Annotated in this window: 51 protein-coding genes and 1 pseudogene (1 of these 52 cut by a window edge); 42 read left to right on the top strand and 10 right to left on the bottom strand. The window is 59.1% G+C overall.

What is annotated here, in order from left to right:
- Positions 1-104: 104 nt before the first annotated feature.
- Positions 105-464, bottom strand: coding sequence for a winged helix-turn-helix transcriptional regulator (locus GT019_RS12415; RefSeq protein WP_161743462.1), 360 nt, complete (start codon positions 462-464; stop codon positions 105-107).
- A gap of 372 nt (positions 465-836) precedes the next feature.
- Here GT019_RS12415 and GT019_RS12410 point away from each other — a divergent pair, with 372 nt between their 5' ends.
- The 3 genes from GT019_RS12410 (at position 837) to GT019_RS12400 (ending at position 2805) form a co-directional block, all read left to right on the top strand.
- Positions 837-1628, top strand: a complete 792-nt coding sequence (locus GT019_RS12410; protein ID WP_161743461.1) for a phytanoyl-CoA dioxygenase family protein — start codon at positions 837-839, stop codon at positions 1626-1628.
- Entirely contained in the window at positions 1621-1854 is a 234-nt protein-coding gene (locus tag GT019_RS12405; protein WP_161743460.1) for a hypothetical protein, read from the top strand. The genes GT019_RS12410 and GT019_RS12405 overlap by 8 nt, the downstream gene beginning before the upstream one ends.
- 108 nt (positions 1855-1962) lie before the next feature.
- On the top strand, positions 1963-2805 hold the full coding sequence (locus GT019_RS12400; protein WP_161743459.1) for a helix-turn-helix domain-containing protein: 843 nt from the start codon (positions 1963-1965) through the stop codon (positions 2803-2805).
- Positions 2806-3929: 1124 nt separating this feature from the next.
- On the opposite strand, the gene GT019_RS12395 is transcribed toward GT019_RS12400, so the two are convergent.
- The 3 genes from GT019_RS12395 to GT019_RS12385 all read right to left on the bottom strand — a co-directional run bounded on the left by GT019_RS12395 (position 3930) and on the right by GT019_RS12385 (position 6634).
- Positions 3930-4319: a hypothetical protein gene (locus tag GT019_RS12395; protein ID WP_161743458.1), complete on the bottom strand. Its 390-nt coding sequence runs from the start codon at positions 4317-4319 to the stop codon at positions 3930-3932.
- Between the two features lie 265 nt (positions 4320-4584).
- Positions 4585-5256 (bottom strand): DUF559 domain-containing protein, encoded by a 672-nt coding sequence (locus GT019_RS12390; protein WP_161743457.1) that lies wholly within the window; start codon positions 5254-5256, stop codon positions 4585-4587.
- 448 nt (positions 5257-5704) lie between these two features.
- The gene (locus GT019_RS12385) at positions 5705-6634 is read right to left on the bottom strand and encodes an ArsR/SmtB family transcription factor (protein WP_161743456.1); all 930 of its coding nucleotides are present in this window, start codon (positions 6632-6634) and stop codon (positions 5705-5707) included.
- A gap of 165 nt (positions 6635-6799) precedes the next feature.
- On the opposite strand from GT019_RS12385, the gene GT019_RS12380 reads away from it, so the two are divergent.
- The 5 genes and pseudogenes from GT019_RS12380 to GT019_RS12365 all read left to right on the top strand — a co-directional run bounded on the left by GT019_RS12380 (position 6800) and on the right by GT019_RS12365 (position 13977).
- Positions 6800-9547: a glycoside hydrolase family 2 protein gene (locus tag GT019_RS12380; protein ID WP_161743455.1), complete on the top strand. Its 2748-nt coding sequence runs from the start codon at positions 6800-6802 to the stop codon at positions 9545-9547.
- A 187-nt stretch (positions 9548-9734) separates the two neighbouring features.
- Positions 9735-9968: pseudogene (locus GT019_RS31945) on the top strand (YiaA/YiaB family inner membrane protein); the annotation flags it as partial.
- An 84-nt stretch (positions 9969-10052) separates the two neighbouring features.
- The gene (locus tag GT019_RS31940; RefSeq protein WP_235947816.1) at positions 10053-10244 is read left to right on the top strand and encodes a YiaA/YiaB family inner membrane protein; all 192 of its coding nucleotides are present in this window, start codon (positions 10053-10055) and stop codon (positions 10242-10244) included.
- Between the two features lie 312 nt (positions 10245-10556).
- Positions 10557-12182: a helix-turn-helix domain-containing protein gene (locus tag GT019_RS12370; protein WP_161743454.1), complete on the top strand. Its 1626-nt coding sequence runs from the start codon at positions 10557-10559 to the stop codon at positions 12180-12182.
- On the top strand, positions 12175-13977 hold the full coding sequence (locus GT019_RS12365) for a cache domain-containing sensor histidine kinase (protein WP_161743453.1): 1803 nt from the start codon (positions 12175-12177) through the stop codon (positions 13975-13977). Before GT019_RS12370 ends, GT019_RS12365 begins: the two co-directional genes overlap by 8 nt.
- Positions 13978-14071: 94 nt before the next feature.
- Here GT019_RS12365 and GT019_RS12360 read toward each other — a convergent pair whose 3' ends face one another.
- The gene (locus GT019_RS12360) at positions 14072-14275 is read right to left on the bottom strand and encodes a hypothetical protein (protein ID WP_161743452.1); all 204 of its coding nucleotides are present in this window, start codon (positions 14273-14275) and stop codon (positions 14072-14074) included.
- A gap of 345 nt (positions 14276-14620) precedes the next feature.
- On the opposite strand from GT019_RS12360, the gene GT019_RS12355 reads away from it, so the two are divergent.
- From GT019_RS12355 to GT019_RS12265, 19 genes are all read left to right on the top strand, one after another.
- Positions 14621-15091 (top strand): GyrI-like domain-containing protein, encoded by a 471-nt coding sequence (locus GT019_RS12355; RefSeq protein WP_161743451.1) that lies wholly within the window; start codon positions 14621-14623, stop codon positions 15089-15091.
- 230 nt (positions 15092-15321) lie between these two features.
- Complete coding sequence (locus tag GT019_RS12350) at positions 15322-16248, top strand: ABC transporter permease (RefSeq protein ID WP_161743450.1); 927 nt, start codon at positions 15322-15324, stop codon at positions 16246-16248.
- Between the two features lie 216 nt (positions 16249-16464).
- Complete coding sequence (locus GT019_RS12345; protein ID WP_161743449.1) at positions 16465-17349, top strand: carbohydrate ABC transporter permease; 885 nt, start codon at positions 16465-16467, stop codon at positions 17347-17349.
- Between the two features lie 57 nt (positions 17350-17406).
- On the top strand, positions 17407-19005 hold the full coding sequence (locus tag GT019_RS12340) for a DUF3502 domain-containing protein (RefSeq protein ID WP_235947772.1): 1599 nt from the start codon (positions 17407-17409) through the stop codon (positions 19003-19005).
- A gap of 214 nt (positions 19006-19219) precedes the next feature.
- Positions 19220-20476 carry an enolase C-terminal domain-like protein gene (locus GT019_RS12335; RefSeq protein ID WP_235947769.1) on the top strand — a complete coding sequence of 419 codons (1257 nt, stop codon included), beginning with the start codon at positions 19220-19222 and terminating at the stop codon, positions 20474-20476.
- Between the two features lie 30 nt (positions 20477-20506).
- Positions 20507-21358 (top strand): NAD-dependent epimerase/dehydratase family protein, encoded by an 852-nt coding sequence (locus GT019_RS12330; protein ID WP_161743448.1) that lies wholly within the window; start codon positions 20507-20509, stop codon positions 21356-21358.
- Positions 21359-21504: 146 nt separating this feature from the next.
- Positions 21505-22140: an HAD-IA family hydrolase gene (locus tag GT019_RS12325; RefSeq protein ID WP_161743447.1), complete on the top strand. Its 636-nt coding sequence runs from the start codon at positions 21505-21507 to the stop codon at positions 22138-22140.
- Positions 22141-22262: 122 nt separating this feature from the next.
- Complete coding sequence (locus tag GT019_RS12320; RefSeq protein WP_161743446.1) at positions 22263-23741, top strand: protein adenylyltransferase SelO; 1479 nt, start codon at positions 22263-22265, stop codon at positions 23739-23741.
- A gap of 417 nt (positions 23742-24158) precedes the next feature.
- The gene (locus tag GT019_RS12315; protein WP_161743445.1) at positions 24159-25295 is read left to right on the top strand and encodes an ROK family transcriptional regulator; all 1137 of its coding nucleotides are present in this window, start codon (positions 24159-24161) and stop codon (positions 25293-25295) included.
- A gap of 15 nt (positions 25296-25310) precedes the next feature.
- A complete protein-coding gene (locus GT019_RS12310) occupies positions 25311-26315 on the top strand; it encodes an asparaginase (protein WP_161743444.1) in 1005 nt (334 codons plus the stop codon).
- Positions 26316-26377: 62 nt separating this feature from the next.
- The gene (locus GT019_RS12305) at positions 26378-27730 is read left to right on the top strand and encodes an ABC transporter substrate-binding protein (RefSeq protein WP_161743443.1); all 1353 of its coding nucleotides are present in this window, start codon (positions 26378-26380) and stop codon (positions 27728-27730) included.
- A gap of 93 nt (positions 27731-27823) precedes the next feature.
- The gene (locus tag GT019_RS12300) at positions 27824-28747 is read left to right on the top strand and encodes a carbohydrate ABC transporter permease (RefSeq protein WP_201755357.1); all 924 of its coding nucleotides are present in this window, start codon (positions 27824-27826) and stop codon (positions 28745-28747) included.
- The gene (locus GT019_RS12295) at positions 28747-29586 is read left to right on the top strand and encodes a carbohydrate ABC transporter permease (protein ID WP_235947766.1); all 840 of its coding nucleotides are present in this window, start codon (positions 28747-28749) and stop codon (positions 29584-29586) included. The genes GT019_RS12300 and GT019_RS12295 overlap by 1 nt, the downstream gene beginning before the upstream one ends.
- 41 nt (positions 29587-29627) lie before the next feature.
- A complete protein-coding gene (locus GT019_RS12290) occupies positions 29628-30311 on the top strand; it encodes a copper homeostasis protein CutC (protein ID WP_161743442.1) in 684 nt (227 codons plus the stop codon).
- 75 nt (positions 30312-30386) lie between these two features.
- Positions 30387-31376, top strand: a complete 990-nt coding sequence (locus GT019_RS12285; RefSeq protein WP_161743441.1) for an ROK family protein — start codon at positions 30387-30389, stop codon at positions 31374-31376.
- Positions 31377-31613: 237 nt separating this feature from the next.
- Entirely contained in the window at positions 31614-31907 is a 294-nt protein-coding gene (locus GT019_RS12280; protein WP_161743440.1) for a DUF5316 domain-containing protein, read from the top strand.
- A 23-nt stretch (positions 31908-31930) separates the two neighbouring features.
- Positions 31931-32437 (top strand): hypothetical protein, encoded by a 507-nt coding sequence (locus GT019_RS12275; protein ID WP_161743439.1) that lies wholly within the window; start codon positions 31931-31933, stop codon positions 32435-32437.
- A gap of 362 nt (positions 32438-32799) precedes the next feature.
- On the top strand, positions 32800-36990 hold the full coding sequence (locus GT019_RS12270; RefSeq protein ID WP_161743438.1) for an Ig-like domain-containing protein: 4191 nt from the start codon (positions 32800-32802) through the stop codon (positions 36988-36990).
- A 319-nt stretch (positions 36991-37309) separates the two neighbouring features.
- Positions 37310-38170: a DUF6454 family protein gene (locus GT019_RS12265; RefSeq protein WP_161743437.1), complete on the top strand. Its 861-nt coding sequence runs from the start codon at positions 37310-37312 to the stop codon at positions 38168-38170.
- Between the two features lie 209 nt (positions 38171-38379).
- Here GT019_RS12265 and GT019_RS12260 read toward each other — a convergent pair whose 3' ends face one another.
- Complete coding sequence (locus tag GT019_RS12260; RefSeq protein WP_161743436.1) at positions 38380-39267, bottom strand: AraC family transcriptional regulator; 888 nt, start codon at positions 39265-39267, stop codon at positions 38380-38382.
- Positions 39268-39484: 217 nt separating this feature from the next.
- Between GT019_RS12260 and GT019_RS12255 the strand changes: the two genes are divergently transcribed.
- From GT019_RS12255 to GT019_RS12245, 3 genes are all read left to right on the top strand, one after another.
- On the top strand, positions 39485-40240 hold the full coding sequence (locus GT019_RS12255) for an SDR family NAD(P)-dependent oxidoreductase (protein ID WP_161743435.1): 756 nt from the start codon (positions 39485-39487) through the stop codon (positions 40238-40240).
- Positions 40241-40603: 363 nt separating this feature from the next.
- On the top strand, positions 40604-41251 hold the full coding sequence (locus GT019_RS12250; RefSeq protein WP_161743434.1) for a GntR family transcriptional regulator: 648 nt from the start codon (positions 40604-40606) through the stop codon (positions 41249-41251).
- Between the two features lie 34 nt (positions 41252-41285).
- Positions 41286-42455: a helix-turn-helix domain-containing protein gene (locus GT019_RS12245; protein ID WP_161743433.1), complete on the top strand. Its 1170-nt coding sequence runs from the start codon at positions 41286-41288 to the stop codon at positions 42453-42455.
- A 76-nt stretch (positions 42456-42531) separates the two neighbouring features.
- Here the strand turns inward: GT019_RS12245 and GT019_RS12240 are convergent, their stop codons facing one another.
- Entirely contained in the window at positions 42532-43440 is a 909-nt protein-coding gene (locus GT019_RS12240) for an RraA family protein (protein WP_161743432.1), read from the bottom strand.
- A gap of 314 nt (positions 43441-43754) precedes the next feature.
- On the opposite strand from GT019_RS12240, the gene GT019_RS12235 reads away from it, so the two are divergent.
- From GT019_RS12235 to GT019_RS12220, 4 genes are all read left to right on the top strand, one after another.
- Positions 43755-44717, top strand: coding sequence for a carbohydrate ABC transporter permease (locus GT019_RS12235; protein WP_161743431.1), 963 nt, complete (start codon positions 43755-43757; stop codon positions 44715-44717).
- Positions 44714-45544 carry a carbohydrate ABC transporter permease gene (locus tag GT019_RS12230; protein WP_161743430.1) on the top strand — a complete coding sequence of 277 codons (831 nt, stop codon included), beginning with the start codon at positions 44714-44716 and terminating at the stop codon, positions 45542-45544. Before GT019_RS12235 ends, GT019_RS12230 begins: the two co-directional genes overlap by 4 nt.
- Positions 45545-45581: 37 nt before the next feature.
- Positions 45582-46931, top strand: a complete 1350-nt coding sequence (locus GT019_RS12225) for an ABC transporter substrate-binding protein (protein ID WP_161743429.1) — start codon at positions 45582-45584, stop codon at positions 46929-46931.
- 121 nt (positions 46932-47052) lie between these two features.
- Positions 47053-48015, top strand: a complete 963-nt coding sequence (locus GT019_RS12220; protein ID WP_161743428.1) for a mannonate dehydratase — start codon at positions 47053-47055, stop codon at positions 48013-48015.
- Between the two features lie 265 nt (positions 48016-48280).
- Here the strand turns inward: GT019_RS12220 and GT019_RS12215 are convergent, their stop codons facing one another.
- The gene (locus GT019_RS12215) at positions 48281-49669 is read right to left on the bottom strand and encodes a mandelate racemase/muconate lactonizing enzyme family protein (RefSeq protein WP_161743427.1); all 1389 of its coding nucleotides are present in this window, start codon (positions 49667-49669) and stop codon (positions 48281-48283) included.
- Positions 49670-50035: 366 nt separating this feature from the next.
- Here GT019_RS12215 and GT019_RS12210 point away from each other — a divergent pair, with 366 nt between their 5' ends.
- From GT019_RS12210 to GT019_RS12195, 4 genes are all read left to right on the top strand, one after another.
- On the top strand, positions 50036-50512 hold the full coding sequence (locus tag GT019_RS12210; protein ID WP_161743426.1) for a hypothetical protein: 477 nt from the start codon (positions 50036-50038) through the stop codon (positions 50510-50512).
- 229 nt (positions 50513-50741) lie between these two features.
- Entirely contained in the window at positions 50742-51566 is an 825-nt protein-coding gene (locus GT019_RS12205) for a GNAT family N-acetyltransferase (RefSeq protein ID WP_161743425.1), read from the top strand.
- Between the two features lie 52 nt (positions 51567-51618).
- Positions 51619-52416, top strand: a complete 798-nt coding sequence (locus tag GT019_RS12200; protein ID WP_161743424.1) for a phosphotransferase — start codon at positions 51619-51621, stop codon at positions 52414-52416.
- A gap of 212 nt (positions 52417-52628) precedes the next feature.
- Positions 52629-53831, top strand: a complete 1203-nt coding sequence (locus tag GT019_RS12195; RefSeq protein WP_161743423.1) for a macrolide family glycosyltransferase — start codon at positions 52629-52631, stop codon at positions 53829-53831.
- 78 nt (positions 53832-53909) lie between these two features.
- On the opposite strand, the gene GT019_RS12190 is transcribed toward GT019_RS12195, so the two are convergent.
- Positions 53910-54068 carry a hypothetical protein gene (locus tag GT019_RS12190; protein ID WP_161743422.1) on the bottom strand — a complete coding sequence of 53 codons (159 nt, stop codon included), beginning with the start codon at positions 54066-54068 and terminating at the stop codon, positions 53910-53912.
- A 170-nt stretch (positions 54069-54238) separates the two neighbouring features.
- On the opposite strand from GT019_RS12190, the gene GT019_RS12185 reads away from it, so the two are divergent.
- The 3 genes from GT019_RS12185 to GT019_RS12175 all read left to right on the top strand — a co-directional run bounded on the left by GT019_RS12185 (position 54239) and on the right by GT019_RS12175 (position 56143).
- Positions 54239-54514, top strand: coding sequence for a LexA family protein (locus GT019_RS12185; protein WP_161743421.1), 276 nt, complete (start codon positions 54239-54241; stop codon positions 54512-54514).
- Between the two features lie 112 nt (positions 54515-54626).
- Positions 54627-55847, top strand: a complete 1221-nt coding sequence (locus GT019_RS12180) for an RNA polymerase sigma factor (RefSeq protein WP_161743420.1) — start codon at positions 54627-54629, stop codon at positions 55845-55847.
- 65 nt (positions 55848-55912) lie between these two features.
- Positions 55913-56143, top strand: coding sequence for a hypothetical protein (locus tag GT019_RS12175; protein ID WP_201755356.1), 231 nt, complete (start codon positions 55913-55915; stop codon positions 56141-56143).
- Positions 56144-56310: 167 nt separating this feature from the next.
- Here GT019_RS12175 and GT019_RS12170 read toward each other — a convergent pair whose 3' ends face one another.
- A complete protein-coding gene (locus tag GT019_RS12170; RefSeq protein ID WP_161743476.1) occupies positions 56311-56625 on the bottom strand; it encodes a winged helix-turn-helix transcriptional regulator in 315 nt (104 codons plus the stop codon).
- A gap of 174 nt (positions 56626-56799) precedes the next feature.
- Between GT019_RS12170 and GT019_RS12165 the strand changes: the two genes are divergently transcribed.
- Positions 56800-57102: the 5' portion of an aldo/keto reductase gene (locus tag GT019_RS12165; RefSeq protein ID WP_161743419.1), read on the top strand. 624 nt of this gene lie beyond the right edge of the window; only the first 303 of its 927 coding nucleotides appear in the window; its start codon is at positions 56800-56802; its stop codon lies beyond the right edge, outside the window.

Here is a 57102-nt window from a genome sequence, read left to right as displayed (position 1 = left end):
ATCCCCTCCAAGTGGCACTCAAAACTTCATGTTAACACGAGGTTTTTTTGAGTGTCTACTTGAAGGGGATAATACCAGATCGAGATCGGACAGCGGTTTTCGCATTAATTTATGTTTTCGCGAACGGCCTCTTCGCTGCCGTCCCCGTATTTCTCTTCCAAATGATCGACATGCTTCTGTCCCCAATTGTGCATCATCTCGATGATCGGAAACAACGTCTGGCCGTATTCCGTGATCGAATATTCCACCTTCGGCGGAATCTGCATGTAAATTTCGCGGTGCACGATATCGTGATATTCCAGTTCCCGCAGCTGCGCGGTGAGCATCTTCTTGGTGATCTCCGGGATCGCCCGCTGCAGTCCGCTGAAACGGAGCGTGCCGCTTTGGCCCAGATGATAGAGGATGATCGGTTTCCATTTGCCGATGAGAATATCTAGCGCCGTATTGGCTTTGCATTCGTCCACGCCGGTTCCTCCTCCTTGGTATCTTTTCGGATACTATAATACCTATTCATGTCTACTTCCGATGATGAATGCTATCGTCGTATTATAACCCTAATAACATTCGGAACACAAGGGACCGGGGCGGCATGCGTACCGTCCTACGCCGCGAATGGCAGCGTGCATGCCGACCGTTCAGCGTGTGCAGTTATGGACGGTTCGACGAGCCGCTTCGGCCGGGTCTGCAAGTAGTGGAAAAAATACAATGAAGCGGCGGAGATAAGCCATTGAGCGAAACGCGCGCATCGCGGAAAATGGAAGCATGCAGCAACCCGATGCGCCGCATGCATCCGAAGCGACGGAACGGCTTCGGCCGGCATGGCAGGCGACAAGTCCATGAGGAGAGATGACGGCATGCCGAAGCTGACCGAAGCGCAACTGAAGCAGTACGACGAGCTGGGGTACATCGTGCTCGAGCATTTGTTTAACGAAGCGGAGATCGACGTCATTCGCGAGCATATCGACAAGCTCGACGAGGAATCCGCGCGCAGGCTGAGCGAGGGCCGGGATTTTATCAGCGCGGCCAACCAGATTAATTTCACGAGCCATTTGAATTATCAGCATCCCGACATCCAGCGGTTCATCGCCGACGAGCGGTTCGTCGATCTTACGACGACCATTCTCGGTCCCGATACGCGGCTGTACTGGGACCAGTCCGTGTACAAGCGCCCGGAGGCGAATCGGGATTTCCCGTGGCACCAGGACAACGGATACGTGCCGACCGAGCCGGTTCATTACCTGACCTGCTGGCTGGCGCTCGAAGATTCGACGGTCGATAACGGTTGTATCTGGGTTCAGCCGGGCTCGCACAAGCAAGGCTTCGTCGAGCACGTATACTCGGAGATCGGCTATGTCTGCTACCAAGGGGAGGACCCCGGCATTCCGGTCGAATTGAAGAAGGGCAGCCTGGTCGCGTTCCATTCGCTGCTCTTCCATCGCAGCACGCCGAACCAAAGCCAAACGACCCGCAAAGGCTACGTCATCCAATATTCCGTCGTGGGCTCCTACAATCCAGACACCGGCAAGGAATTCCTGAACGGGCCGGTCATCGCGCGGGACGGACGGAGCGCCTACGCCGGCTTCGTGACGCAGGACGAAGTTCAGCAGGGCACGGGAACCCGTGCCTGAGCCGATTCGCTGCTGCGCGAACAATTTGCAGGCGTTCCGCTACGGCGCCGCGCTGCAGGCGCTCGCCGACGCCGGCGGGGACGTGAAGCTCGAACGCTGTCTCAGCTTCTGCATCGGCGGGAAGCTCGTCTACGCCGCGGACGAGGCGGAATTCGAACGGCTGCTGCGAGGCGAAGACATGAAGGATGGAAGAGCCGAGGCGCCGAATACTAGCACGACTGAATAAAAGGGCGGTCGATAGAAGAGCGACCGATGGATCGCATAGCTGCATCGCGCGCGGTGGGAGAAGCCTTCCGGCGTGCTTGGCGTAGGCGAGGGAGGGGGCGAAGGGGAGATGACGGGGACGTTTTTCGAGGACGGGTGGCGGGTGCGGCCTTCGGTCGTCGGCCATGCTTTCTATGACGAGCTCGATCTACAGGATATCGTCTACCCGCATTGGGTGGTCAGCTTCATCGCCGAGGGGCGGGTGGAGACGCAGGTCGGCCACCTCACCCAGACCGCGGGCAAAGGACAAGTCATGCTGCATGCCCCGCATCTGCCCTTCTCGGAACGCTCCGACCGCGACGGCAATCATCGGTGGTTCGTCGTGGAGGCCGCCAACGCGCACGGCATGGACCTGTTCCGGCTCTATCCCGTCGGCGAGGTGACGACGATCGCCAATCCCGGACCGTACGTCCAGGCATTCGATCAGCTGATGGATGCCTGGAACGGCAGGGAGGGGCTCTTCCGCGAGATGGAGATCGCGAGCCTGTGCCGGCTGCTGCTGTTCTACTTGCTGCGGAGCTGGGAGCTGGCCGGCAGTGCGCCGCGAGCGCTGCCGAGCTCCAAGAACGACGAGCGGTTCCAGCAGATCGTCACGTACCTGAGCGCGAAACTGGACGAGAAAATCTCCCGCGAACAGCTGGCCGAGCTCGTGCATATGAATGCCAATTACCTGGACCGGATCTTCGCGGAGAAATTCCGGCTGACTCCGATGCAGCTGCTGCGCGAGCTGCGCCTGCGCAAGGCGAAGCGGCTGCTGGAGCAATCCGAGTTGCCGCTCGCGCAGATCGCCGCGCAATGCGGCATGGGCGACGCGGCGTACGTAAGCCGGCAATTCGCCAAGAGCTACGGCGTGACGCCGGGGGCGTACCGGGAGCAGGCGAAGCGGGCCAATCAGGATTATTACGGCCGGTAGCGGTGAGCTTTAAGCGCAGGGTGAAGTTGGATCGCGCGTCTTCAGGGTTATGCGATTTTTCCCGCGGGGTTCCCGTGCGGGTTAGCCCGTGTCCTGCCGGTCATATTATGCAGCAATATCGCACAGCGAAATGCACAGCAAAATCGCACAGCAAAAATGCACAGCAACATCGCATAGCAAAAATGCACAGCAACATCGCACGACAACATCGCACGACAATATCGCACGACAATATCGCACAGCAACATCGCACAGCAACATCGCACAGCAATATCGCACAGCAATATCGCACGACAACATCGCACAGCAATATCGCACAGCAAAGGCCAGGGGAGCGTGGCGCTCTTCTGGCCTTCGCTGTGCCCGTAAGGAATTGGCGATCGGAGCACTCAGCCCGCATGCATGTTCCGTGTTCTCCTCCTGCGCGGGACTCCCTCGCAAGAAGCGGGAATGCAGTCCTAGTGCATCCCGTTCTAATATCGAAAACCATTCCATGTTTTTCAAGATAATAAAAGGAAAAGGATACACAAACGAGGTTTGACCGCCGACGTGTGTCCGAGTACCGCGTGCCGCGATGGCACCGCGCGCCGGGAGGCGCGCGCGGTGCGGATCGGAGGCTGCGCCCAGCGCCGGGAAGCCGGAAGGGGACATGGGCGGGAAAGTTATGCACAGGTTTATCCCCATCATGCACATGCGTGATTGTTAAGAAATCGATAAGCCTTCGGAACTAATAAACATATCCACAGACTGGGTTATCCACAGCGGGATATCGTAAGGGAGATAAGTCGGTGGGCTTACTGGGGCGGACGTGAGCATGGTTTTAAGATGGTTTTGAATGAATTAATGCAAATATGCAGGAATTCTCGAGCGATAGCATGGTTTTAAGATGATTGTTGCTGAGTGATAGCATGCTTTTGAGAAGATTGCTGCAAAAGTGCAGGAATTTTTGAGCGATAGCATGCTTTTGAGAAGATTGCTGCAAAAGTGCAGGAATATTGCGGCTCCTTGGAGCTAAATGACAATACAAATCCAATATGCTGTACAATCGCAGGAATTAAATGGCGCCGACTCGGTTTCGACGAAAGTTGCTGCATTATCACAGGAATTTCGAGCGAAGCATGGTTTTAAGAAGATTGCTGCAAAAGTGCAGGAATTTTTGAGCGATAGCATGCTTTTGAGAATATTGCTGCAAAAGTGCAGGAATATTGCGGCTCCTTGGAGCGAAATGACAAAACAGCTCCAATTTGCTGTATAATCGCAGGAATTAAAGGGTGCCGACTGGTTTCAACGAAAGTTGCTGCATTATTGCAGGAATCTCGAGCGATAGCATGGTTTTGAGAAGATTGCTGCAAAAGTGCAGGAATTTTTGAGCGATAGCATGCTTTTGAGAAGATTCCTGCAAAAGTGCAGGAATATTGCGGCTCCTTGGAGCTAAATGACAATACAACTCCAATATGCTGTATAATCGCAGGAATTAAAGGGTGCCAACTCGGTTTCGACAAAAGTTCCTGCATTAATGCAGGAACTTGCGTATCAGCAGGAGCCTATGTATCAGCAGGAGCCTAAGTATCAGCAGGAACTTGCGTATCAGCATGAACCTGCATATCAGCATGAAACCTACGAAACAGCATGAACCTGCGTAACAGTAGGAACCTACCTAACAGCAGAAACTTACGTAACAGCGGGAACCTACGAAACAGCCAGAACTCACTTATCAGGAAGCGCCCCTGCCGTTCACTAACCGCGTGGGCGAATTATGTGTATATACAAAGTTATACGCTACAGATGCATGATTGCGCTGGGGTGCAGTTCGTAGCGCACGACGTATTTTCCCGAGGTTCCCGTGATCGGCGTGAACAACCCTTTGCGGCATAGCGATTGCAGTGTTCGGACGGCAGTTCTGTGGTTGATGCGAAGTTGCGTTTCCACGTCGATGGGACGCAGCGGGCCGGACGATGCGCAGGCGAAGCGGATGATTTCCCTTTCCATCAAGTTTGGCGGATCTTCTAAGAGGGGACTTTGCGTCCGGTAGCGGCTTAGCAGCATCCGCAGCAGCGTCAGGCAAAGTTCTGGCCGATTCGCGACATCGTCATACGCGAAGGAGACGACTTGGAAACCCATGGCCGACAAAAAGGTTTCCCGGTTCAACTCGTTGCAGTACTTCTGCCGATCCATGTCTCTGACATGCGGGCCGAAGCCTTTGATCTCGATGATGAGTTTGACCGACGGAGTAAGCCAGGCAAAATCGCAATAATAAGCCAGTCCCCGCCAATCAAGCACCTCGTATTCCGGATGCAGATCGTTGAAATGGCCCAGCGCCGGCCACCACACGTTGCGGCAAAACCGTTCTTCGGCCTCTCTGTGCCCCCGTTCCAGCCTCCCTCTTCGTTCCCCCTTGCGTTTCTTCAAATGCTGCGCCAAGAAATCGCGATGCGCCTGTTCGAACGTCATCTTCCGTTACCTCCCCCCAATGAAAAAACGTCCCGCTCCATGCGCGGCATGGAGCGGGACGTTCTTCGTCTCGTTAAAGTCAGTATAACGCGAAACACGACCGCATGGCTAGTCTCGCTTGCGTGCCGCCATAACGGCGCGATTGCTCATCGCAGCAACTCACCACGTTTGCTCACCACGACTGCCAGCCGCAGATGTTCTCCACGTTTGCTCACTGCGGCTACCTGCCGCAGATGTTCTCCACGTTGCTCATCGCAGCAACTCACCACGTTTGCTTTCCACGGCTGCCAGCCGCAGATGTTCTCATCGATCGGTAACCAAGCCCGATCGCGAAGATGGTCGCTCGGCAGCTCGAGCCACTCGCCGTACCGCAGGGCCGTGACCGGCCCCGAGTCTGGTCCAAACCGCGACTCGCATACGCCTGGCACATACTCTATCGGTGATCTCTTTACTCCGAATACCGGATAAACGACAGCACCAAATCCTGCCGGTGGTCGCCGAAGTCCGAGCCGAACAGGTTCAGGCCGCGACGATTCTCGGCATCCTCGCCGACCTCGAGCCGTACGCGGATCGGCTTGTTGTATTGCAGGCCGAGGGAACCGACGGTCGCGCTCGCGGAAGGCGCGCCGTTCACCAGGCTGCCGTCCTGCGTCACGCGCCATTCCGTCAGTTGGCCGTATTCCGTGCCGCTGCGCCACTTGTCCGGGGTCAGCTTGCCTTTGCGGTCGCCGAGATCTCCAGGACTCGTATAGGTGCCGACGAGCATATCGTTAATATAGAGCGAGATGTCCGAAGGCCAGTCCATCTGGAAGGAGGACGCCTCCGAGCAGAGCTCCGCGCGGAAGCCGAGCTCGTCGATCGTCACGCCGGGCGGCATGGGATTGGCGAAATAATACTCCACGTAGCCCGAGCCGGAGAACCAGAGCAGCGACGCTTCGAACCGCTCCGGCATGTAGAAGGAGCGCGGATCGTCCACGGAGCCGACGTGCACGCAATCCTTCGTCACGATGCCGCAGGTCGGCTGGACGGAGCAATGCGAGAACATGCCGATCGGCATGTGCAGCTCTTCCGTGCGATGCAGCCCTTCGCCGGGCTTTACCGGCAGGTCGAGCTGGATGGAGCGGCAGGTGGCGGAGCAGATCTTCTCCCGGTTCGCCCCGAGCGCGGACGAGACGAGGTCCACGCTTTCGAGAATTTGCACGTTGATGGAGATCGTCGGCTGCGCGACGCCGAGCGCCTCGGCCAATTGGCTGATGCTCATCGGCTTCTCGCCGAGCGCTTCCAAGATGCGCACGCGGACGTCGCCGGACAGCGCTTTGGCGACGTCGACGATACGGGAGGAGGGATAACGCAGCAGGTCTTGCATGGATTCGTTCATGGGCGGTATCAGTCCTTCGGGCGGTCGTTTTGGTATAGGAGTAGTGTACTCGAAAACTTCTATATTGTAAAAGTATAATACATATTGATAAATTTATATACCAGTGCTAGAATCAAGGCGAGAAGGAATGAAAATCCACTTTATCCGAAAGGTTGTGCTCTCCTAATGGCAGCTCAAGCTTTGCAAACGGCGGCGACTTCCGTGCCGCGTCCCGAATACCCGCGTCCGGATTGGCAGCGCCGCGATTGGCTGAATTTGAACGGAACGTGGTCGTTCCGGCTCGATCCCGAAAATGAGAACGGTTCCACGCAGGCTTCCGCGGAGTTCGGCAGCGAGATCGTCGTGCCGTTCTCGTGGGCAAGCCCGCTGTCCGGCATCGGCCGGAACGAACGCGGCATCGGCTGGTACAAGCGCGACGTGACCTGGTCCCCGGAAGCGAAGGATTCCCTCGTCTTCCTGCGCTTCGGCGCGGTCGACTACCGCTGCGACGTCTGGATCAACGGCCTGCACGCCGGTTCCCACTCGGGCGGCTACGGCGAGTTCGAGTTCGACGTGACGGGCATCTGGAACACCGGCGAGGCCAACACGATCATGGTGCGCGCGGAGGATTTCGACTTGAAAGCGCAGACGCGCGGCAAGCAGGGCTACGGCGAGATCCGCGGCATCTGGCAGCCAGTCTGGCTGGAGTCGCGTCCGAAGGCGTACATTCAGCAGGCGAAATTCATCACCCGCCTCGATGGCAGCGTGCAGGCGAACCTGACGATCGCGGCAGGCAAGACGACGGAAGCGTCGCTGCAGTTCCGTTTTGCGGACGGGGCGGTATCGCACGCGGAGAACGTCACGCTGGCGCAGGGCGTGAACAGCGTGAGCGCGACGTTCCAGGTCGAGGAGCCGCGGCTGTGGAGCCCGGAATCCCCGTACCTGTACGAGGGCGAGATCAAGCTTGCGAGCAATGAGGGCACGGACGCCGTCGAGACGTATTTCGGCATTCGCGAGATCGGCACGGCGCGGTTCGGCGATCGCGATTACCGCTGGGTGACCTTGAACGGCAAGCCGGTTTACCTGAACGGGACGCTGGATCAGTCCTTCCACGAGACGGGGTACTTTACGTATCCGACGGACGAGGAAATGCGCGACGAGATTTACCTGGCGAAGCGCCTCGGCCTGAATTTCGTTCGGATCCACATCAAGCCGGAGGAGCCGCGCAAGCTGTATTGGGCGGATAAGCTCGGGATGCTGATCATGGAAGACATGCCGTGCTTCTGGGGCAATCCCGACGAGCCGACGCGCGCGGCCTACGAGCGCGAGGCGAAGGAAATCATCGATCGCGATTTCAACCATCCGTCGATTTTCTCCTGGATCATGTTCAACGAAACGTGGGGGCTGCGCACGGATGCCGAGACGATCGCGTTGACGAGCCAGGACGGCGGCAAAGCCGAGGCCACGTATTTGCCGGAGACGCAGGAATGGGTGCGCTCGATCTACCGCTGGGCCAAGAGCGTCGATCCGACGCGGATCGTCGAGGATAACTCGCCGTGCAACTACGACAAGGTCGAGTCGGACATCAATACATGGCATTTCTATATCAACGGCTACGAACAGGTGCGCGCGCATGTGACAGAGGTCGTGGAGAAGACGTTCCCGGGCTCGTCCTTCAACTGCATCGGGGACAACGTGCAGTCCGACGCGCCGCTGATGAACAGCGAGTGCGGCAACGTCTGGGGCTTCGTGAGCGGCGCCGGCGACAGCGACCTCGCCTGGCATTACCGCTATATGATGAACGAATTCCGCCGCCACGACAAAATGTGCGGGTTCGTCTTCACCGAGCTGCGCGACGTGACCAACGAGTTCAACGGCTACTACCGCCTCGACGGCCGCGAGAAATTTTTCGGCTACGAGGGCTTCGTGCCCGGCATGACGCTGGCCGACCTGCACGCGCCGGATTTCATCGTCATCGACGCGCCGCCGTGCCAGACGCTGCAAGCGGGCGAACGCGTGTCGGTGCCGCTGCTGAAGTCGAGCTACTCGGACCGTTACCATGGGCAAAAGCTGACGCTCGGCTGGGAGCTGTGGCATGACAACCTCGGCACCCGCGTAACCGGGGACCGCGGCGCGATCGAATTGGATTGGAACGGCTACGGCGTGAAGGAGATCGCGCCGATCGCGTTCGATCTGCCGAAGCAGGATGCCGTCGCCGTGCTGGCGGTCACGCTCCGCGATGCCGAGGGAGCCGTCGTGACGCGCAACTTCATCGCGTTCGACGTGCGCGGCGGCAGCGACGTGCCGGTCTACGACGCGGACGGACGTTTCGTCGCGGTGCCGGTGACGGATTACGCGGAACAAACCTTCGCGCACCAGTGGAATGCGATTCAGTCGGGCAAGACGAACGGCGGCCAGTCGGGCAAGTTCGTCTACGACGTCAAGCTGCCGGATGCGGCCGAGCAAGCGCTGGTGCAGCAGGTTGAGCTCTACTTCGAGGCCAGCTCGAAGCGGCTGCTGGCGCGCAATGTCGAAGGCGCGCGGGAACGCGCCCACGGCATCGACTTCATGCACGGCGCGGATGCCGCGGTGGAGTACAATTCCAACACGTACTACATGACCGACAACGAGCTGCACGAATCGCGGATCGACGTGCTCGTGGACGGGGAGAAGGTCGCGTCGTTCCTGCTGACGGACAATCCGGCGGACAGCCAAGGCGTGCTCTCTTACCAGTACCAGGAGGTTCACAACCAGCTCGACGAGGCCGGCTCTTACGGCTACCTGTGCAAGGTCGTGCTGCCGAGCAGCGTAACGGCGAAGCTCGACCGCAGCCGCGCCTTCAAGCTGACGCTTGAAGCGGGCGAAGGCGGCCTGGCGCTGTACGGCCGGAATGCCGGACGGTACCCGATCGATATCGTCGCGCATGTCAGATAACGGTTTTCCTTTCTATGGAGGGAGCGGGCCAGCCGGCCTGCTCCTTTTTCGTGCGCGGGGCTGAAGTGCGAGCGAGCGGGCTTAGTACCAGGTACCAGAAATAGTTGGTACTTCTGGCGCGCGGCGAACGGGATTACAATGAGGCCATAACACATAACCGCAAAGGTTATACGGGAGGCTCATTACGATGAGTAAGATGGATATGGATCAGTTCACTACGGCGATGCCGGTTCGCGCGAAAATGCATTTCTACCGTCGCCGCAACACCCCGACCTACACGTTCATGGCTTGGGCGTCGTTCGTGCTCGCGAGCGGATTCGAATTCGTCGGCATTTATAACTTGAAAGAACCGCTGTCGGTGCAGGGCTACTATGCGGTCACGGGCGTGCTGCTCATCGTCACCTCGTTCCTGCTGCAGAAGGTCGCGCGCGACAACGACGAGGACAGCTTCCTCGCGGCGCACAACCCTGGCCACCGCCGCCGCAACACGTCCGCGTTCACGTTCCTGTCCTGGGCCGGCTTCGGCCTGGCGATCCTGGCGCAGTACATCGGGATCTTCAACCTGGAGGAGCCGCTGGCCGTCAAGGGCTATTACGCCATCGGCGGCGCGTTCCTGATCGTGTCGTGCCTCGTGCTGCAGAAGACGATCCGGGACAACGAGGAGGACCGGCTGAATCGGGACGAGGCGGAGGAGTAGGGCGAATAATGCGTAAAAGAGACTTCTCTCGTCGCGAGGGAAGTTTCTTTTGCTTGAAATTGGAAGAGGGAGAAGTTTTTACTTGCGGCATCGCCAGTTCCTACTATACTGGAAGTTAGTAGTCCCCTTATGAGCTTCGGGCGCATGCGACGGAAGCAACGCTGCCAAGCCGATAAACGCGCAGCTTCGCCGCAGCGGTCGGGGGGAGCGAAACAAGATAGAATCCCCCCTATAAAGATAAGAATCACTCCTTGTACCGCGAACATCGCGCGTTATATGATCGGGAAAAAGAACGGGAAAGGCGGGAGCGCGATGCTGGTGCTGATCGTTGACGACGAATGGGAGATCCGCGAAGGACTGCGCCGGAATTTTCCTTGGGGAGAATACGGCATCGAGGAAGCGATCACCGCCGATGACGGCGATACCGCGCTGGAGCTGGCCAGGCTGCGGGAGCCCGACCTGATCTTGACGGATATCCGGATGAAGCGGATGACCGGCCTCGAGTTGATCGAGCAGTACGCGGCCGAATGCGCCGACGGCTGGCGGGCGATCGTCATCAGCGGCTACGACGATTTCGAGATGGTGCGCAGCGCGATGAAGCTCGGTGCCATGGATTATTTGCTGAAGCCGATCAACACGTCGGATCTCGGCGAGATTTTGAAGCGGATGATCGACCAGCTCCAGAAGGAGAAGCGCGACCGCGACAACGAGATGCTGCTGCAATCGCATGTGCAGAGCGCCTTGCCGAAGATGCGCGAGGAAGTGCTGCGCGAGCTGGTCGAATTCAAATACAACGCCTACCGGGAGACGAGGATCGCGCACCGGCTGCGGACGCTGGAGCTGGATTGGCTCTTGGGCGAGCGCCTCGCGCTGCTGCTGGTCGAGGTCGACGACCTGCGGGCGGTCGTGAGCCGCAACGAACGGAATCTGATCCTGTTCGGCATCGGCAACGTCGTCCGCCAGACGCTGGAGGAGGATTGCGCCTACCGTTCCGTGCTCTACGAGGACGCCAAGAACCGCTGGGTACTGCTGCTGGCCTGCCCGGACGCCGCGCGGCTGGAGCTGTACAAGGAGCTCGGCCAGCTGTGCATCCGCCGCATCCATCAGTTCGTGAAGGTCAACGTGAGCGTGGCGCTCTGCTCCGCGACCGATTATGCAAGCGGTCTCAATGCCGTGTATACGGAGACGGAGGAAATCCTCGAGCAGAAAGCCGTCTACGGCGGCAACCGGCTGCTCACCGGGGTCGGCTGGGAGGTCGAGGCGGAGCAGGACAATCTCTCGATCCGGCAGCCGGCGGAGGTGCTCGACCTGATCCGCTACGGCACGGACGACGAGATCCGGGCGGCGATGGAGCCGTTCGTGGAGATGGTCCAATGCTGGTCGTTCACGCAGATCAAGGATATCCAGCAGCGCATCTTCGAATGGCTGCTCGAGCTGTTCAAGAAGGCGTGGCAGCACGGCTGGACCGACCGGACCTGGGAGCGCAATCCGATGGCCGTGTGGGAGCGGCTGGAGCAGTTCGATACATTGGAGTCGCTGAAGGAGCAGACGGAGCAGTTTCTGCTGACCGTCGCCGCGGGCTTCCGGACCCAGAGCGTGTCGCCGTGCCAGATCATTCAAGCCGCGGAGAAATTCATCCGCGGCCGGTATGCCGACGGCCTGACCCTGCAGAGCGTGGCGGAGGAAGTGCACGTGACGCCGGTGTGGCTGAGCAAGCTGTTCAAGAAAGAGACGGGCATGACGTTTCTCGAATATTTGACCGAGATCAGGATGGAAAGGGCGAAACGGATGCTCGAAGAAGTGCAGTACAAGGTGTACGAGGTGTCCACGCAGGTCGGTTACAAGGACCCCGTTCATTTCACGAAGCTGTTCAAGAAACAAACGGGCCACACGCCCAAAGAATACCGCAGGCTGCAAGGGATCGCGGGCCATGAGTAGCCCGGTCTCCCTGCGCCTCGCGTCTTCCTTCCGGAACCGGATGATATTGATCTTCTTCATGATCATTATCGTCCCTTTTTTATTGTTCGCGTACTATGCGCATATCAAGGCGATCGAAGGCATCTCGAACGCGAACATGACCGCCTCCATCAACTATTTGCAGCAGTCGCGGGGCAATTTCGAGAACTACCTGGAGTCGCTGAACAATCAGATCAACGGCCTGATCGGCAACAAGCAGCTGCAGAACCTGCTGAGCGCCCCGCCGCCGGCGGATCCGGCGTCCGAAGATACGTTCACGCTGAACATGGTCAGCCTGATCTATCAGAAGACGTCGACGATCGACGCGTTCCGGATTCACGTGTATCCGATCGATCCGTCCAAATACACGGACTACATGAGCACGATCGGCGAGCCGGACCGGGTGCAGGACGAGCCGTGGTTCCGCAAATCGCTCGCCACGGTCAGTCCGACCTGGCGGCTGTCGATGCCGGAAAAGGGCTACTTTGAACGTCCGCTGCTCACGTACATCAAGCGCTTCTCCGGGCTGTACGACCAGATACCGCGCGGGCTCGTCGCCACCGATCTGTCCGAGGACCAGCTGAAGCGCTTCTTCTCCCAGAGCGGCGGCATGGTCGATCAGAAGGTGCTGCTGCTCGACGAATCGGGGACGGTCGTCTACGATTCCCATGCCAATCAATGGACGGGCAGTCCGTTTCCGTCCGAGCGGTTCGTCCGGCATATTGCCGCGGGAGCGCAGGGGTCGCAGACCGTCACGATCGAAGGCAGCAAGTATTTGGCGACCTACGTGCGGATGGACAGCTATCCGTGGACGATCGCCAGCTTGACGCCGCTCGACGAATTGACCGGCACGATCGCGGAGATCAACCGGCTGCTCGTCATCTTCCTGATTATCTACCTGATCTGCTGCATCGGCGTGGTGCTGTACATCACGGCGTATTTCACGCAGCCGATCGCGCGGCTCGTCCGGTATATGCGCAGGCTGGAAGCGGGCAATCTGCAGCAGATCATCCCGACGTCGTCGCGGCAGGACGAGGTCGGCTGGCTGTATCGCGGTTACGGCAGCCTGATCCGCAGGCTGGAAGGGTTGATCGCGGACGCTTCGCGGGCGGAGCGGCAGAAGAAGGAGCTGGAATTCCAGGTGCTGAGCCATCAGATCAATCCGCATTTCCTGTACAACACGCTGGAGTCGATCCGCTGGAAGGCGGAGAATCACGGCCGAAGCGAGATCAGCGAGATGGTGTCCGCGCTCGGCAACCTGCTGCGGCTGAGCCTCAATCAAGGCAAGGAGGTGACGACGCTGGGGCGGGAGATCGAGCAGGTCAAGGCGTACGTGCAGATCGAACAGGCGCGGATGGGCCAGACGATTCGAATCCTGTATTCGGTCGACGGCGAGCTGAAGGACGTGCCGTTCCTGCGTCTGCTGCTGCAGCCGCTCGTCGAGAACGCGATCCAGCACAGCATTCGCGATAATTTCGAACAAGGCAAGATTCTGCTCTCCGCCCGCCGGGACGGCGAGGAGCTCGTGGTCGACCTCGTCGATAACGGCAGCGGCATTCCGCCGGACGTGATCGAGAAGCTGGAGATGAACTCCGATCCGCACGCGAAATCGGCCGAAGGCGCCAAGGGCGTCGGCCTGCGTAACGTCAACGATCGGTTGAAGCTGTATTTCGGCGAGAATTGCAGGCTGAGCATCGAGACGTCGCCGGGGCAAGGCACCCGGATCACGCTGAGGCATCCGATCATCAAGGACGGGGAACTAGGGCAAAGGAAGTGAAGGGAACGGATATAGGAAGGTCTTCGGGTTCGGATAGGCTGTCCGGCGCATAGGCCTGGCAGCCCGGGTCGCGTGCGCTAGCGGGGGATTCGGCTTAGTTGTGAAATACGAGCCAGGCGACCAAAAGCCAGAATGGCGCGACAAGCAGCGCTCCGTTGATCATGCCGGTCGTGAATTTTGCTCCGCGCTCCGCCGATGCGCCATCCGCGGTTGCCGTAGCGCCGAACAAAGAAGCATGCGTCTTAATGCCTGCGTGCACCAAAGTGCCGTTGATGGGTTTGCGGTTAAGGATTCTCATAATTAAACCTTCTCTCCTGGATTTTCATGACCTAGGTCACGATATTGGGTCGTTAATCCTTATATCGGTCATGAGTTAATGGGAATGAAGTCCTTTATAAGAAAAATTTCGAAAAAAATCTAGGTCCGCAAACAGAGTCGCAAGACCCTTAACCGGCAAGGCGAATTGCCCATGCGCGTTTCGCCGGCCGGGATGATCAAGCGCCGGCCGCTGCGATTCTGCCGGTTGGCGCCGTTTGTTCATCCGGGGCGCGCAGCGGCAGGATGGAAGCTCCTTTACAAGCAGGCGCATAATCGTTACAGTTTGTATGTAATTATTTTCCATATAAAAAGGAGCGGGATTCGCATGAACGGTTATCAAGTCGACACGATGGAAAGAGAAGCGCTCAAGCTGGTCGGTTATTCGATCGTCGAAAGCCTGAACAACGTGCTGGAAACGAGAATCGTCGGCACGCTGCGCGAGGAACTGGCCGGCCGCAGGCAAGAGATCGAACACGGCGCCGGTTCCGGCATCTACTTGCTACAAATTTACCCGCAAGACGGCCATTGGACGCCGGATGTTCCGTTTCGGCACGTGATTGCGGTTGAAGTGGACGCGTTCGGCGCGCTGCCGGAGGGGATGATCGCGCATACGCTGCCTCGCGGACGCTACGCGAAATTCGTGCACGAAGGTCCGGAATCCCGGATCGGCGAGACGTATGCGTACATTAACGACGCCTACGGCATGCGGCCGATCGACATCGAATACTGGCCCGATATTCATGCGCTGGACGACGCGGACAGCCGCATCGAGATTTACGTCCCAAGCAAGGAATAGCGGGGAGGCGCCGATCGCGCGGCGAAGCGGGTCGGCGGAACGAGGGCTGTCCATCGTCATCGCGGATGACGGAGGGCGGTCTTTTTTCGTTCGTTTCCGAAAGGAAGCGTTTTCTCGAAAAAGCGGGAACAGGCTAAAACAACCCTGCAAAGGATAAGATCCGCTCATAGAAGCGGCCGGGACCGTCCTTTATCATTAAACTATCAACGAAAGAGAAGGGGTATAGGCCCATGAAACGAAACGGAATCCTCCGCGAGCTCGTGCGCAACCGCCAGCTGCTGCTCATGTTTCTGCCCGTCGCGACGCTGCTCTTCCTGTTCAATTACTTGCCCTTGTCGGGTCTGATCATTCCGTTCAAGAACTTCGACTTCAGCAAAGGCATCTGGGGCAGCGATTGGATGCACCCGCTGCTGAACAACTTCGATTACATTCTGTCCTCGGACGCGGCGTACCGGGCCGTTCGCAACACGATCCTGTTGAACGCGCTGTTCATCGGCGTCGGGCTGGTGTTCGAGGTCGGCTTCGCGCTCATGCTGAACGAGCTGCGGAACAAATACTTCAAGCGCATCACCCAATCGCTGACCTTCCTGCCGTTCTTCATCTCCTGGATCGTCGTCGGCGTGTTCACCTACAACCTGCTCAACTTCGAGAACGGCGCGGTCAACCGCTTGCTGGAATGGTTCGGCTTTCAGGGCATCGACTTCTACAGCGAAGCCGGCCTGTGGCCGCTCATCCTGACGATCGCGATCCGCTGGAAAGTGACCGGCTACGGCACGATCATCTACCTGGCGGCGCTGACCTCGATCGACAACTCGTATTACGAGGCCGCCTCGATCGACGGCGCCTCCCGTTGGCAGCAGATGCGGTACATCAGCATTCCGATGCTGAAGCCGACGATCATGATCCTGACGCTCCTGGCCATCGGCCGCATCATGAACGCGGACTTCGGGATGTTCTACGCGATGGTCGGCGATGCCTCGCTGCTGTTCCCGACGACCGACGTCATCGACACGCTGGTCTATCGGAGCCTTCGCAAATCCGGCGACATCGGCATGGCATCCGCGGCCGGCTTCCTGCAATCGGTGGTGGCGTTCGTGCTCATCCTCGCCAGCAACTACGCCGCCCGCAAGGTGGACCGGGACTCGGCGATTTTCTAAAACGCTAAATTTTTTAAAAGAGTTTTGAAGAAGTGACCGGAGAGTCGGTATGGAGTCGGAACAACGAAGTGGTCGCCTTTGTAGTTGGATTTCTACCTAATGATAATTTATAAGATCAAAGAAATCCAACTACAACAGCGAGTGGAGACCCATACCGACCGCAGGTCATGCCTTTCTTCAATTCGCTTTTAAATAAACCCAAGGAGGCATCGGTCAATGGTTGCCAAACGATTTTCGCTCAGCCAAGCGCTCATCATGCTCGTCATTGCCTTATTCAGCCTGGCCTGCCTGTTCCCGTTCCTGATGGTCATCTCGGGCTCGCTCAGCACGGAGAACGACATCGTCAATTACGGCTACGGGCTCATCCCCCGGCATATTACGCTCGATTCGTACCGGATCCTGTTCCTCGGCTCCAACCGGATCGTGGACGCGTACGGCATCAGCATCCTCGTCACGGTCGTCGGGACGATCCTGTCCCTGATCGTCAACAGCATGGGCGCGTACGTCATGGCGCGGCGCTCGTTCAAGTACCGCAACATCCTGTCCATCTACGTCATCCTGACGATGCTGTTCAGCGGCGGCCTCGTGCCGTGGTACATCATCTGCGTCCGCTACCTGGAGCTCAAGGACACGATCTGGGCGATGATCCTGCCGCCGATGGCGAATGCCTTCAACATGTTCTTGATCCGCAACTTCATGCAGTCGATTCCGGAGGACATTTACGAGTCCGCCAAAATGGACGGCGCGAGCGAATTCCGCATCTTCGGCCGGCTCATTACCCCGCTGTCCGTGCCCGTCTTGGCGACCATCGGCTTGTTCGTGGCGCTGGCGTACTGGAACGACTGGTTCCTCGGCCTGATGTTCATCGACAAGCAGGAGCTTCAGCCGCTGCAGCTGCTGCTGCGGACGCTCATCTCGAACGTCGATTTCCTGCGCAACTCCAGCAATGCCGCGGCGATGCAGCGCATCATGCCGCAGATCCCGTCCGAATCGATGAAGATGGCGCTGACCGTCGTCACGATCGGCCCGATCATCTTCCTGTACCCGTTCCTCCAGCGCTATTTCGTCAAGGGGCTCATGGTGGGCGCGGTCAAAGGCTGACTATACCGACTTCGGTCGTATAGCGATATAATCAAAACCAATAGGGGAGAGGATTACATGAGGAAGCGGAAGTCAAGGATCCCGATGCTGCTCGCCGTCATGATGCTGGTCACGGTCATGCTGGCGGCATGCGGCGGCAATAACGCCAATAACGGGAACGGCGGCAGCGCCGGCAATGCCGGGGGCAACGCCGGCGGAGACAACGGCGCGACCGCGCCGGCCGATTCGACGGACGGCAACGCCGGCAAGCAAGAGGACGAAGTGACGCTGAAGTTTTATTTCGGCGGCGACAAGAAAGCGGCGACGGACGAGGTCTGGACCGCGATCAGCGACTACGTCAAGAGCAAGGGCCTGAACGTGAAGTTCAACATCAACTTCATCCCGTTCACCGATTTCAAGGATAAAATGCTCGTCATGGCGGCATCCGGCGACAGCTGGGACATGAATTTCGACGGCGATTGGCTGTCCTACAAGCAGATGGCGGCGAAAGGCTCCTACATGGCGCTGAACGACCTGCTGCCCGAATTCGCGCCGAACCTGTACAAGAAGTACCAGGAGCAAGGCACGCTGTCCGCCGCTACGGTGAACGGGCAGATCGTCGGCCTGCCGTGGACGATGAAGATGAACCAGCGGCTGTTCGCCGGCTGGCGGTCCGATCTGGCGGAGAAGGCGGGCATCACGATCGCGCCGGATTCCATCAAGACGATCGAAGACGTCGACGGCCTGCTCCGTCAATTGAAGAAAGCGTATCCGAACGAGAAGCTGTCGCGTTCGACGCCGCTCGCGATCTACATGATCCGCGACGAATGGGTCGACCTGAACTTCCACGGCCTGGGCTTTTATCTCAACGATCCGAAAGTGACCGTCCAACCGGTCGAGCAGCAGCCGTTCTACCAAGAAGCGATCAAGATGGCGAAGGTCTGGTACGACGACAAGCTGATCAACCGCGACGCGATGATCGACAAGGAAGACGGCGCCGCCGAATGGCGCAACGGCAAGACGCTGCTGACGCTGACGTCGCATGAATGGGCCAACGCGGACCCGGGCTTCTCGGACCCGTCCTTCAAGCAGCAGATGTCCCTGCTCTATCCGGACAAGAAGCAGGTCAACCGCACGGCGCTGGCGAACGTGGTCGCGATCAACCGCAACTCCAAGCACGCCGACCGCGTCCTGCGCTTCATGGACATGATCGAGACCGATCAGAAGCTGTACGACCTCGTGCAGTACGGCATCGAAGGCAAGACCTACAAGCTGGACGGCGAAACGGCGATTTACCCGGACGGCATGAACACGACGACGAGCAACTACATGGAATGGGGCGGCCAATGGGCGTTCTGGAAGCCGCAATTCATGCGTCCGACTTCGACGTATCCGAAGGATTTCTGGGTGCACGAGGCCGAGTTCGCGGCCGAGCCGGAGAACGTCAACTCCCCGATCGACGGCCTGTTCATCGCCGAAGACGCCATGAAGAACGAGCTCGCCAAACGCGACCAAACGGCCGACGAGACGGGCAAGCCGCTGGAATTCGGCATCGTGAAGGATCCGGACAAGGAAGTCGCTTCCTACATCGAGAAGCAAAAAGGCAACGGCCTGGACAAAATCCTGACCGAAACGCAAAAGCAAATCGACGCTTACCTGACATCGCAAGCCAAGTAAGGTACGGAGCCTGATCGGCTGCAAGCAAAACCAATCGGCGCCAGTCGGCATGAAGGCGGCGCGTCAGCCGCCTCTGCCGGCCAAACCGCCGGCATTTGCCATCCGGAGAGCAAGCCGTCCCTCCGAGCAGACGCCAGCAAGCGGGGCGAGCGCTCATCCATTCAAACGTAGCCGATACCGATGCCTCCCGTCCGCCAGGACGGGAGGCTATCGCATGAACGAAAACAAAGAAGGAGCGTGCAGGGGAATGGCGAAAATAACAGGGATCCGGTGCATCCGCACGAGGAAAAACGGAACGTGGACCGTCGTGAAGGTGATGACGGACCAAGACGGGCTGTACGGCATCGGCTCCGCCAACGATCTGTACAACCCGGAAGCGGTCGCGCAGGTCGTCGAACAGCTGCTTGCGCCCCAGTTGATCGGCCGGGAAACCGGGAACATCGAGGATATCTGGCAGACGATGCAGCTGAGCTCGTACTGGCGGAACGGCTCGATTCTGCAGACGGCGATCGGCGGCATCGACGTCGCGCTGTGGGACATCAAGGGCAAGGAGGCGGGATTGCCGATCTATCAATTGCTCGGCGGCGCCTGCAGGGCGGCCGTGCCGTGCTACGGCCATGCGGGCGGGCATGACATCGCGGAGCTGAAGGAGGACGTTCACCGTTTCCGGGAGCAGGGCTATACCGTCATCCGGGCGCAGCTCGGGGGCTACGGAGGCGGAGGCTTCATCCCGAGCGGGGAAGCGAACGTGCCCGAGGAGGCTTGGGCGAAGGATGCGGTCTTCGATGAACACGCTTACCTGCAGGCGATTCCCGCCATGTTCGAGCAGCTTCGGGTGGAATTCGGGTCCGCGGTGCAGTTCACGCACGACGTCCACGAGCATGTCTCGCCGATTGGCGCCGTTCGCCTGTCCAAGCGGCTGGAGCCGTACGACCTGTTCTTCCTCGAGGACGCGCTGCCGCCCGAGCATGTCGGCTGGTACCGCCAGCTGCGCCAGCAGAGCGCGACCCCGCAGGCGGTCGGCGAGCTGTTCGCGAATCCGCAGGAGTGGACGCCGCTGATCACGGAACGGCTGATCGACTTTATCCGGGTGCGGGTATCCAAGGTCGGCGGCATCAGCGCGGCCCGCAAGATCGCGACGCTCGCGGAAGCGTTCGGCGTCCGCACCGCGTGGCAGGAGGGCGGGGAGAACGATCCCGTCAACCAAGCGGCGGCCGTGCATCTGGACATGGCGGTATGGAATTTCGGCATCCAGGAGATCAACCACTTCAAGCCGGAGGAGCGCGAAGCGTTCCCGGGACTCGTCGAGCGGCGGGGCGGATACTTGTACGTCTCCGGCAAACCGGGCCTCGGGATCGATTTCGACGAGGAGAAGGCGCTTCTGCTGCCGGGAGACGATTGGAAGCGCGCGAGCTATCATCAGCCGTACAAGCTGGACCGCAAGGCGGACGGCACCTTGGTAAGGCCATAACGCAACGACGACAAAAGGAGTTGGAGAAGCATGAAGCAAACGATCGCGGTAACCGGGGGCGGCGGCAAGCTGGGCCAATACGTCGTCCGGGAGCTCGTCCGGCAGGAGTACAACGTCGTCTCGCTCGACCAGAAGCACGCCGCGGGCTTGCCCTGCCGGCAGATCATCGTGGACATGAACGACCTCGGCCAGGTCGCGAGCGCGCTGCAAGGCGCGGACGCCGTCATTCATCTGGCCGCGATCCCGTCGCCGACCGGATTCCCGGTGCCGATGATTTTCGCTAACAACGTCATGGGCGGGTATAACGTTCTGGAGGCGGCGTCCATGCTCGGCATCCGCCGGGTCGTCATGGGCTCGAGCACGTCCTGCTACGGCTTCGCGTGGGCGATCAAGCCCTTCCCGCCGCAGTATTTGCCGATCGACGAGGCTCATCCGCAGCTTTCGCAGGAAGGCTACGGCTTATCGAAGACGGTGGGCGAGCTGACGGCGGCGATGTTCCATCGCCGCACCGGCATGGCGGTCGTGAGCCTCCGCTTCTCGCTGATCGCGGCTCCCGAGGAATACGCCCGGCTGCGCCGCGGCATCGGCAAGCCGGAGGGATTCGCCAAAATCCTGTGGAGCTACGTCGATATCCGCGATGCCGCCGGCGCGTGCGTCGCTGCGCTGCAGGCGGAGGTGGACGGCGCGGTGGCGCTGAATATCACGGGCGACGACACGCTGAGCGAATTCGAGACGTCCGAGCTGCTTCGCGCCTGCTACCCGGACGTGACGGATTTGCGGACGGACTTCGCGGGGAGAGAGCCGCTGTTCGACAATCGCTTGGCAAAGGAAACGTTGGATTGGCGCCCGCAGCACCGCTGGTCCGACGAGGCGCAGGCCTAAAGCCGCTTGGTCCGTTCGCGGACTCGCGCATGAGAGAAAGGTCCGGTTTTGCCCTCGGAGAGGCGAAGCCGGGCTTTTTTGTTGCGCGAACCCTTCCGCAAGGGGATACTGGGAGTATGCAATGAACGAGAGGCGGGAAAGCGAACGTGAAACCGGTTATGATATTTGATTTCGACGGGACGATCGTGGCGTCGAAGCTGCTGGCGATCCGTTTGTTCAACGAGCTGTCCGCCAAGCACGGCGGCCGGAAGATCGACGACGACCAGGACATCGCGCGGCTGTCCGACCTCTCCATTCCCGATCGCCTGAAGGCGCTCCGGGTTCCGCTTTACAAGCTTCCGGGACTGGTCATGGAAGGCAAACGCGAGTACCACAAAGCCGCTGCCGCGCTGCAGGCGGCGGAAGGGATGCGGGAGGCGCTCGCCCGGCTGAAGGAAAACGGCTATACGATGGGCATTCTTTCCTCCAACACGAAGGAAAATATCCATGGCTTCCTGGAACTGAACGGGCTGGACGTCTTCGACGCGGTGCATTCCGCTTCCAATATGTTCGGCAAGGATAAGGCGATCCGCGGCATGGCGCGCGAGATGGGCATCGGGCTCGACCGGATCGTCTATGTCGGCGACGAGCTCCGCGACGTCCAAGCCTGCAAGAAGATCGGCGTGACCGTCATCGCCGTGTCCTGGGGCTACGATTCCGCGAAGCTGCTGGCCGAAGCCGAACCGGATTATCTGTGCCATACCGCTGCCGAGCTGCTGGATATCGTGCGCCGCAGGCTGTAGCCAGTCCGGCGGATGGTCTGCGAACGACCGGACAGAGGCCTTTCATGATTAACCGACGATAAGAACGAATCGCAGGATACGTAACGGGGTACCATCTAAGTATGGAAAGGATTGGAGATACGATGACAGAGAACCAAGCAACACCGCAGGAGGCCGGCTGGAAATTCGACAACAGCTACGCCCGTTTGCCGCAATCCTTTTATGCCGAGCAGAGTCCGGCGCGCGTCCGCTCGCCGAAGACCGTCATTCTGAATGAACCGCTCGCGGCGCGTCTCGGGCTGAACGTCGGAGCGCTGCAGGGCGAAGACGGCGCGGCGGTGCTGGCCGGGAACCGGATTCCCGAAGGCGCGCGTCCGCTTGCCCAAGCCTACGCGGGGCATCAATTCGAGTATTTCAACATGCTGGGCGACGGCCGCGCGCTGCTGCTCGGCGAGCAGCTCGCGCCGGACGGCGAGCGGTTCGACATCCAGCTCAAGGGTTCGGGCAGGACGGCTTATTCCCGCGGCGGCGACGGCCGGGCGGCGCTCGGACCGATGCTGCGCGAATACATCATCAGCGAAGCGATGTTCGCGCTCGGCATTCCGACGACGCGCAGCCTGGCCGTGACGGCGACCGGCGAGCCGGTGATCCGCGAGATGCAGCTGCCAGGCGCCGTATTGACCCGCGTGGCCGCCAGTCATCTGCGCGTAGGGACCTTTCAATACGCGGCGAACATGCGGACGGTCGAGGAGCTGCGCGCCTTGGCCGACTACGCGCTGCAGCGGCATTACCCCGATGCGGACGGCGACGGGAACCGCTATCTGGCCCTGCTTCGGGGAGTGGGAGGCCGGCAGGCCGAATTGATCGCCAAGTGGCAGCTCGTCGGCTTTATTCACGGCGTCATGAACACCGACAACATGACCATCAGCGGCGAAACCATCGATTACGGGCCTTGCGCGTTCCTGGACGCGTACGATCCGGCCACGGTGTTCAGCTCCATCGACAGGCAAGGACGCTATGCATACGGCAACCAGCCGCGCATCGCCGCATGGAATCTGGCGCGATTGGCCGAGTCGCTGCTGCCGCTGCTGCACGAAGACGAGGAACGGGCGGTCGAATTGGCGGAGGATGCGCTCGAGGAGTTTATCGCGTCGTATCAGCGGCATTGGCTCGCGGGCATGCGGGCGAAGCTCGGGATCGCGGACGAAGAACCGGAGGACGAGTCGCTGATCGGCGACCTCCTTGCTATGATGCAGAAGCATCGCGCGGATTATACCAATACCTTCCTCGCAATGACGTTCGGCAAACCGACGGATACGGCGATGTTCGGTTCCGCGGAGTTCGAGCGATGGCGCGAACGGTGGCAGGCGAGAGCGGGGCGGCAGCCGGAGGACGCGCGGGCATCGTCGCACGCGTTGATGCGCGTCAGCAATCCTGCCGTCATTCCGCGCAATCACCGGGTGGAAGAAGCGCTGGCAGCCGCGGAACAAGGGGACTTCACCGTGATGGAACGGCTGTTGCACGTCCTGTCGAAGCCGTATGCGCATGCTTCCGAACAAGCCGAATACGCCGAGCTGCCCGAGCCGTCCGGCCGTCCGTACCGCACCTTCTGCGGGACCTGATCCGACATGCGCGTACTGTGCGCATCTTATAGAGGCAGTTAAATGTAGGGGCTGTCCCGAAAGCCGTAGCGGCCAAGGGACGGCCCATTTTTTGCTTACGCGGATCGAGAAGAACATCCTTCCGTCGCAGGCTGTCATTCTCGTTATCTTCATTGGCAGACCGCTTTCGTTCGCATTTCGTGTTAGATAACATAACATTAAATCGAATAATGAGTTGACAAAGGGTCGCGGATGCCTTATTTTAATAACATGATGTTATTAATTGTCGGACTTATTGATCATATTCACAGTTCAAAGCTCTTGAAATGACGCTATATCCACTTAAATACCGCTATAGTTAATTGCTTCCAATTAGTAATAGGAAAGGAGATGTTAGCTATCCTTCCAAATAAACACGATCAGGAATATATCAAGAACATGAACCGGCTGCTCGTGCTGGAAATGATCCGTCAGCATCGTCCCGTATCCCGGGCGGAGGTGTCCAAGCTGTCCGGCATGAGCGCCACGGCGATCGGCAGAATCGTCGGCGATCTGATCGAAGGCGGGCTGGTCAGGGAAACGGACCAATATTCGTCCGGGGTCGGAAGACGGGCGACGATGCTGGACATCGACATTCATTCGATCTTGTCGGTCGGCGTCGAGGTTGACCGGAACGTGGCGAAGATCGGCTTGATCGACCTCGACGGGAATATCGTCGCCCAGCGTCGATATGAGCTTGACCGTTCCTCGGCCCAGCCAGAACCGATCATCGGCATGATCGCGGACGCCGTCGGAGGGCTGGCCGGCGAGCAGGGGCTGGACATGTCCAAGCTCATCGGCGTCGGCGTCGGCATGCCGGGCGTCATGGATCCGGCGTCGGGCACGGCGGTCTTCTCCGCGCAGATGGGGTGGTCGAACGTAACCTTCGCCCCGATGCTGGCTGAGAAGCTCGGCCTGCCGGTCGTGCTGGACAACGACCTGAAGGTGAAGGCGCTCGGCGAGAGCGGCACGGCCGCCATATCGGGCGACAGCAAGACGGCGCTCATCAGCATCGGCAGCGGCGTCGGATCGGCCATCGTGATCGAAGGCAAGATCTACCGCGGCGCCAACAACATCGCGGGCGAGATCGGGCACTCTACCATCGACCCGAACGGCAAGTTATGCGAATGCGGCAAGCGGGGCTGCCTCCAAACCTATATTACCGACCTTGCGATGCTGCAGGAGGCCGGCCAGATCAAGCCGGTCGCAAGCATCGCGGAGCTGGTGGCGCTGATGAAGAGCGGCGAGACCTGGGCCGACAACATTATCGACCGCGCCTGCACCTATATCGCGATCACGATCAATAACGTCGTCTGCACGTATAATCCGGACACGATCGTCATGGCCGGGAGCTTTATCGACATCGATCCCGAGATTCTCGAGCGCGTGCGCGGCAAGCTGAAGGAATTCATCTGGGAACCGTTCGTCGGCACGTTCCAGCTGACCCGCTCGCGGCTCGGCGAGCAGGCGATCATGATCGGAGCGGCCAAGCTGGCGCTGCAGCAGTACTTGGGAAACGGTCTTATACAACAATAACGGGAGGGACGCGGCATGGAAGAAACGTTGGTCAGGGAATACCGCGGGGGCATCGAGGAATGCGTGCACGTCGGCCATATCTGCGGCGTGAACGATAAAGGCGAGATTCAATACGCGGTCGGCGACCCGCGGGCGGTATCGTTCCTGCGCTCGGCCGGGAAGCCGTTCCAGGCGATTCCGGTGGTCCGGCACGGCGCGGACGCAGCCTTCGGGCTGAACGATGCCGAGGGGGCGATCATGATCGGTTCGCACCGGGCGGAGCCTTTTCACGTCGAAGCGCTGGAAGCGATCATGCGCAAGACGGGCATCGCCGAGGAGCAGCTGATCTGTCATCCCACGTATCCGCTGAGCGTATACGCCACGGAAGACCTGCTTCGCGCCAACCGTCCGAAGCGGGCGATCTACCATAACTGCTCGGGCAAGCATCTCGGCATCCTGGCGCTCTGCAAAGCGATGGGCTACCCCATGGAAAGCTACGGGGAACCGGATCATCCGGCCCAGCGCGAAATCCTGGAGACGCTGGCCTATCTCGCCGGCATTCCGGTCGAACGGGTCGGCCTCGGCACCGACGGCTGCGGCTTCCCGGTCTTCGCGCTGCCGCTGAACGCGCTGGCGACCGCGTTCCTGAAGCTCGCCTGTCCCGATCTCATCGACAATGACGAGATCCGCGCCGCCGTCGTCACCATCGTCCGCCGGATGAACGCGCACAGCGAGATGGTGGCCGGGACGGACCGGATCTGCTCGAGCCTGCTGCTCGACCCGAACATCGTGGCCAAGGGCGGCGCCAAGGGGGTCTACTGCTTCGGCTTGAAAAAGGAACGGCTCGCGTTCGCCTACAAGGTGCTGGACGGCTCCGAGGATGAATGGCCTTTGATCGCGGCGTCGATCCTGGAACAGATCGGCTACGACAACCAAGCCACGATCGACCGGATGCACGCGCTCGCGCCGGCCGACATCCGCAACGACAACAAGCGCGTCGTCGGACGCAATCAAGCCGAATTTACGCTGCATCTATCATAGATCACGTAAGCAGCCGTTTCCGGCAAGCGGAGGCGGCGACAATAGGAGAGGAGAGATAAAGAATGGGGAAAAAGAAATGGTTGTCGGGCATGGTCGGGGTCATGCTGCTGTCTGCGGTATTGACGGCTTGCGGAGGGAACAAAGGCGATGATTCCGCGGCGAACGGGGGATCCGGCGCGAACGCGGATTCGGGCGGGGAGAAGGTCGAGCTCTCGTACCTCGATCCGCTGCCGAGTCCAGAACGGACGGCTTTCATTCAGGATCTGCTCAAGAAATTCGAGGCGGCGAATCCGAACATCTCCGTCGAATACACCTCGGTCCCTTGGGATCAGGCGAACAACAAATGGATGACGATGGGCGTGGCGGGCATTCTTCCGGACGTCATCAGCATTGACGATACGTCGCTTGCGGGCATGGCTTCCGCGGGTTATATCCAAAGCCTGCAGCCGTTCTACGACAAATGGGACCAAGCCGCGAATCTGAGCGAGGCGGCCAAGCAAGCCCGCAATAAATACAAGAACGAAGTGTACGCGATCCCGGACGCCTTCCTGCTGCAGGGGCTGTTCATCCGGACGGATTGGTTCAAGGAGAAAGGACTGCCGGCGACGATCGAGACATGGGACGATTATTTCACCGATGCCAAGAAGCTGACCGACGACGGCAAAGGCCAATACGGCATCTCGTTCCGCGGCGGCGCGAACGGCATCATCCGCGCCATGGAATACGTCATGGCGGCCACGCATTCCGACAGCTGGTTCGATAAGGACGGCAAGTCGATTCTTTACACGCCGGAAGGCAAAGCGGCCTTCAAGAAATTCTACGACCTGTACCTGGACGGCGAATCGCCGAAGGAATCGGTCAACTGGGGCTTTAACGAGATGGTGCAAGGGTTCACGACCGGCCAGACGGCAATTCTGAACCAGACGCCGGAGGTTATCGCCGTCGCGCAGAAGAACATGCAGCCGGATACGTGGAACGTCGTGCCGATGCCGAAGGCCGATGACGGCAAACGCTACATTTTCTGGGGCTTCACTGCAGCCTATGCCATGTCCACGAACACCAAGCACAAGGACGAAGCCTGGAAGCTGATCGAATTCCTCAGCTCGCCGGAGAACAACCTGGCGTACAGCAAAGCGAACACGAGCATTCCGATCTACGCGGAGAGCCTGAAGGATCCGTTCTTCAGCACCGGTCCGATCGCGGGCTACGCCGGTTCCATGGCCGATTCCAACATTGTCTTCGCCGGACCTCCGAGCTACTTGACCCGCCTCGGCGAGTTCACGGGCACCTTCTCCGTGCAGGAGACGCAGAAATACATGACCGGCGCGCAGGATCTGGATACGACCGTCAAACATCTGGCCGATTGGCTCACGACCGAGCAGGCCGCTTACTTGAAAGACAACCCGCAGCCGTAATCCCTTGATTCGGCTTCGGCGAACACGGGACGCGCATGGCCAAGCCAAGCCTTGGCCATGCGCGTTTTCATCTCAGCAAGGTGGTGAACGAAGATGTCCGCGTCCAACAACATGCGATCCGCCGGAAGGAGCAGGTGGCTGCTTCGCAGAATGGAGCCTTACCTGCTGCTCCTTCCGGCCATGCTGATCGTGCTCGCGTTTTTCGCTTATCCGATCGTCAAAGCCGTTCAACTGGCGTTCATGCATTACGTGCTGTTCGATCCGAGCCATATCGGCTACTCCGGGCTGGATAACTTCAAGGCGCTGCTCAAGGACGCCAACCTGCCGCGGATTCTGCTCAATACGCTGTTCTGGGTGGTCGCGACGGTGGGCTTGCAGTTCGTGCTCGGGTTCGCCCTGGCGCTCGCGCTCAACAAGAAATTCCGCGGCAAGAACGTCTACCAGGCGATCGTCTTCCTGCCGTGGGCGGTATCGGCCTTCCTGGTCGGGATGATCTTCAAGTGGATGTTCAACCAGCAGAACGGGCTGATCAACCATCTGCTGCTGCAGCTCGGGATGATCGACAAGCCCGTCGCCTTCCTCGCGCTTCCGCATCTCTCGATCATTCCGGTCATTATCGCGATGATCTGGTACGGCGTGCCGTTCTTCGGCATCATGATTCTGGCGGCGCTGCAATCGGTGCCCCACGAGATTCACGAAGCCGCCGACATCGACGGGGCGGGCCGGATCAAGCAGCTGTTCGCGATCACGATTCCGTATATCAAGCCCACGCTCGTGCTGACGCTGCTGCTGCGGGTCATCTGGGTGTTCAACTCGGCCGACCTGATCTACATCATGACCGGCGGCGGTCCCGCGAACAGCTCGGACAATCTGCCCTCGTACGTGTTCAGCAAAATCGGCTATTCCGCCGATTACGGACAGGCTTCCGCGCTCGGCGTGCTGATGCTGGTCTTCCTCACGCTCTATACGATCGTCTTCCTGCGCGTCACGAAATACAGGGAAGCAGGTGAACTATAATGCCGACGGCCATGAAGAAGAAACTGCCCGGCTTGTCCAGATTCGTCGTGCTGCTGCTGTTCCTGCTCGGGACGCTGCTGCCGTTCTACTGGATGTTCGTGACCTCGCTGAAGTCGAGGCTGGAGATCTACGGGGCGAAGCTGACGTTCTGGCCGAAGGATCTGACCTGGGATAATTACGCGACGACGTTCCAAGCATCCAGCTTTCCGAAATATTTCGCCAACAGCTTCATCGTCAGCATCTCGAGCGGCCTGCTGGTGTTGGCGGTATCGATTCTCGGCGGGTACGCCTTGGCGCGTTATCGGTTCCGGGGCAAGGGCGTGATCATGCTGCTGTTTCTCGCGACGCAGATGGTGCCCGTCATGGTCATGCTCGTCCCGCTCTTCATCGTATTCGGGAAATTCGAGCTGCTCGATACGCTGACCGCGCTGATCATCACGTATACGGCGCTTAACATTCCGTTCTGCCTGATTACGATATCGGGCTTCTTCCAACGGGTGCCCGTCGCGCTGGAGGAGGCGGCGATGATCGACGGCTGCGGCCGCTTGGCGACGGTCGTGCGGATCATCCTGCCGATCATGCTGCCGGGCATCGTCGCGACGTTCGTGTTCGCCTTCACGGCGGCGTGGAACGACCTGTTCTTCGGCGTCATGTTCACGACCAGCGAAGCCGTCAAGACGGTGCCGGTCGGCCTCAACAGCTTCGTGCAGAAATTCGACATCAACTGGGGCGAGATGAGCGCGGGGGGCGTGCTTTCCTTGATTCCCGTCGCGATCCTGTTCGCGTTCATTCAGCGGTTTATCGTGGCCGGCCTGTCCCAAGGGGCGGTAAAGGGCTGATCGTATCGTATATACATTAAAAGGGGGAGGCGAGCTCAGGCATGCTGCTTGAAGTAATTGCCGTTTGCGGGGACGACGTCGTTCGGGCCGCCGCGGGAGGAGCCGACCGCATCGAGCTGGTGACCGGCCTCGAGGAAGGCGGCAAGACGCCGAGCATCGGGCTGATCGGGGAGGCCGTCGGTCTCTCCGCGCTTCCGGTCCATGTCATGATCCGGCCGCATAGCCGTTCGTTCGTCTACGATGCATCCGATCTGCGCGTCATGCGGCGGGATATCCGGGAGGCCCGCCTTGCCGGCGCGGCGGGGATCGTCATCGGCGCGCTTACCGCCGAAGGCCGAGTGGACCGGACGGCATTGCTCCCGCTGCTCGAGGAAGCGGGCGAGATGAACGTGACGTTTCATCGGGCGTTCGACGAGGCGCGCGATCTGGACGAAGCGCTGGCGGACGTGCTGATGCTGCCGAAGGTGAACCGGATTCTCACTTCCGGCGGCAAGCCCAGCGCGGTCGAGGCCGCGGACGAGATTGCGCGAATGTCCGGTCTGCTGCGGGACACGCAGATCCGGCTGCTGGCCGGGAGCGGCCTGACGCCGGGCAACGTGGCCGATTTCTTGCGGCGGACGGGCGTGAGCGAGGTGCATTTCGGCCGGGGCGTCCGGAAGAACATGGCGGCTTCCGGGCGGATCGACCCGGACGTTATACGCGACATCAAGCAAGCGGCTCTCTAAAGGGGCCGAAGAAATAATGGCGGACATTCCTACAGACAACTGCTGAAGCTGCATCAGGAAAGAGGGTTCGAAGCAATGGAAATCATCTATATCGGCATCGATCTGGGCGGGACGAAGATGCTTGCCGCCATCGTGGACGCGGGCGGGAAGCTGATTGCCAAGGCCAAGGAGGAAACCCTGGCGGAGCGGGGAGCGGCGGATACGATCAACCGGATGGAGGCGATGGTGAGGCGGCTGCTGGCCGAGACGTTCGCGTCTTCGTCGGCGTACGCCGTCTGGGGCATCGGCATTGCCGTGGCGGGCATCCTGGACCCGCGGCAGGGAACCGTGGTGCTGGCCACCAATCTGAGATGGGAGAACGTGCCGCTCGGCCGCTTGTTCCGCGCGCGCTTCGACTGTCCGGTGCAGGTGATGAACGACGCCAACGCGGCCGCGCTCGGCGAGTGGATGGCCGGCACCGGCGCGGGCGCGAAGGACCTGATCTTCGTCACCGTATCGACGGGGATCGGCGGCGGCATCATCAGCGGCGGCCGCCTGGTGCTCGGCGCCTCCAACAGCGCGGCGGAGCTGGGCCATATCAGCATCGACCGCCACGGACCGCTGTGCGCCTGCGGCAACCGCGGCTGCATCGAGCTGTACGCGTCCGGCAATTCCATCGCCCGGATCGTCCGGGACGAGATCGCCGCCGGCGAAACGGGCGGCGAAGCGATCTTGCGGCTGGCCGGCGGCGATCCGGAACGGCTGACCGCCGAGCATGTCGCCGCGGCCGCCTCGCAAGGCAGCGCGTACGCGGCCGATAAGCTCGCGCAAGCAGGCGCGGCGCTCGGCATCGGCATGATCTCGATGATCCATCTGATGAACCCGAAGCTGGTCATCCTCGGGGGCGGGGTCTCCCGCAGCGGCCGTCTGCTGCTGGATCCGATGCGGGAGACGGTGAAGCAATACGGCATTCCCGGCCTGGTGGACGGCGTGGAATTCAAGCAGGCGCAGCTCGGCGAGGACGCCGGCGGCGTCGGCGCGGCTTTGTGGTGGCGCTATGCGGAGCAGCCGGTCCCGGTCGTGTAAGGGCGGCGCGTCGGGACGGGATCGGATTTTCGGCAGTTGCCGGGAAGCGGTCCGCTCCTTCCGCTGGTTCATTATTGTAAGCAGGGCTGTCGATGTAATCGGCAGCCTTTGCTGCGTTTAAAAGCGGGGAAATGCATGAAGCCAACATATGCGTCGCCGATTCAAGAATTCCTGCAAGCATACCGCAGCATGCGCCAGGAGGGATCGTTTATGTTAAGATAAGGAAGGGGGATGAACTTGAGGACAGCCAAAATATCGCTCGGCTGCGGCCTTCTGGCCGCCTTAATTATCGCTGCGCTTTCTTTCCTTATCGATCGCGACTTCAGTCAAAAAGCAGCAGGTTATCTGGGGCTTGGTTTGATTATCATAACCGTTATTATAAGCGGGGCGCTCGTATCGGGTGATCGGCAACGGGCAAATGATTTTACGGAATCCCGTGCGGATAAGAAGTGGAAGAACAACTTTGCGGGCGCATGCTTTCTGGCTGCAGTTCCTCTTTTGCTTCTTTGGGGGTATTACAACTATTTCTGAACGACATAGAAGTTGGAGTCGATATGAATAAATCGGGTGTGGACGAACTCGAAATCGAAATATATGTTGAAGTATCCCAAGCCTATAAGAACGTGTCGAAGTACAAAAGAATAATGGTTCCCGTAGTGGAGTACAGAATAAATCTCTCCGTGAACGCGCGAAGGTTCAATGAAGACGAGGACGAGGTTTTTGTTGTCGCGGCGTTTTTTGATTCACTACCCAGCATGTATACATGCTCTTGCGGCTTATTTGGCTGTGGCGGATTTTATGTGAATGTTCGTCACGGCCGAGAAACCGTGACTTGGGATGCGGAACAATCTACGACCATGAGATTCGTGTTTTCAAAGCAGAATGTTTTACGCGTCGCGGAGAAGCTGCTTGAAAAACTGTTGGAATTGAATGCCTTATTGCTGCAAAATGGATTGCCGGACTATCACGAGCTCGACGTATATCGGGCAAATACGGCAAAGTTTGCTCAAACGTTGCATTCCCGCTGGCAACGAAGAAGGGAATTACATCGTAATGATTAAATCGCGAAGCGGAGCTTGCCATGCGGCAGGCTCTTTTCTTTTGATCGAAAAGAAATTTATTGCCAAAGAAAGCGTTTTCCGCAATCAGAACCGCATTTCCGCTTTCAGCACCGGGTTTTTGGCGGGTGTTCAGCCGTTTCAGCACCTGCCTCCGATATTAAAACTATACGGCGCCCGAGACGTACGGCTATCATCATGGCGAAGGCCTTGTTCGAAGGCGCGAGGGAATCGGATGGGGGCGCGGAACAATCGTAAGGCTGACGCAAGGAGGGAATTTAACGAAAGGACGCATGCATGGCCGATCGATCCCGCCACGCATGGAACCGGGAACGCAGCCCGGAACAAAGAGGAGGCCGAGAACAATGGCAAGGGGTAAACAAAAGAAGGCGATCAGCTGGTTGCTCGCAGGAATGTTGGCATTTAGCAGCATGCCCGTCCTGCATGCTTCGGGCGAGGAAGAAGTGCCGAGGGTCAATCTATTGGCCGCGGACATGGACAATACCTTCGATGGCGGCACGAGTCCGTTCACGCTCGACACGGCCACGTCCGGAGGCGCGCAGCAGATCGTTCAGATTGGCGGCAACAACGCGCTCGAGATACGCGACGCTTCGGCCGGAGCGAGCACGCCGACCGGCGTGTCGTACCGCCAGACGAGCGGGACGCTGATCTCGCGGATCAACGAGATTTACCGGATGCCCGTGGGCAGCGCGCCCGTGGATTTCGTGCTGGAGTACAAGCTGCTGCGCAGCGCGGCGAGCACGAGTCCGGTCAACAAAGACATCTACGCCCAAATCGAATTCTCGCCGTTCGACGACAATTATTCGGTGCCGCGTTTCCCGATGGGGGCGGCGACGAGCATCACCGGCACCGCGGCGTATACGAATACCGTGCCGAATGAATTGAAAGCGGTTAACGACGCCGATCTGCCCGCATACAAGTTCCATATCGTGCCGAACGGCGGACAAAAGCAGATTACGACGTTCAGGCTGTCCTTCAGCGTGCGCGCCAATACCGGCGGCACGGACGAAGCCATCGTCGTCGACGATCTGGCCGTCTACGAGCTGAAGCCGGGCGCGGTCATCGACGCGGAAACGCCGACGGTGCCGACGAACGTGGCGGCAACGGCGACGGACACGGGCGTAAGCTTGTCCTGGACGGCCGCGACCGACAACGTCGGGGTAACCCGCTACGACATCTATCAGAACGGCCTGCTGATCGCGATGGCGGGAGGCAGCGCGACGAGCTACGCCGTGACCGGCTTGACGCCGAATACGGCCTACGCCTACACGGTCAAGGCACGCGACGCCGCGGGCAATGCTTCGGCGCTTAGCGCGGCGGCGGCCGTGACGACGGCGACGTCGCACAGCGGCCTGCCGGCGCCGTTCGGCGACCTCGACATCGGCACCGTGCGCATCGCGGGCGGCGCGAGCTACGACGCGGCCGCGGATACGTACAGCGTGCAGGCATCCGGCGCCGACATCTGGGGCACGGACGATGCGTTCCATTACGTCTACCGCCCATGGCAGGGCGACGGCCAGATCGTGGCGCGCGTCTCGGGCATCCAGAACGGCGTCTCCTGGACGAAGGCGGGCATCATGATCCGGCAGAACATGACGAGCCAGTCGCCGCATGCGATGATGGCGGTCTCGCCGGCGAACGGCGTCGTGTTCGAGGATAGGCTGCAGCAGGGCGGCAATTCGACGTTGACGTCGGGCACGGTCGCGCCGGCACCGTATTGGGTCAAGCTGACGCGCGTCGGCAACGTCATCACGGCGTACGACTCGGCGGACGGCTCGCTCTGGACGCTGGTCAAGCGCGAGACGGTCAACCTGCAGGAGACCGTTTACTTCGGTCTCGCGCTGACGAGCCATGACGTTAACCGTCTGACCACGGCGACGTTCTCCAACGTGAGCATCGGCGCGGTTCCGCCGCCGTCCGCGGACTATTCGCCTTATCCGGGCACGGTCGAGACGAGACGGGAGTGGCTGTGGAACAAAGCCAAAACGGTGTCCGAGGAAGGCGGACCGCTCAACATCGCGCAGTACACCGCGCAGCTGTACGACAACCAGAACACGGCCCTGAACCTTCAGAAGCTCGACACGTTGTTCCAGACTTATGACGCCGAGCAATACAAGACGGTGTCCAAAATGTACGCGTACTTACTCGACGGCAGCAAATTCAGCCCGACGATGATCAGTCACGTCAAGAGCTACTTCGCGCAGTATGCTTACGCGCAGCTATCGCAAACCGAAAACCTTCGGATGAGCAACTATGCGGCGGGCTACCTCGTCGGCCAATATTTGCCGGACGTCGTCGACCTGAACGGCAAATCCGGCGCCGAGCTCAAGAGCATCAACCGCGCCAACGTCGAGAACATGATCGACGCCGGGGTCCACAAGGGCTGGGCGGAATACGAGAGCCTGGAATATTCGTTCATGACCTACTTCTGCCTGAACGCCATCTACCAATATACCGACGAGCCGGACTTCAAGCAAAAGGTTAAAATGGCCATGGACGTCATGTGGTTCGAATGGGCAAACGACTGGATCAACGACGCGGGCACGGTCATCTCGTCGACGAGCCGTTCCAAAGGCGACGGCAGCTCGGCAAGCGGCCCGACGTGGCGGGGCGCGGACCATTCCGCCTTGTCCTGGATGTACTTCGGCCAGAATCGGGCGCAGCAGGGAATCGGGGAATCCGATAGCCTCGTGCCGGCAGCGTACCGGCCGTTCCTGGAATACATCGGCCTCGTGGTCGCGCCGTCGATGACCTATTCGCCGCCGGACATGGCGCTCGAGATCGGCCGCGACACGAGCAAGGATTATTCGTCGCGCAAGACGAACCTGCAGAACTCGAGCGGGCGCGGCATGAAAGTATACCGTCAGGCATTCGTGAAGCCGACGTGGGGCCTCGCAACGGAAGTGACGTATAACCGCGTCGACAACTGGATCGAGAACATGCAGGCCGTCCTGCGCTGGCAGTCGCCGCAGCCGGACGCGCTGTTCCGGGTCAACGCCGACCAGAACGGCAGCGCGATCGGTAACTACGATCAGCCCGAGAGTCACCGCGTCATGCAGGACGGCAGCGCCGCGATCGCCGTCTACAAGTCGCTCGGCGGCGCGAACGCGACCGACAATTATTTGAACGCCATGTTCCCGGACACCGGCTCGATCGCAACGCGCCAGGAACAGTCCGGCTGGGTGTTCAACGATACGGGTTCGATGTATTTCGCATTCAAGATGATCAAGCCGTATACCTGGTACCACCAGTCGACGACCGACCCGGGCAACAAGGTCAAGACGAACGCGTCGACGCATCCGACGGCCAGCCTCTACAACGACTATAATATTTTGCGCAGCCGCGCGGACAAGAACGGCTGGGTGCTGGAGACGGCGGACGCCTCGGATTATGCGGACTTCGCCAGCTTCAAGAACGCGGTGCTCACGACGACGTCGGTCGACAGCTCGCATATCGACGAAGCCAACCCGCGGCTGGTCTACACGAGCCTCAGCGGGGACACGATGGACCTGACGTTCGACCAGGCTTCCGGCTCCTACGCCGGCACGCACAAAATCAACGGCACGCCGATCGACTACGCGTCGTTCAAGCTGTTCGACACGCCGTGGCTGCAGCAGGATCAGAATTCGGATCTCTTCACGGCCACGCGCGGCGGCGAGCAGTTGACCTATGATTTCGCGAATTGGACGGTGACGAGCAGCAACGATACCGGACCGGTACCGGTAACGGGCGTCGCTCTGAACAGCGCGTCGCTGTCGCTCTCGGCCGGCCAATCCGCGAACCTGATCGCGAGCTTTCAGCCGGTGAACGCGACGAACAAGGCCGTCGCATGGACCTCGAGCGCGCCGGCGGTGGCATCCGTCGACGCGACCGGCAAAGTGACGGCGGCCGGGCCGGGCACCGCGGTCATCACAGCGACGACGGCGGACGGCTCGTTCGCGGCGTCCTGCACGGTCACGGTTACGGTACAGCCGTTGTTCCAAGAGAGCTTCGCCGCCGGACTCGGCAATTGGGACCTGTTCGGCAGCACGGCCTGGACGATAACGGGCAGCGGGGCCGGTGCCAAGCTGACCGGCTCCACGACGCTGACGGGACCGCAGCGGGCGGTCGTGAAGTCGAGCGCGCTTCCTTACTCCACGCAGGATTTCAGCCTGTCGTTCGACGCGGCGTCGAACCGTTTCCGGACGATGTTCCGGTACAGCTCCTCGACGAGCTACTATTTCCTGGAGTTCAAGGATACGAAGAACGTCGAGATGTGGAAGTATCCGAATTCCTCGACGCCCTCGCAGGTCGGAGCGACCGTCGACATCGGCGCCGCGATTCCGGGCTTCGATATGACGGAGGAGCACCTCTACAACCTGACGGCGGTCGGCAGCCAATTCACGCTGACCATCGACGGAGTCGAGGCCGCGACCTTCAGCGATGCGTCATTGACGAGCGGCGGGGTCGGGTTTGCGCTGAAGAGCGTCGGCGCGTCCGTCAGCCTCGACGTCGACCAAGTAACGGTCATGCCGGTCATTCAAGCCGGAGCTTAAGGCCGGCAGAGGAAGCGACGCGAGAGAACCAACTTGGAGCTGCCGCGAACGTATCGGCATGACAAGGGACATTCCTATATGTAAACGAAAGGACCTCGGGCTCCGCTTTAAGGAGAACGAGGTCCTTTATTGCGGAAGCTCCTTTCCAAGCGGGGCCCGGAATTTGAGAGAATCGCGGAAGGAGCATAACCGGCCGCGCTCGGCGAGCCGGGGGAACGGTTGGACAACGCGCGAACCCGGTCTATAATGGAGGCAGACCGGCGGTACGACGAACCGCTAACGACGATAATCACGTTCACCTCGGGAGGACAGAAGCACGATGGATAATCAGCTCATCGCCGCGTTCCGGCGGCTTACGCGCGTCACGCGCTGGGAATTGCGGGACAGGATCGATCTGCCATTCAACAATCATCACGCCCAAGGAATGGTGCGCATCGGGGACCTCTTCTACCTGTCTTCGGTCGAGCTGACCGAGTGGCCGATTCGCAGCGATACGCCGCAGAACGGGTATGACCGCTCGCCCGGCCGGGGAACCGGGCATTTGTTCGTCTTCGACCGGCGGGGGAAGCTCGCGGAGGACATACGGCTGGGCGAGGGGGATATCTATCATCCGGGCGGGATCGATTTCGACGGGAAGCATCTGTGGGTGCCGGTCGCCGAATACCGGCCGCACAGCCAATCCATCGTGTACAAGGTGGATCCCAAGACGATGCGCGCGGAGGCGGCATTTCGCGTCCGCGATCATATCGGAGGCGTGATTCATGACGGCCGGAACGGGACGCTGATCGGAAACAGCTGGGGATCGCGCAGGTTCTATGAATGGAACGCGGCTGGGGAGCTCCTGCGATCCAAGGACAACGCGAGCCACTTCGTGGATTATCAAGATGCCCAGTACGCGGGCGACGGGAAGATGATCGCGAGCGGGATCTCCGAGCTGCCCCAACCGGCGGGCGGGCATGCCGGGCCGTACGAGCTGGGAGGCTTGGCCCTGATCGATCTGGATACGCTGGAGGCGATGCACGAAGTGCCCGTCACGGCGTTTTCGCCGCATGGACATGTCATTACCCGCAATCCGGTGTTCCTCGAGGAAGCGGGACAAGGGCTGCGTCTGTACGCGGTGCCCGATGACGACGAGGGAGCGCTGCTCGTCTACGAAGCGCATTTCCCCTCAGGAAAATGAAGTCTTAGACCGGAATCGTGGATATAACGCGGTATTGTGGGTTAGGGGATCGGCGGCTTTTAACGTACGTAATAGGATGATCGGAATGGAATATCATGAGGAGGACGTAGCCCAAGCGAAAGCGCGGGAGCGTTCTTTTTATTGTACGCTATCACTTACCGCGAACAGCATTCTACAGGTGTGAATTGTACAAAAAAGATGCCAATGCTCTAATCCCTCGTGCTTTCGATTCGTCTTAATTTCTCCGTGTCCCGAGCTGGAGATAAACCGAAAAAACGGGCGTACTCGCGATTAAACTGCGAGGGACTTTGATAGCCGACCTGATAGGCGGCACTGGCAACGGAATAGCCCTCGAACGCAATGAGGTTTCTAGCTTCCAGAAGCCTTAATTGCTTTTGAAATTGAATAGGACTTAAACCAGTTGCCCTCTTAAATTGACGGTGAAAGGTATTTATGGCCATGCCAGATTTCGTCGCCATCTCACCAATGTCTATCGGCCTCATGAAATTTTCGCGAAACCATGCGACTATCCGGGAAATCCTGGATAAATCGCTTTCCCGCAGGCCAAATTGCCTCAGATGCCATCCTTGTGGCCCCATCAGCACGCGATAAAGGATTTCGCGCTCATAAACCGGTGCAAGAGCCGGAATATCTCTTGGCGTTTTCGATAATCGCAATAAGCGCAGCCATGCCTCCATGAATGCACTGTCTATTTCACAAGCAGCGAAATGCTCAGAAGCAGGCAGGATTAGATTTTCAGGAAGATCTCTTAACAGACGCTGAAACACATTTTGATTCAACCTAAGACCAAGGGACATGTAAGGGCGGCCATCACGGTCTGGATGTACGCTCGCCGTTGCGGGAACATGTACCGGTAACACGTAATAAGACGGCCCCTTCAGTTCGGTGCTGCGCTCCCCGATGGAAAGAATCTTCGTTCCTTGAACCGTAAAGCCAATCATCGGCTCGTAGAGCGCCGCGAGTTGATGTGCGGGAATGTCTCCCTTAATCATGCTTAGCCCCGGTACTCCGGTTTCAAGCGGCCGCGTGCCTGCGCTTTTCATCAGATCAATAATTTCATCAAGGACTGTATTCATACGCTTATTTTATTACACGACCTCATTTTCCTCAACACCACCCTGAGTTATTCCGGCATTATTAGGCTCTTCTTATGGCATATCTACAGGATAATCCGCTTTATTCGAAAGGATCTATGGTGCTTTTAGGCAATCATAAGGCATGAATAGATCTATTTTGTTACGGCAGACGCGGCTAAAATGGAATCCAGAACGAACACAAAAAAGGAGAGATCTTATGAAAATTGCATTAGTAACAGGCGGAAGTAACGGCATTGGAAAAGCGACGGCCCTTGAGCTTGGCAAGCGCGGAATAAGCGTCATTCTCACATACAACTCCTATAAGGACCGAGCGGAAGCAGTCGTCGAGGAAATTGAGAAGAATACGGGAGTTCGGGCATTAGCACTGAAGCTGGATTTGACTCGAATCCCAGCATTCGAAGGCTTCGTTCTGGATGTGAAAAAGGGCCTCGGGGAAATTTGGAACAGAACGACTTTTGATTACTTAGTTAATAATGGCGGCATCGGCGGGCCAATGATGTTCACTGAAATGAGCGAGGAATACTTCGATAATATTCTTAATACGAACTTCAAAGGTCCGATTTTCTTAACGCAAAAGCTTGTCGGATTCATGAATGATGCCGGAGCCATCGTAAATACGACGAGTTCATCCAAGAACCAATCCTTCCCGGGATACTCCGCCTACGGCTCGTTAAAAGCCGCATTCTCCGCCTGGACCCGCTACATCGCCAAAGAGCTTGCCCCTCGCCGAATTCGGGTCAACGCCGTTTCTCCCGGTCCTACGCACAGCAACTTTGGCGATGGCGCATTCGATAAATATCCTGAATTCATCAAGCCGCTGGCGGAGCAATCCGTATTCGGCAGAATCGGCCAACCCGAAGATATTTCGAAGGTCATCGTAAACTTATTGTCCGATGATTTCAGCTGGGTTACGGCGCAGGACATTGAAGTGTCCGGCGGACATTTGCTTTAAGAACGGTGTCCGTTTGAACAATGACGATCGGAAGAAATAATGTCCATCGGTTCCCCGGATCGCGCAGCTGTTGCCGCAGAAGGAAAAGGAGACCTGTCCGCAGTCGCGGACAGGTCTCCTTTTTCGTTGTTTTGAGAGAGCGAAAAGCAATGCATAAAGCGACCGAAGGTCGAATGCCGCATTCCCTGTCTGCCAACAGTGAACGCAAACCAATCCCCCCAAGCGTTCGACGACAAGGGCACTTGCGATGACAAATTTCTACAATAAAAACGGTTGTGGCAGGGGGGAACAACCCCTATAATAAGAGCTACACAACATTATCGATTATCGATAATCGATAATGTTGAAAGGAGCAGTGACGTCATGAGCGGCAGTCAAGCGGATTATCCGAACAATTCCATCAGCGAACACGTGTATGCGGACTTGAAGAGGGACATACTCGCCGGCATCCTTCAGCCGGGCGCCCGCCTGATCGTCATGGAGATCGCGGGGAAATACCAGATCAGCCAAGCGCCCGTGCGCGAGGCGTTGGAACGGTTGAAGCAGGAGGGCCTGATCACCGGCATTCCGAACAAAGGCTCGGTCGTCTCCACGATCACCGCCAAGGAGATCAAGGACATCTTCGTCCTCCGCGAGATTATCGAGGGGTTCGCGGTTCGTCAGTCGATGCCGTTGCTGACGGAAGAGGACTATGCTTACCTGCATCGCGTCATCGGCGAGATGGAGATCGCCAACAAGCAAAAGGAGATGCTGCGCATCCTGGAGCTGGACATGGATTTCCATGCGTTCTTCTACAAACGCTGCGACAATCAAGCGATCCTGGAACTGTGGAATCACATGCGCACCAAAGTCATGCGGTTCATGGCCATCTCCAATCGCCATTATACGACCGAGGTGCTGGCCGAGTGGCATCTCCTGCTCGTCGACGCGCTGCGCTCGGGCGATGCGGACGCGGCCGAAGCCGCGTTCATCGAGCACATGCACGCGTACAAGCTCATCGATTTGGAATAGCGGCAACCATCCTTTCATAAAGGGGAAATCGACTATGCTTCGCGAAGGACTGCTGTATGAAGACGATGTCATCCTGACGTGGATGAGAGACCGCTTTCTTCAGGATCTTGTTCTGGGACGCAAGCAGAAGTGCGAGAACGTGAAAGAAGGCTTGTCCTGCCTGAGTTTGAATCCGTACTTCACTTATCCGGCGCTGGCGCTGCTGGAGCCGGCTTTCTCCGGCGCCGACGAGCACGAGCGCATCGTTCGCGCCGAGGAGATGCGGGATGATTTGCAGCAGCGGGCCATGCGCGGCAGCATCGTGTTCATGGACGACCGGAACCGGATCGGCCTGCTGTTCTCGTGGGTATCCGCCGGGCATTTGGCGGCCGTTCAGAGCATGCTGAGCCAGCGCTTCGGCCAGCCGATCAACGTCGGCGTCGGCAATCCCTGCAGCCGCCTGCGCGACGTCCATCAATCGTACGGGCAGGCCGCCCGCGCGCTGCAAAACAAATTTTACCGCGGAACGGGCAAAATCATCCACTACGGCGAGCTTCCCCCGTACGCCGCGCTCGGCGACTACCCGGCGGACATGGAGAAGGAGCTCCATGACGCCTTGAAAGCGGCGGACGCGGACGCCGATATCGAAGAAGCCGTCGAGGCCTTCTATCAAGCCTTGCTCGCGCAAGGACCGATCGATATTCAGGCGATGTACGAATTGACGGCCCGCCTGCTGATCGGTTCGGAGAAGAAGCTGCTTGCCGGCGCCAATTATGACAGCGCTTGCAATAAATGCGAGGTCATGTCGATCGTCAAGATGCAGACGCTGGAGGAGATCAAGGCGTACGTCAGCCATTTCTTCGTCGGCGTGAGAGGCGCCATGCTGCCCGACCAGAAGGAGAGCCATCGCAGCATCATCAAGAAAACGATCCATCACATGGAGCAGGAATACCAGGCGGTATCGCTGCAAAGCGCGGCGCGGAAGGTGTATATGACCCCGACCTACTTGAGCCTGCTCTTCAAGCTGAATACCGGCAAAACCTTCATCGAGCATCTGACCCACATCCGGATCGAGAACGCCAAGAAGCTGCTGTGCAGCACGCATTACAAAAATTACGAGGTCGCCGAGCAGGTAGGGTATCAAGACCCGCGGTACTTCAGTCAGATCTTCAAGCGCAAGGTCGGCTTGTCCCCGACGGATTACCGGGAATCCGTCGGCAAATAACGCCAAGCGAAAAGGACTTTGGAAGCGGCCGGGCCGTTCGTCCAAAGTCCTTTTTTCGTTGTTTGCGGAAAGGCTGTTACAGCCGCACGTCATGCCGACGATCGCCGCCGTCGTCCGACTTTGCGGCTTCCTCGAGCTCTTTCTCCCACGTCAAATGCCGATAATCCTTCGCGGCCGGATCGTCGCGAAACCAGGCGACGAAGTCGTTCCACAAGGCCGAATTCCAGGCGGCGTCGATCTGGGCCGTGGAGTAGACGCCTTCCTTGAGGCGGACGAAGCCGAAGACGTCCCGCACCTGGGATTTCTCCGCCTGCGCGACCGTGAGCTCCGCGAGGTGGGGCGGGATGAAGATGACGCCGGAGGGGGTGCCGAGCACGACGTCGCCGGGCAGGCAGATCGCCCGCCCGATGCGCGTCGGCACGTTCATGCCCACCATCGTGACGTCCGCGATGGCGGTCGGGTCGCTTCCCCGGTAATAGATATTGATGTTCTCGATCCCGGCCACCTGCTGATTGTCCCGAATGCCGCCCCAGATGACCGCGCCTCCCCGTTTGGTACGGGTCGATATCGCCGTGGACAGGTTGCCGCCCACGTACGTGCCCAGATGGACCTTGTCGAACATGTCGATGACGGCGACGTCGTCCTCCGTGAGCGAATCGATCACCCACTGGTTGAAGAAGCCCTTGCGGCCTTCCTGCTCGTGGCCGTAGCTCAGCAGCGTCTCGTGCAGATCGGGGCGTTTGGGCACCAGGACGGCCGTAACCGCCCGGCCGACCATGATGTTGTCCGGATGGACGATCTTGAGATCGCCCTCGAATTGAAAGGCATAGCCCCTGTTCCAGAGCGGACCCCAGGCTTCCTCCAGGGTGATCTTGCGCATGCGGCGCAGCACGTCCTCGGGCACCTTCGGGCGGCCGTTCGGGAACCGCTCCCCTTGCCAATGCGGCGTAAGCTGGACGATATCCTCGGGATTGTCGAATTTCATGCGGAGCACCTCTTTCGCAAAGTATAGTCGGCGTTGGCGCGTTCATCGGCCGGATGCGGCCGGCTCTCGAGTCTATTGTTAGGGACGGGCGGACATTTGTCGATGCGACATTCTTAAGGCCTTTTCCGGCTCCCGCATAATTATGTCCCCCCTATCCGGCCGACCGCAGCGAATAGAAACCGTCGACGGGCAGATTGTTAAAATAATCCAACCATTTCATAATTTCGTCGCCTACCCGCTTGTAACCGCTTTCGATAAAGTAAAGAAGCGTCCACACGCGCATCGACCACGACAACGCCCTGAGGAGGAGATACATGGGTACTGCTGAACCGTTATCGCAGGCAGGCTACGCAGAGGCAGTAAAAGCTCCCGGCAGAAAGCGCAAGAACAAGGGAGAAACCAATTTAGCCGGTTATCTGTTCATTTCCCCGTGGCTGCTCGGATTTTTTCTGCTGACGCTATGGCCCATCGCGCAATCTTTCTACTTGTCCTTCACGGACTATTCGCTGCTGGAAGCGCCCGTCTGGACCGGAACGTCCAATTACGCCAACATATTCTCCAATGACGCGACCTTCACCAAATCGCTGAGCGTGACGTTCGTCTTCGTGCTGATCTCGGTTCCGTTGAAGCTGTTCTTCTCGCTGATGGTCGCGATCGCCCTCTCCAGGAACATTCGGGGGATGAACCTCTACCGGACGGCGATCTACTTTCCGTCGCTGATCGGAGGCAGCATCGCGGTGGCCGCGCTTTGGCGCAACATGTTCGGCCTGGACGGGTACGTGAACCAAGTGCTGGCCTGGTTCGGCATTCAAGGCGTCGGCTGGATCACGAATCCGGATACGTCGCTCGGGACGCTGATTCTGCTCAATACGTGGCAGTTCGGCTCGACGATGGTCATCTTCCTGGCGGGGCTCAAGCAAATTCCGCAAGAGCTGTACGAATCCGCCTCGGTGGACGGGGCCGGGCGCTTCCGCAAATTCGTCCGCATCACGCTTCCCATGCTCTCGCCCGTCATGTTCTTCAACCTGGTGCTCGGCGTCATCGGCTCGTTCCAGACCTTTACCTCGGCCTTCATCATCACCAAGGGCGGTCCGATCAATTCGACGTACGTCTACGCGCTGTTCCTCTACGACAAAGCGTTCAAACATTACCAGATGGGCTACGCGTCCGCGCTCGCCTGGATCCTGCTCGGCATCGTGGCCGCGCTGACCGTCCTGAATTTCCTGGCCTCGCGCTACTGGGTATTCTACGAGTCGGATGGGGGGAAGGCCAAATGACCACGCTGCGGGGCAAGCTGTCCAACCATTTGTTCTTGACCGTCTTCTCGCTCCTCATGCTGTACCCGGTCATCTGGTGGGTCGGCGCTTCCTTGAAGAAGACGGTCGAGCTCGGGCTGCCCACGATCTGGCCTTCGACGCCGATGTGGGAGAACTATAGCAAGGGCTGGCATTTCTCCGGCGACTACACCTTCGCGCATTTCTTCGGCAACACGCTCCTGATGGAGCTCGGCAACGTCGCCGGCGGCGTGTTCACGGCGGCGCTCGTGGCGTACGGGTTCAGCCGGCTGCAGTTCAAGCTTCGCGCGTTCTGGTTCTTGATCCTGCTGCTGACGATGATGCTGCCCGGCCAGGTGACGGTGGTGCCGCAGTATATCCTGTTCAACAAGCTCGGCTGGGTCGACAGCTACGTGCCGCTGGTGCTGCCGCATTTCTTCGGCGGCGGCGCGTTCTTCGTCTTCCTGCTCGTGCAATTCATCCGCGGCATCCCGCGCGATCTGGACGAAGCGGCCAAGATCGACGGCACGTCCGTGTACGGCATATTCTTTCGGATCATCCTGCCGCTGATCAAGCCCGCGCTCGTCACGGTCGCGATCTTCACCTTCATCTGGAGCTGGGACGATTTCTTCGCGCAGGTGCTGTACATCAGCTCCGTCGACAAATTTACCGTGGGGCTCGCGCTGCGCATGTTCATCGACCAGTTCGACATTCAATGGGGACAGCTGCTCGCGATGTCCTTGCTGTCCATCACGCCTTCCGTCATCATCTTTCTGTTCGCCCAGAAGTACTTCGTCGAAGGGATCGCCACGACCGGTCTGAAAGGGTAGCGAATCATGAATCGAATTCGAGAGGGGATTGCGAGTTATGCGCAAAAAAAGATCATCGGTTCTGGCCTTGACGGGGTTGACGCTGCTGCTTGCGGCGACGGCCTGCAGCAATAGCGGAGGAGGAAACGGCAACGGCAATGGCAACGACGGCGGCAGCGGGAACGTGGCCGGCGCCAACGAAGGCGGCGAGACGAAAGCAGCCGATCCGATCACGCTCGGCATGATGTGGTGGGGCACCGACGAACGCCACGAAGCGACCAAGAACGCGCTCGCGCTCTACGCGAAGCAGAACGCGGGCGTCGCCTTCAAGCCGGAATTCATGGCGTGGGACGCGTATTGGCAGAAGCTGCCGACGCTGGCGGCCTCCAAGACGATTCCGGACGTGCTGCAAATGGATGCCGCTTATATTCAGGAATACGTCGCCAGAGGGCAGCTGGAGGATCTGTCCGACATCGACTTGAGCGGAATCGTGGATCCGAATGTCGTGGAGAACCTGAAGATCGGCGGCAAGCTGTACGGCATTCCGCTCAGCCAGAACGCGCAAGGCATTGCGTTCAACAAAGCGGAGCTGGAGCAGTACGGCATTGCGCTTCCGCAGAAGAACTGGACGTACGACGAGTACTTCCAATGGGCGAGGGATGCCCGCGCGAAACTGCCGGAGGGCAAATATCCGATCGGCGACTCGACGGACTGGGGCGGCTACAACATGTATCAGACGTCGATGGGCAAAGACCCGGTCATGGCCGATGGCGGCAAGAAATTCACGCTCGATAAGGACTTGTTCATGACTTACTACAAGACGTACGAGGAGTTCCGCAAGGCCAAGATCGTACCGCCGGCGGAAAAGGGCGCCGCCTTCCTCGAGAACGACCCGCAGGCGGATCCGATGGCATCCGGCGTGGTCATGACGCGGGGCGCGACGACCGGCTCGGTAAGCGCGCTGGAGCAGTTGATGCCCGGCAAAGTGGGCGTCGTGAACATGCCGACCGGTCCATCCGGGGGCGGCTGGGCGCAATCGACCATCTTCCTGAGCGTCAGCGCCAATTCCAAGCACAAGGACGAGGCCAAGCGGTTCCTGCGCTGGTTCATCACGGACAAGGAAGCCGGCAAGACGCTCGGGCTGACGCGCGGCATTCCGATCAATCCGGACATCTACAAGGACCTGGAGCCGACGCTGGCGGAGAAGGACAAGCTGGGCAAAGAAATCTACGACCTGTCGGTCGAGAAGGCGCTGCCGTTCTATTCGGCCGCGGCCGGCTTCTCGGAATGGGTGGACACGTACAATAAAGAGATGCAGGCCGTCACGTACGGGCAGCAATCCATCGAGGACGCCTATGACAAGATCAATAAGATGGGCACGGAGCTGGCGGCGAAGGCCGGATCCTAGGCGCGGCGGGCGCCGAATCCGGGCATAACCGACGGGCCGGGGATGGACGGCAGCGCGCGGTTCGGCGCTGCCGTCCATCCTCTAAGCATAGAACGAACCCTTAACGAGAGGAGCAGCATGCATGCAGCTTGCGGAATTTTTCTCTTCCCAGCCGTCCCAGTTGTGGCAGCTCGCGAAGCAGATGAACGTCAATCACGCCGTCGGAGGCCTGCCTTGGGAGGAGAAGACCGAGAAGCCTTGGGACCTGATGCCGCTGATCCGGATGAAGCAGCGGTATGCGGACCATGGGCTGACGCTGTCGGTCATCGAGTCGATGCCGCCCAGCAATCACATCAAGCTAGGCACGCCGGGACGCGAGGAAGAGATCGAGACCTTCCAGAAGTTCTTGATCAACATGGGGGCGGCCGGCATCCCGGTGCTCTGCTACAATTTCATGGCCCAGTTCAACTGGTTCCGCACGTCGACGACGACGAACACGCGGGGCGGCGCGCTCGTCTCCAGCTACGATCACAGCCTGATGAAGGACGCGCCGCTGACGGAGGCGGGCATCGTGACGGAGGAGCGGCTGTGGGAGAACCTGCACTATTTCATGGAACGGATCGTGCCGGTCGCGGAGGAAGCCAAGGTCAGGCTGGCGCTGCATCCGGACGACCCGCCGATCACGCCGATCCGCGGCGTCTCCCGCATCCTGCGGAGCGCGGCCGCGCTGCAGCGCGCGATCGATCTGGTGCCGAGCGCATACAATGGCATCACGCTCTGCCAGGGGACGCTCGCGACGGCCGGGGACGACATACCGCGGGCCATCCGCGAGTTCGCCAAGCAGGACAAATTGTTCTTCGTCCATTTCCGGGACGTGCGCGGCACGCCGGAGAAGTTCGAGGAAACCTTCCATGACGACGGAAAGACGAACATGCTCGAAGCGATGAGGACGTATTACGAGGTCGGGTACGCCGGACCCGCGCGGCCGGATCACGTGCCGACGATGGCCGGCGAGAATAACGACAATCCGGGCTACGAGCTGCTGGGCAGACTCTATGGCGTCGGGTATATCAAAGGATTAATGGAAGCCGCGGCGGCAGGGTAGGGAAGCGGGCCGTCCCTTCAGTCAAGTTGGCTGAAGGGACGGTTTTTGTTGTGCGTATGCTGGTGGGTTTGGCCGCAAGGGCGGAGACCCGGCAGATCGCCGCCGCAAGGCCGGCGGCAGCCAGCCATGGTCAAGTAAAGAAAACCGGCCCAGCTGTCGGCTGACAGCCGGGCCATCTATCGAGACGCCTACGGCGAAAACCCCCTTCGGTCCATGGACCGAAGGGGTTTTCGCGCCGCGCCGGAGTTACCGGTCAGCGCCCGCCTCAGCTCCAGAGCCGGTCATTGGAATAATGCTTGTTCCACTGCTCCGTCGGCGCCCACAGCTCCGGCATATCCGGGTGCAGATGCTGCGCGAGCAACTCGTCGTTCAGGTCGTCGATCCCGAGGCCGGGCGCGTCCGTCATCGCGATGAAGCCGTTCTGCACGAGCTTCTTCGGCAGCTTGGCGCCGATGACGATGTCGTCCCACCACTCGACCTCGCAGGAGTGGTACTCGAGCGCGAGGAAGTTCTCCGTGGCGGCGGCCACATGGGCGGCCGCCAGGCAGGCGATCGGGCTCTCCGCCATGTGGATGGCCATCGCGACGCCGTGATCCTGCGCCATATCGCCGATCTTCTTCGTCTCCAGGATGCCGCCCGCCGTCAGCACGTCGGGATGGATGACGGAGACGCCGCCGGCCTCGAGCAGCGGCCGGAAATTTTCCTTCAGGTAGATATCTTCGCCGGTGCAGACCGGCGTCGTTACCGCGCGCGCCAATCTCGCATATTGCTCCGTGTACTGCCAAGGAATCATGTCTTCCATCCAAGCCAGGTTGAATTTATCGATGCGGCGGCCGAGCTTGATGCAATCCTCGAGTCCGATGTGGCCGAAATGATCGATGGCGAGCGGCACCTGGTAGCCGATCACCGCGCGAACGTCCGCCACGTATTGCTCGAGCATATCGAGGCCCGTCTCCGTGACGTGGATGCCCGTGAACGGATGCGGGATATTGTAGATGTCGTAATGGCGGTTGGCGATGTCCCGGATCTGCTCGGCCGTCATGCCGTCGAAGTTCTGGTTGTACCGGTTCCTGGATTTCTCCCGCATCTCTTCGAGGAAGCCGAGCGGCGCGCTCAGAGTCCCGGGGAGATGGATCAGCTGCCCGATGCCGAGATCCATCTTGAGGAACGTGAAGCCGTCGTCCATCCGTTTCTTCAGCGCTTCGCCCATCGCCGTGCCGGTCGCCTTGTCGACGACGTCCGTATCGCAGTACATGCGGATTTTGTCGCGGAACCGGCCGCCCAGCATCTGATAGACGGGCACGCCGTAGGCTTTGCCGGCGAGATCCCACAGCGCGATCTCGAGTCCGCTTACGCCGCCCCCTTGACGGGCATGGCCGCCGAATTGCTTGATCCGGCGAAACAGCTTGTCGATGTGGCAGGGGTTCTCGCCCAGCAGCCGGCTCTTGGCGATTTGCGCGTAAACCTTGTCCGCTCCGTCTCGGACTTCGCCGAAGCCGACGAGCCCTTGGTTGGTGCAGACCTTGATCAGGCTGCTGTGGAACGGCGCGCCGACGATGTCGGTGAAGCGGATATCGGTGATGCGGAGCTCCGTCGGGGCCGAATGCGTATTTACGCGGGCAAGCGCGTCTTCGTAGGCTTGCTTGTTCGTCATTTCGTGCATCCCTCCTATGCTGGATGCCGGCGGTCCGATCGCGGGAAAGCGCCGAACGGCCGGATAGGACTTCGTTCTCTTCCGATGCGGAAGATGACCATTGCCTCTTAATCTTAGTGAACCGGACGAGAAGGGGCGATGCCGTAAAGTTATGATTTCGTTTGTTTTTTTGAGAGGTCTTCCCGGCTGTCTAGTTCCCTATCGGAGCGGGCGCGCGCCGCGGCCGGTCCGCCCTATGCATCGCGGCGGCCGCGCCGCTTATCCCTCTTTACGGCCTTGGAATCTCTTTCGCATATTCATTGCCTGGCGGAAGTATATATGAAATCAGATTGGCTAAGACTTTTAATTAGAAGGCAGGTGAGACTCATGACTAGAAACCAAGAAAGCCAATGGACGGAACAACAGGATCTGCTGCTCGGTCAAACGATACTCACGCATATGGAGAATAACGGGACGCAGCTGGAAGGATTTCAGGCAGCCGCCCTCATATTGCAGCGCACGCCCGCGGCATGCGGGTTCAGATGGAATAAAGAGGTGCGCAAGAACTTTAGCGAGCAATTGAAAAGGGTCAAAGAGAAAAAAGCCGAGATCAAAGGGCTTAAACCTCATCGCGAGGTCCGCGAAAAGCGCAGCTCGCCGGCGCAGTCGCAGGACGTGGTCGCGCAAGTCACGCAGCTGATCGAGCAGCTCGTAGCGGAAAACAAAGAATTGAAGGTGCAGGTAGACAAGCGCGACGGCGAGATCGCCAAGCTCACGCACGTGCTGCAAAGAGCCAGGGAAAGCATCGATTTCTCCGAAACGCTGCCCGGCGCGAAGCGGAAAGCCTTGAAGGCGGACGCTTGACTCCCGAAGCCGGCGTAAGCTCGTCCTCTCTTTCGGATTCGGGGATTTTTGATTTGTGTTCGCATAGGAGCAATGAAGGAGCCGATCGCGCGACGGCTCCTTTTCTGTTACAGTAAAATGGCGGAGCGTCCTTCCTGTTTCTAGGAGGACGAATCTCCCGAGGAAGGCGGAAGATCCGAATTATTACGATGTCCGAGTCTATCGGATGCGGACAGCCAAAGGAGAATACATGCTAACGAGCCAACAATTGCTGGCGATCGAACGATTGCAGCGCGCGTGCGAAGACCACGACGGAATACAACTGAAGCTTAACTGGGAAATGCTGAGGCAACGCGGCTCCGACGAGCAGCTCGATTTTCTGCAGGAAGAGAATGGCGAGCTTATCGCTTTTCTGGGCCTGTATCCGTTCGGTTCCACCGTCGAAGCATGCGGCATGGTGAAGCCGGGCGAACGACGCAAGGGGCATTTTCAGCGGTTATTCCGGCAAGGCATGGACAAGGCTATCCAATACGGGTACCGGAATATCTTGTTGAATGCGCCCGCGGGCTCGGAGCCGGCAAAAGCGTTCCTGCGTAAACAAGGCGCCGAGTATGCATTTTCGGAGCATCAAATGGTTTGGCGGGAACAGCCCCTCGAAGCAGCGGACGATATCGTCCTGCGGCAGGCGACGGCAGCCGATTACGAGATGCGCGTGCGCTTAACGGTTGCGGCGTTCGGCGTGAACGAGGAAGACGCCAGATCGGTGGAGAGCAGGGACTTCGCCACGAACACGGATATGCTCATGATCGACGCGAACGGAGAAACGGTCGGGAAAATTCGGGTGAGCCGGGAAGCGGGGCAAGCGTGGATTTACGGCTTTGCGATCTTGCCGGCGCATCAAGGCAAAGGGATAGGCAGGAAGGTGCTGCGCCGGGTCATTAAAGAGCAAAGCGCGGCGGGATACTCGGTGCACCTGGAGGTCGAAACGAAAAACGACCATGCGCTTGGGCTTTACGAATCGGTCGGATTTCGAGCGGTGCATGCGCAGGATTACTACAGGTACCCATGCGAATGAGAACGGATGCCGGAAGAGGCGAAAGCGAGAAACGTTGCGAAAGGAACGAGGTATGAAAATCGGTCGACTCCTTGGCGCGGGCAATACCGCGAGCGTCTATGAATGGGGCATCACCGAGGCGATCAAGATTTTGCATGATCCGATCGGCGGCTTTCATGAAGCGGCGAAGGAAGCCCGCAATGCGGAGATGATTAATGCCCGCGGTCTTAGAACGCCCCGCTTTTCCGGCATGATCCAATACGAAGGGAAATCGTGTCTGATCTACGAGAAGGTCGAAGGGCCGACGATGCTTGCCTCTATCATGCCGACGACATTATCCGTGTCTCGCCACGCCAAGCTGATGGCGCGACTTCACGATGAGCTGCATCGGGTTAAGATCGACATCGCCGCCAATTTAAAGACCGAGCTGTCGAAGGCTATTCAGATGACCGAGGTAATCACGGATCAAGAGAAGTCGCAATCCATCGAGAGCCTTGAAGCCTTGCCTGACGGAAGCGCGTTATGCCATTATGATTTTCATCCCGGAAATATCATTCTTTCCCCCGATGGGCCCGTAATGATCGATTGGTTGAACGCGTTGGTCGGAAATCCGTACGCGGACGTTGCCCGAACCTTTATGCTGATTAACGCGCATGCGCTGCCTTCGAATGCTCCCGCGTGGTTAAGAAAGCGGGAATATCGGGAGCTCTTCGGCGAAGCCTATATAGCCGAATACGCGAAACGGTCGGCCATGGACCGAAGCGATCTCGAAGATTGGTTTGTGCCTACATTAGCAGCCCGGCTGAGCGAGCTGAGGGGCGAGGATCAATGCGAGACATTGCTTCAATTGCGATCGCGCTTGGGCAGGTGACCGTTGCGTTCGCGAAATGTAACAGGATTGAAATCCAATTTTCATCTCATTTTAATGAAGGACGCCTATAATAGAACTCGACCCCCTTTAAAATATACACTTTAGACCCGCAGCCCGTTGCTGCGGGTCTCTTTTTTTTGCAATTCGCGCATCGGGTAGTATAGTGGAATCGAGGGATACGGAGAGAATAGTCGACCGAAGGAGTGGTGGAATTGGCGCGCGCGTTATTTATCAACGGCGGATCCGAAGGACATATCAACCCCACGATCGGCGTGGTGCGGGAGCTTGTTTCCCGCGGCGAGGAGGTCGTGTACTTCTGCGCGGAAGCTTATCGGGCGCGCATGGAGAAGGCGGGAGCCGCGGTACGGACATTCGACGGGCAGCGGTTCATCCAAGCCTTCGTCTCGGGCGGCAGATCGTACCTGCTCGAAAGAATCAACGGCTTGCTGCTCACGGCGGATGTCATTATCCCGAGCGTGCTTGAACAGATCGAAGGCGAGCGTTTCGATTACGTCATCCATGATTCCATGTTCGGCTGCGGTCGTATGCTTGCTCGGCTGCTTGAGCTTCCGTCCATCAGCTCATGTACGTCGTTCGCGCAGACCGAAGCATCGTTCGACCGGCTGATGCAGGCGTCCTTTGCGACGGTTCCCGCGGATATCGCGACACCGATCCAAGAGCGCTACGACAGCCTGACGGCCATGGCGAAGGAAAAATACGGCGCGGACATCCGCTCTCCGTACGAAGCGTTTTGCAATCCCGCGCCGCTTACGATCGTGTATACGACAAGGGAGTTTCAACCCGGCGGGGATGCGTTCGGCCGCACGTACAAATTCGTCGGGCCGTCCATCTCTTCGCGATTCGCGCAAGCCGGCTTCGACTTAAGCGCTATCGAGGGGAAATCGCCGATTTACGTTTCATTGGGGACGGTGTTCAACCAGGCCGTCGAATTCTATCAACGCTGCTTCGAGGCATTCGGGAACACGGAGCATACGGTCGTCATGTCGGTCGGGGAGCGAACCGCGATCGCGGATTTGGGGGAGATACCCGGCAATTTCATCGTGTCCAATTACGTGCCGCAGCCGGATGTGCTGCAAGCCGCGAAATTATTCCTTACGCACGGCGGCATGAACAGCGCCCACGAAGGACTCTATTACGGGGTCCCGCTGATCGTGATCCCGCAAGGCGCGGACCAGCCGATCGTTGCCGCGCAGGTCGCCAAGACGGGAGCGGGCATGCGCTTGCAAATGGAGGGCTTGACTGCCCGGCAGCTGCGCGAAGCCGCGGAGCTGGTATTGAGCGATGCCGCTTACAAGAACGCCGCGGCCGCGATCGGGGAATCCTTTCGGAGATCGGGCGGGTATCGGCAGGCGGCGAACGAGATCTTAGAGTTCGGCAACACCGCTCGCAGCTAAATAGCTCCCCCTATGCAACCGGACATGCAGGAACGGAAAAGCTTTGAAAGCGCGGTTCTCCTTCCCGCCGGCCGACCGCTATAGATGAGAACCATAGAAGAACTGATGAGCGGATTTCTCGTAACGCTCGTTCTTGGCGGAGATCACGGTATCCTCGTCGTGCGACTGGATGATCATCGCGGAATCGATGAGCTCGCCTTGCTTCCAAACCGATATGGCTCTTGTGAAAATACGCATTCTTTCGAAATCGGCATGCGTGAGTAAAGGCCGCAATTTTGGCATAGGTACCTCCGGGAATGATGGTTGACAACATTTACAGGCATTAAACAGGATAGTCAAGACTTGATTTGCATATGCCTTCGCATTAAAATGGGAACAGGTGTTCTTTTCTCTACGGAGGTGCTTGTATGAGTTTATCACAAAAAAGCCTGGAAATTGCCTGTTCGATCTTAAATTATACCGCCAAGCGCGGCATGTATCCGACCGTGGACGAGATTCGCAACTTTGTCGGCCTGCGGGAGCGAGCCACCGTTTACGCGCATCTGAACGAGTTGCAGGAAGAAGGCGTCGTAGATTGGGAGAACGGGGAGTCGAGAACGTTGAAGGTACTCCAGACCGATTATGTCGCGGGCGAATACGATCGGCTGCTGAAGGAGAAGAAAAACGATTATATATACAGGTAAGCCGTGGACACGATCGCTTATCCTGCGAGGAGAGTCAGGTGATGAACAGCATGCTTTCGATTCATGGGCGTCTGGCCGGATTCCATTCACGATACGATCCGGGGGAGCCGCTATGAAGGCGCAGCTTGCCGTCGAACTAGCGGCGCGCGACTCGTATTCCCGCTTGGTCGCCTATATGGCGGCGCGTTCGCGCGACGTGGCCGCGGCAGAGGACGCGCTCTCGGATGCTTTCCTGGCCGCGCTTGAGACCTGGCCGCGAACTGGCGTGCCGGACAAACCGGAGGCATGGCTGCTGACCGCGGCGCGGCGACGGCTGATCGATGGCGTCCGTCATGCGAGAATTCAAGCCAAAGCCATACCGGACCTGATCGCGATGTCGGAAGCGGAAGAGCTGGCGTACTCCGAGATCGCGTTTCCGGACGAAAGGCTCAAGCTGCTGTTCATCTGCGCGCATCCGGCCATCGATCGGGCGGCGCGAACGCCGCTCATGCTTCAGACCGTGCTGGGACTGGACGCTTCGCGCATCGCCGCCGCATTTGTCGTGCAGCCTTCTACGATGGGTCAGCGGCTCACCCGGGCAAAATCGAAAATTCGCGATGCCCGCATCGCCTTCGAGCTGCCCGAGGCCAGCGACCTTCCGCAGCGGCTCGATGCCGTATTGGAAGCCATATACGCCGCCTACGGAAGCGGCTGGGACGACGTGAAGGGGGCCGATTCGCGCCGAAAGGGCTTGGCGTCGGAGGCGATTTATTTGGGCCGGCTGCTTGCGAAGCTGATGCCTAACGAACCGGAAGTACACGGACTGTTGGCGCTTATGCTGCATTGCGAAGCCCGCCACGATGCGCGGCGCGCTCCCGATGGAACCTACATTCCGCTTTCCGAGCAGGATGTCGGGCACTGGTCCGTCGCTACCATCGAAGAAGCGGAGCGGTGCTTGAACCGCGCCGCGCAAGCTCGGCGAATCGGACGCTTCCAGCTCGAAGCCGCGATCCAGTCGGTACACGCCCAACGGTTACTGACTGGCCGTACGGAATGGGAAAGCATCGTTATCCTGTATGCGGGACTCGTGCGATTTGCGCCGACGATCGGCGTGCGCGTCGGTCAAGCCGCCGCCGTTGCCGAGGCGGTCGATGCCGCGAGCGGACTCGCATTGCTCGAAGCCATTCCGGCCGAGGCGGTCAAGAACTATCAGCCCTATTGGGCGCTTGCTGCCCACCTGTTCAAGGTCATGCAGCGATTCGAGGAGTCCAAAGCAGCCTATGGGCGGGCGATCGAATTGTGCGGGGACTCGGCGATGCGCGATTTTCTGGGGGTCCAAGCAGCGCGAATGTAGGCTGCGGCGGCATTGACTCGGACAAAGTGAACCTACTAACTTACTGCGCAAGGGAGAAGGATACGATGAGCGAGCGACTGCCCTGCCAAACCCCTGGCTGCGCGGCAACCATTCTATCTGTCACCGCTACTAAGACGGGCGGGATCTGCATGCCGTGCCATCAGAAGAAGCTTGCGTCGGAGAAGCGGGCTTACATCGTGCAGCATCGGCAGGATATTGATCGATACGCGGGGATAACGGATCCGGTCGAGATTCTGATCTTCATGCTATCCGCCGTGAGCTATCAGCAGACGTGAAAGCTTAGTCTGCAATCTCCTGAAGCCAAAGGAACGCGTCTGGATGTCGAGAAACATCTGAGGTACTTTACCGGCGCCATGATCGCGCCGGAGGCTTCCGCACCAAGAAGACAAGACCGCCATCGGACTTGTCTTCTTTAATCTAACGGCTGGTTGCAAGCTCGGCACTACGCCCAGTCATTGCCCCACTTCTTCAATTCGTGCAAAATTCCGTTGAACGCTTCTCCCTTGCGGCTCAAATGGTATTCGACGGTAGGAGGAACCGTCGCGTACACCTCCCGAATCACGACTTCATGCTCTTCCAGATGCCGCAGCGTTTCCGTCAGCGATTTGGAACTGATGCCGTCGATCGAGGCCTTCAGCTCGCTGAATCGTTTTTTGCCATGAAAGAACAGCTCGCGAAGAACAAGAAAGGACCATTTGCCTCCAATGATCCGCAGCGATTTTTCGATCGAACATTCGTAAATTTCAGCTTGATCCATCATGCGCTTCCTCCAATCAAGTAAGGGGATGTTCAAGTGGAATTCTACTCCGACTGAAGAATCTCCTGCACAAAGGTCACCTTATGGTTACAAACTATGGTCAAAGTGCGTACTATCGGCATCGCTCCATATCCGATATGCTAGTAGCAGGTCATCCATAACAGGAGGTTCGCGATGTATACCAGGAGTTTGGGCAAGACGGGTATCGAGGTGGCTGAAATCGGCTGCGGCGCTTGGGCAATCGGCGGGGATGCTTGGGGGCCGGTTGACGATAAGCAGTCTCTGCGAGCGATGGAAGAAGCGGTCGCGTGCGGGGTTACCTTCATTGATACCGCGGATGTTTATGGCGATGGCAGAAGCGAGAAGCTGGTTGCCCAGCTGATTCAAGGCAAGAGAAGCAAGCTGGTTATCTCGACCAAAGGCGGACTATTGGGACATCATCGGAATCCGAACGGGGCGGCGGTCTATGATCGTCCG

The organism is Paenibacillus glycinis (assembly GCF_009909185.1).
In the GTDB taxonomy this organism is placed as follows: domain Bacteria; phylum Bacillota; class Bacilli; order Paenibacillales; family Paenibacillaceae; genus Paenibacillus_Z; species Paenibacillus_Z glycinis.
Note: the sequence above shows the minus strand (reverse complement) of the source record. Positions and strands in the feature narration are given on the sequence as shown.

What these genes read in the sequence shown, in the direction of transcription:
- GT019_RS12400 (WP_161743459.1), top strand. Translation starts at nt 1,963, where the DNA reads ATGACGGGGACGTTTTTCGAGGACGGGTGGCGGGTGCGGCCTTCGGTC.
- GT019_RS12220 (WP_161743428.1), top strand. Translation starts at nt 47,053, where the DNA reads ATGCAGCTTGCGGAATTTTTCTCTTCCCAGCCGTCCCAGTTGTGGCAG.
- GT019_RS12250 (WP_161743434.1), top strand. Translation starts at nt 40,604, where the DNA reads ATGAGCGGCAGTCAAGCGGATTATCCGAACAATTCCATCAGCGAACAC.
- GT019_RS12260 (WP_161743436.1), bottom strand. Translation starts at nt 39,267, where the DNA reads ATGAATACAGTCCTTGATGAAATTATTGATCTGATGAAAAGCGCAGGC.
- GT019_RS12185 (WP_161743421.1), top strand. Translation starts at nt 54,239, where the DNA reads ATGAGTTTATCACAAAAAAGCCTGGAAATTGCCTGTTCGATCTTAAAT.
- GT019_RS12270 (WP_161743438.1), top strand. Translation starts at nt 32,800, where the DNA reads ATGGCAAGGGGTAAACAAAAGAAGGCGATCAGCTGGTTGCTCGCAGGA.
- GT019_RS12365 (WP_161743453.1), top strand. Translation starts at nt 12,175, where the DNA reads ATGAGTAGCCCGGTCTCCCTGCGCCTCGCGTCTTCCTTCCGGAACCGG.
- GT019_RS12315 (WP_161743445.1), top strand. Translation starts at nt 24,159, where the DNA reads ATGAACCGGCTGCTCGTGCTGGAAATGATCCGTCAGCATCGTCCCGTA.
- GT019_RS12320 (WP_161743446.1), top strand. Translation starts at nt 22,263, where the DNA reads ATGACAGAGAACCAAGCAACACCGCAGGAGGCCGGCTGGAAATTCGAC.
- GT019_RS12245 (WP_161743433.1), top strand. Translation starts at nt 41,286, where the DNA reads ATGCTTCGCGAAGGACTGCTGTATGAAGACGATGTCATCCTGACGTGG.
- GT019_RS12230 (WP_161743430.1), top strand. Translation starts at nt 44,714, where the DNA reads ATGACCACGCTGCGGGGCAAGCTGTCCAACCATTTGTTCTTGACCGTC.
- GT019_RS12170 (WP_161743476.1), bottom strand. Translation starts at nt 56,625, where the DNA reads ATGGATCAAGCTGAAATTTACGAATGTTCGATCGAAAAATCGCTGCGG.
- GT019_RS12175 (WP_201755356.1), top strand. Translation starts at nt 55,913, where the DNA reads ATGAGCGAGCGACTGCCCTGCCAAACCCCTGGCTGCGCGGCAACCATT.
- GT019_RS12310 (WP_161743444.1), top strand. Translation starts at nt 25,311, where the DNA reads ATGGAAGAAACGTTGGTCAGGGAATACCGCGGGGGCATCGAGGAATGC.
- GT019_RS12235 (WP_161743431.1), top strand. Translation starts at nt 43,755, where the DNA reads ATGGGTACTGCTGAACCGTTATCGCAGGCAGGCTACGCAGAGGCAGTA.
- GT019_RS12205 (WP_161743425.1), top strand. Translation starts at nt 50,742, where the DNA reads ATGCTAACGAGCCAACAATTGCTGGCGATCGAACGATTGCAGCGCGCG.
- GT019_RS12355 (WP_161743451.1), top strand. Translation starts at nt 14,621, where the DNA reads ATGAACGGTTATCAAGTCGACACGATGGAAAGAGAAGCGCTCAAGCTG.
- GT019_RS12380 (WP_161743455.1), top strand. Translation starts at nt 6,800, where the DNA reads ATGGCAGCTCAAGCTTTGCAAACGGCGGCGACTTCCGTGCCGCGTCCC.
- GT019_RS12225 (WP_161743429.1), top strand. Translation starts at nt 45,582, where the DNA reads ATGCGCAAAAAAAGATCATCGGTTCTGGCCTTGACGGGGTTGACGCTG.
- GT019_RS12285 (WP_161743441.1), top strand. Translation starts at nt 30,387, where the DNA reads ATGGAAATCATCTATATCGGCATCGATCTGGGCGGGACGAAGATGCTT.
- GT019_RS12290 (WP_161743442.1), top strand. Translation starts at nt 29,628, where the DNA reads ATGCTGCTTGAAGTAATTGCCGTTTGCGGGGACGACGTCGTTCGGGCC.
- GT019_RS12340 (WP_235947772.1), top strand. Translation starts at nt 17,407, where the DNA reads ATGAGGAAGCGGAAGTCAAGGATCCCGATGCTGCTCGCCGTCATGATG.
- GT019_RS12200 (WP_161743424.1), top strand. Translation starts at nt 51,619, where the DNA reads ATGAAAATCGGTCGACTCCTTGGCGCGGGCAATACCGCGAGCGTCTAT.
- GT019_RS12210 (WP_161743426.1), top strand. Translation starts at nt 50,036, where the DNA reads ATGACTAGAAACCAAGAAAGCCAATGGACGGAACAACAGGATCTGCTG.
- GT019_RS12255 (WP_161743435.1), top strand. Translation starts at nt 39,485, where the DNA reads ATGAAAATTGCATTAGTAACAGGCGGAAGTAACGGCATTGGAAAAGCG.
- GT019_RS12370 (WP_161743454.1), top strand. Translation starts at nt 10,557, where the DNA reads ATGCTGGTGCTGATCGTTGACGACGAATGGGAGATCCGCGAAGGACTG.
- GT019_RS12240 (WP_161743432.1), bottom strand. Translation starts at nt 43,440, where the DNA reads ATGAAATTCGACAATCCCGAGGATATCGTCCAGCTTACGCCGCATTGG.
- GT019_RS12330 (WP_161743448.1), top strand. Translation starts at nt 20,507, where the DNA reads ATGAAGCAAACGATCGCGGTAACCGGGGGCGGCGGCAAGCTGGGCCAA.
- GT019_RS12350 (WP_161743450.1), top strand. Translation starts at nt 15,322, where the DNA reads ATGAAACGAAACGGAATCCTCCGCGAGCTCGTGCGCAACCGCCAGCTG.
- GT019_RS12215 (WP_161743427.1), bottom strand. Translation starts at nt 49,669, where the DNA reads ATGACGAACAAGCAAGCCTACGAAGACGCGCTTGCCCGCGTAAATACG.
- GT019_RS12190 (WP_161743422.1), bottom strand. Translation starts at nt 54,068, where the DNA reads ATGCGTATTTTCACAAGAGCCATATCGGTTTGGAAGCAAGGCGAGCTC.
- GT019_RS12305 (WP_161743443.1), top strand. Translation starts at nt 26,378, where the DNA reads ATGGGGAAAAAGAAATGGTTGTCGGGCATGGTCGGGGTCATGCTGCTG.
- GT019_RS12395 (WP_161743458.1), bottom strand. Translation starts at nt 4,319, where the DNA reads ATGCAGGAACTTTTGTCGAAACCGAGTTGGCACCCTTTAATTCCTGCG.
- GT019_RS12390 (WP_161743457.1), bottom strand. Translation starts at nt 5,256, where the DNA reads ATGACGTTCGAACAGGCGCATCGCGATTTCTTGGCGCAGCATTTGAAG.
- GT019_RS12410 (WP_161743461.1), top strand. Translation starts at nt 837, where the DNA reads ATGAGGAGAGATGACGGCATGCCGAAGCTGACCGAAGCGCAACTGAAG.
- GT019_RS12385 (WP_161743456.1), bottom strand. Translation starts at nt 6,634, where the DNA reads ATGAACGAATCCATGCAAGACCTGCTGCGTTATCCCTCCTCCCGTATC.
- GT019_RS12360 (WP_161743452.1), bottom strand. Translation starts at nt 14,275, where the DNA reads ATGAGAATCCTTAACCGCAAACCCATCAACGGCACTTTGGTGCACGCA.
- GT019_RS12275 (WP_161743439.1), top strand. Translation starts at nt 31,931, where the DNA reads ATGAATAAATCGGGTGTGGACGAACTCGAAATCGAAATATATGTTGAA.
- GT019_RS12300 (WP_201755357.1), top strand. Translation starts at nt 27,824, where the DNA reads ATGTCCGCGTCCAACAACATGCGATCCGCCGGAAGGAGCAGGTGGCTG.
- GT019_RS12180 (WP_161743420.1), top strand. Translation starts at nt 54,627, where the DNA reads ATGAAGGCGCAGCTTGCCGTCGAACTAGCGGCGCGCGACTCGTATTCC.
- GT019_RS12345 (WP_161743449.1), top strand. Translation starts at nt 16,465, where the DNA reads ATGGTTGCCAAACGATTTTCGCTCAGCCAAGCGCTCATCATGCTCGTC.
- GT019_RS12265 (WP_161743437.1), top strand. Translation starts at nt 37,310, where the DNA reads ATGGATAATCAGCTCATCGCCGCGTTCCGGCGGCTTACGCGCGTCACG.
- GT019_RS12295 (WP_235947766.1), top strand. Translation starts at nt 28,747, where the DNA reads ATGCCGACGGCCATGAAGAAGAAACTGCCCGGCTTGTCCAGATTCGTC.
- GT019_RS12335 (WP_235947769.1), top strand. Translation starts at nt 19,220, where the DNA reads ATGAACGAAAACAAAGAAGGAGCGTGCAGGGGAATGGCGAAAATAACA.